The sequence below is a fragment of the Alphaproteobacteria bacterium genome (assembly GCA_018662925.1).
Taxonomy (GTDB): domain Bacteria; phylum Pseudomonadota; class Alphaproteobacteria; order 16-39-46; family JABJFC01; genus JABJFC01.
This window is the reverse complement of sequence record JABJFC010000085.1, coordinates 1-53,764: the sequence shown is the minus strand read 5'-3', so window position 1 is coordinate 53,764 and position 53,764 is coordinate 1. Positions and strand designations below refer to the sequence as shown.

General features: G+C 43.5%; 50 protein-coding genes and 1 pseudogene. 30 read left to right on the top strand and 21 right to left on the bottom strand.

Annotation, left to right across the window (positions count from 1 at the left end; all coding sequences use genetic code 11):
* Positions 1–548 precede the first annotated feature (548 nt).
* Together HOL16_07555 and HOL16_07550 are read right to left on the bottom strand one after the other, a co-directional pair.
* Complete coding sequence (locus HOL16_07555) at positions 549–920, bottom strand: transposase (GenBank protein MBT5390536.1); 372 nt, start codon at positions 918–920, stop codon at positions 549–551.
* A gap of 175 nt (positions 921–1,095) precedes the next feature.
* Positions 1,096–1,476: a transposase gene (locus tag HOL16_07550; protein ID MBT5390535.1), complete on the bottom strand. Its 381-nt coding sequence runs from the start codon at positions 1,474–1,476 to the stop codon at positions 1,096–1,098.
* A 199-nt stretch (positions 1,477–1,675) separates the two neighbouring features.
* Here HOL16_07550 and HOL16_07545 point away from each other — a divergent pair, with 199 nt between their 5' ends.
* Positions 1,676–2,596, top strand: coding sequence for a hypothetical protein (locus HOL16_07545; protein MBT5390534.1), 921 nt, complete (start codon positions 1,676–1,678; stop codon positions 2,594–2,596).
* A 9-nt stretch (positions 2,597–2,605) separates the two neighbouring features.
* On the opposite strand, the gene HOL16_07540 is transcribed toward HOL16_07545, so the two are convergent.
* Both HOL16_07540 and HOL16_07535 read right to left on the bottom strand, forming a co-directional pair.
* On the bottom strand, positions 2,606–3,091 hold the full coding sequence (locus HOL16_07540) for a hypothetical protein (protein MBT5390533.1): 486 nt from the start codon (positions 3,089–3,091) through the stop codon (positions 2,606–2,608).
* Between the two features lie 314 nt (positions 3,092–3,405).
* Positions 3,406–3,942 (bottom strand): hypothetical protein, encoded by a 537-nt coding sequence (locus HOL16_07535; GenBank protein ID MBT5390532.1) that lies wholly within the window; start codon positions 3,940–3,942, stop codon positions 3,406–3,408.
* A gap of 257 nt (positions 3,943–4,199) precedes the next feature.
* Between HOL16_07535 and HOL16_07530 the strand changes: the two genes are divergently transcribed.
* Together HOL16_07530 and HOL16_07525 are read left to right on the top strand one after the other, a co-directional pair.
* Positions 4,200–4,925, top strand: coding sequence for a hypothetical protein (locus tag HOL16_07530; protein ID MBT5390531.1), 726 nt, complete (start codon positions 4,200–4,202; stop codon positions 4,923–4,925).
* Between the two features lie 129 nt (positions 4,926–5,054).
* A complete protein-coding gene (locus HOL16_07525; GenBank protein MBT5390530.1) occupies positions 5,055–6,365 on the top strand; it encodes a proline--tRNA ligase in 1,311 nt (436 codons plus the stop codon).
* 58 nt (positions 6,366–6,423) lie between these two features.
* Here HOL16_07525 and HOL16_07520 read toward each other — a convergent pair whose 3' ends face one another.
* Positions 6,424–7,263: a glycosyltransferase family 2 protein gene (locus HOL16_07520; GenBank protein MBT5390529.1), complete on the bottom strand. Its 840-nt coding sequence runs from the start codon at positions 7,261–7,263 to the stop codon at positions 6,424–6,426.
* A gap of 173 nt (positions 7,264–7,436) precedes the next feature.
* On the opposite strand from HOL16_07520, the gene HOL16_07515 reads away from it, so the two are divergent.
* The 3 genes from HOL16_07515 to dnaE are packed head-to-tail and all read left to right on the top strand — an operon-like array spanning position 7,437 to position 12,885.
* On the top strand, positions 7,437–8,684 hold the full coding sequence (locus HOL16_07515; GenBank protein MBT5390528.1) for a lipoprotein-releasing ABC transporter permease subunit: 1,248 nt from the start codon (positions 7,437–7,439) through the stop codon (positions 8,682–8,684).
* The gene (locus HOL16_07510) at positions 8,677–9,384 is read left to right on the top strand and encodes an ABC transporter ATP-binding protein (GenBank protein ID MBT5390527.1); all 708 of its coding nucleotides are present in this window, start codon (positions 8,677–8,679) and stop codon (positions 9,382–9,384) included. The genes HOL16_07515 and HOL16_07510 overlap by 8 nt, the downstream gene beginning before the upstream one ends.
* Positions 9,385–12,885, top strand: a complete 3,501-nt coding sequence (gene dnaE / locus HOL16_07505) for a DNA polymerase III subunit alpha (protein MBT5390526.1) — start codon at positions 9,385–9,387, stop codon at positions 12,883–12,885. It abuts the gene before it with no gap.
* A gap of 131 nt (positions 12,886–13,016) precedes the next feature.
* Here dnaE and HOL16_07500 read toward each other — a convergent pair whose 3' ends face one another.
* Together HOL16_07500 and HOL16_07495 are read right to left on the bottom strand one after the other, a co-directional pair.
* Positions 13,017–13,328 (bottom strand): hypothetical protein, encoded by a 312-nt coding sequence (locus HOL16_07500; protein ID MBT5390525.1) that lies wholly within the window; start codon positions 13,326–13,328, stop codon positions 13,017–13,019.
* A gap of 252 nt (positions 13,329–13,580) precedes the next feature.
* Positions 13,581–13,925: a hypothetical protein gene (locus HOL16_07495; GenBank protein MBT5390524.1), complete on the bottom strand. Its 345-nt coding sequence runs from the start codon at positions 13,923–13,925 to the stop codon at positions 13,581–13,583.
* 378 nt (positions 13,926–14,303) lie between these two features.
* On the opposite strand from HOL16_07495, the gene HOL16_07490 reads away from it, so the two are divergent.
* A complete protein-coding gene (locus tag HOL16_07490) occupies positions 14,304–14,528 on the top strand; it encodes a hypothetical protein (GenBank protein ID MBT5390523.1) in 225 nt (74 codons plus the stop codon).
* Positions 14,529–14,694: 166 nt separating this feature from the next.
* On the opposite strand, the gene HOL16_07485 is transcribed toward HOL16_07490, so the two are convergent.
* Positions 14,695–15,312, bottom strand: a complete 618-nt coding sequence (locus HOL16_07485; protein MBT5390522.1) for a hypothetical protein — start codon at positions 15,310–15,312, stop codon at positions 14,695–14,697.
* A 167-nt stretch (positions 15,313–15,479) separates the two neighbouring features.
* Here HOL16_07485 and HOL16_07480 point away from each other — a divergent pair, with 167 nt between their 5' ends.
* From HOL16_07480 to HOL16_07410, 15 genes are read left to right on the top strand one after another with little or no spacing between them, the layout of a single operon-like run.
* The gene (locus HOL16_07480; GenBank protein ID MBT5390521.1) at positions 15,480–15,836 is read left to right on the top strand and encodes an NADH-quinone oxidoreductase subunit A; all 357 of its coding nucleotides are present in this window, start codon (positions 15,480–15,482) and stop codon (positions 15,834–15,836) included.
* A complete protein-coding gene (locus HOL16_07475) occupies positions 15,827–16,426 on the top strand; it encodes an NADH-quinone oxidoreductase subunit B (GenBank protein ID MBT5390520.1) in 600 nt (199 codons plus the stop codon). Before HOL16_07480 ends, HOL16_07475 begins: the two co-directional genes overlap by 10 nt.
* On the top strand, positions 16,423–17,067 hold the full coding sequence (locus HOL16_07470; GenBank protein MBT5390519.1) for an NADH-quinone oxidoreductase subunit C: 645 nt from the start codon (positions 16,423–16,425) through the stop codon (positions 17,065–17,067). Before HOL16_07475 ends, HOL16_07470 begins: the two co-directional genes overlap by 4 nt.
* The gene (locus HOL16_07465) at positions 17,067–18,257 is read left to right on the top strand and encodes an NADH-quinone oxidoreductase subunit D (protein ID MBT5390518.1); all 1,191 of its coding nucleotides are present in this window, start codon (positions 17,067–17,069) and stop codon (positions 18,255–18,257) included. Before HOL16_07470 ends, HOL16_07465 begins: the two co-directional genes overlap by 1 nt.
* Positions 18,254–18,889 carry an NADH-quinone oxidoreductase subunit NuoE gene (gene nuoE / locus HOL16_07460; protein ID MBT5390517.1) on the top strand — a complete coding sequence of 212 codons (636 nt, stop codon included), beginning with the start codon at positions 18,254–18,256 and terminating at the stop codon, positions 18,887–18,889. Before HOL16_07465 ends, nuoE begins: the two co-directional genes overlap by 4 nt.
* On the top strand, positions 18,889–20,163 hold the full coding sequence (gene nuoF / locus HOL16_07455) for an NADH-quinone oxidoreductase subunit NuoF (protein ID MBT5390516.1): 1,275 nt from the start codon (positions 18,889–18,891) through the stop codon (positions 20,161–20,163). Before nuoE ends, nuoF begins: the two co-directional genes overlap by 1 nt.
* Positions 20,164–20,167: 4 nt before the next feature.
* Positions 20,168–22,249 (top strand): NADH-quinone oxidoreductase subunit G, encoded by a 2,082-nt coding sequence (locus HOL16_07450; protein ID MBT5390515.1) that lies wholly within the window; start codon positions 20,168–20,170, stop codon positions 22,247–22,249.
* Positions 22,250–23,299, top strand: coding sequence for an NADH-quinone oxidoreductase subunit NuoH (gene nuoH, locus HOL16_07445; protein MBT5390514.1), 1,050 nt, complete (start codon positions 22,250–22,252; stop codon positions 23,297–23,299).
* Complete coding sequence (gene nuoI / locus HOL16_07440) at positions 23,296–23,787, top strand: NADH-quinone oxidoreductase subunit NuoI (protein MBT5390513.1); 492 nt, start codon at positions 23,296–23,298, stop codon at positions 23,785–23,787. Before nuoH ends, nuoI begins: the two co-directional genes overlap by 4 nt.
* A complete protein-coding gene (locus HOL16_07435) occupies positions 23,784–24,395 on the top strand; it encodes an NADH-quinone oxidoreductase subunit J (protein MBT5390512.1) in 612 nt (203 codons plus the stop codon). The genes nuoI and HOL16_07435 overlap by 4 nt, the downstream gene beginning before the upstream one ends.
* Complete coding sequence (nuoK, locus tag HOL16_07430) at positions 24,395–24,703, top strand: NADH-quinone oxidoreductase subunit NuoK (GenBank protein MBT5390511.1); 309 nt, start codon at positions 24,395–24,397, stop codon at positions 24,701–24,703. The genes HOL16_07435 and nuoK overlap by 1 nt, the downstream gene beginning before the upstream one ends.
* A gap of 5 nt (positions 24,704–24,708) precedes the next feature.
* A complete protein-coding gene (gene nuoL / locus HOL16_07425; GenBank protein ID MBT5390510.1) occupies positions 24,709–26,625 on the top strand; it encodes an NADH-quinone oxidoreductase subunit L in 1,917 nt (638 codons plus the stop codon).
* The gene (locus tag HOL16_07420) at positions 26,622–28,154 is read left to right on the top strand and encodes an NADH-quinone oxidoreductase subunit M (GenBank protein ID MBT5390509.1); all 1,533 of its coding nucleotides are present in this window, start codon (positions 26,622–26,624) and stop codon (positions 28,152–28,154) included. The genes nuoL and HOL16_07420 overlap by 4 nt, the downstream gene beginning before the upstream one ends.
* Complete coding sequence (nuoN, locus tag HOL16_07415; GenBank protein ID MBT5390508.1) at positions 28,138–29,613, top strand: NADH-quinone oxidoreductase subunit NuoN; 1,476 nt, start codon at positions 28,138–28,140, stop codon at positions 29,611–29,613. The genes HOL16_07420 and nuoN overlap by 17 nt, the downstream gene beginning before the upstream one ends.
* Positions 29,613–30,374: a biotin--[acetyl-CoA-carboxylase] ligase gene (locus HOL16_07410; GenBank protein MBT5390507.1), complete on the top strand. Its 762-nt coding sequence runs from the start codon at positions 29,613–29,615 to the stop codon at positions 30,372–30,374. Before nuoN ends, HOL16_07410 begins: the two co-directional genes overlap by 1 nt.
* Before the next feature lie 11 nt (positions 30,375–30,385).
* Here the strand turns inward: HOL16_07410 and HOL16_07405 are convergent, their stop codons facing one another.
* Complete coding sequence (locus tag HOL16_07405) at positions 30,386–31,120, bottom strand: class I SAM-dependent methyltransferase (protein MBT5390506.1); 735 nt, start codon at positions 31,118–31,120, stop codon at positions 30,386–30,388.
* A 23-nt stretch (positions 31,121–31,143) separates the two neighbouring features.
* Complete coding sequence (locus HOL16_07400) at positions 31,144–32,427, bottom strand: MFS transporter (GenBank protein MBT5390505.1); 1,284 nt, start codon at positions 32,425–32,427, stop codon at positions 31,144–31,146.
* Between the two features lie 173 nt (positions 32,428–32,600).
* Between HOL16_07400 and HOL16_07395 the strand changes: the two genes are divergently transcribed.
* Together HOL16_07395 and HOL16_07390 are read left to right on the top strand one after the other, a co-directional pair.
* Complete coding sequence (locus HOL16_07395; GenBank protein MBT5390504.1) at positions 32,601–33,497, top strand: LysR family transcriptional regulator; 897 nt, start codon at positions 32,601–32,603, stop codon at positions 33,495–33,497.
* An 11-nt stretch (positions 33,498–33,508) separates the two neighbouring features.
* Positions 33,509–34,756 carry an MFS transporter gene (locus HOL16_07390; protein MBT5390503.1) on the top strand — a complete coding sequence of 416 codons (1,248 nt, stop codon included), beginning with the start codon at positions 33,509–33,511 and terminating at the stop codon, positions 34,754–34,756.
* A 295-nt stretch (positions 34,757–35,051) separates the two neighbouring features.
* On the opposite strand, the gene HOL16_07385 is transcribed toward HOL16_07390, so the two are convergent.
* The 7 genes from HOL16_07385 to HOL16_07355 form a co-directional block, all read right to left on the bottom strand.
* A complete protein-coding gene (locus HOL16_07385; GenBank protein MBT5390502.1) occupies positions 35,052–35,678 on the bottom strand; it encodes a DUF1178 family protein in 627 nt (208 codons plus the stop codon).
* A 111-nt stretch (positions 35,679–35,789) separates the two neighbouring features.
* Positions 35,790–36,344, bottom strand: a complete 555-nt coding sequence (locus tag HOL16_07380; protein MBT5390501.1) for a ComF family protein — start codon at positions 36,342–36,344, stop codon at positions 35,790–35,792.
* Between the two features lie 172 nt (positions 36,345–36,516).
* Positions 36,517–37,410: a bifunctional methylenetetrahydrofolate dehydrogenase/methenyltetrahydrofolate cyclohydrolase FolD gene (gene folD / locus HOL16_07375; protein MBT5390500.1), complete on the bottom strand. Its 894-nt coding sequence runs from the start codon at positions 37,408–37,410 to the stop codon at positions 36,517–36,519.
* A gap of 57 nt (positions 37,411–37,467) precedes the next feature.
* The gene (locus HOL16_07370; GenBank protein MBT5390499.1) at positions 37,468–37,770 is read right to left on the bottom strand and encodes a YggT family protein; all 303 of its coding nucleotides are present in this window, start codon (positions 37,768–37,770) and stop codon (positions 37,468–37,470) included.
* A gap of 10 nt (positions 37,771–37,780) precedes the next feature.
* Entirely contained in the window at positions 37,781–38,668 is an 888-nt protein-coding gene (locus tag HOL16_07365) for a polyprenyl synthetase family protein (GenBank protein MBT5390498.1), read from the bottom strand.
* Between the two features lie 9 nt (positions 38,669–38,677).
* Entirely contained in the window at positions 38,678–38,947 is a 270-nt protein-coding gene (locus HOL16_07360) for an exodeoxyribonuclease VII small subunit (protein MBT5390497.1), read from the bottom strand.
* A 175-nt stretch (positions 38,948–39,122) separates the two neighbouring features.
* On the bottom strand, positions 39,123–40,250 hold the full coding sequence (locus HOL16_07355) for a hypothetical protein (GenBank protein MBT5390496.1): 1,128 nt from the start codon (positions 40,248–40,250) through the stop codon (positions 39,123–39,125).
* Positions 40,251–40,498: 248 nt separating this feature from the next.
* Between HOL16_07355 and mutT the strand changes: the two genes are divergently transcribed.
* Entirely contained in the window at positions 40,499–40,939 is a 441-nt protein-coding gene (mutT, locus tag HOL16_07350) for an 8-oxo-dGTP diphosphatase MutT (protein MBT5390495.1), read from the top strand.
* Between the two features lie 64 nt (positions 40,940–41,003).
* Here the strand turns inward: mutT and HOL16_07345 are convergent, their stop codons facing one another.
* From HOL16_07345 to HOL16_07335, 3 genes are all read right to left on the bottom strand, one after another.
* On the bottom strand, positions 41,004–41,636 hold the full coding sequence (locus HOL16_07345) for an SCO family protein (protein ID MBT5390494.1): 633 nt from the start codon (positions 41,634–41,636) through the stop codon (positions 41,004–41,006).
* 375 nt (positions 41,637–42,011) lie between these two features.
* On the bottom strand, positions 42,012–42,596 hold the full coding sequence (locus tag HOL16_07340; GenBank protein MBT5390493.1) for a hypothetical protein: 585 nt from the start codon (positions 42,594–42,596) through the stop codon (positions 42,012–42,014).
* Between the two features lie 361 nt (positions 42,597–42,957).
* Complete coding sequence (locus HOL16_07335) at positions 42,958–43,446, bottom strand: hypothetical protein (GenBank protein ID MBT5390492.1); 489 nt, start codon at positions 43,444–43,446, stop codon at positions 42,958–42,960.
* Positions 43,447–43,721: 275 nt separating this feature from the next.
* On the opposite strand from HOL16_07335, the gene HOL16_07330 reads away from it, so the two are divergent.
* The 5 genes and pseudogenes from HOL16_07330 (at position 43,722) to HOL16_07310 (ending at position 52,962) form a co-directional block, all read left to right on the top strand.
* Positions 43,722–44,951: a pyridoxal phosphate-dependent aminotransferase gene (locus HOL16_07330; GenBank protein MBT5390491.1), complete on the top strand. Its 1,230-nt coding sequence runs from the start codon at positions 43,722–43,724 to the stop codon at positions 44,949–44,951.
* Between the two features lie 14 nt (positions 44,952–44,965).
* Complete coding sequence (locus HOL16_07325; protein MBT5390490.1) at positions 44,966–46,741, top strand: aminopeptidase P family protein; 1,776 nt, start codon at positions 44,966–44,968, stop codon at positions 46,739–46,741.
* Positions 46,742–46,857: 116 nt separating this feature from the next.
* Entirely contained in the window at positions 46,858–49,665 is a 2,808-nt protein-coding gene (locus HOL16_07320) for a hypothetical protein (protein ID MBT5390489.1), read from the top strand.
* Complete coding sequence (locus tag HOL16_07315; GenBank protein MBT5390488.1) at positions 49,666–50,763, top strand: glycoside hydrolase family 3 protein; 1,098 nt, start codon at positions 49,666–49,668, stop codon at positions 50,761–50,763. It begins immediately after the preceding gene.
* Positions 50,764–50,827: 64 nt separating this feature from the next.
* Positions 50,828–52,962: pseudogene (locus HOL16_07310) on the top strand (FAD-dependent oxidoreductase).
* On the opposite strand, the gene HOL16_07305 reads toward HOL16_07310, so the two are convergent.
* Positions 52,946–53,542: a CDP-alcohol phosphatidyltransferase family protein gene (locus HOL16_07305; protein ID MBT5390487.1), complete on the bottom strand. Its 597-nt coding sequence runs from the start codon at positions 53,540–53,542 to the stop codon at positions 52,946–52,948. The pseudogene HOL16_07310 and the gene HOL16_07305 overlap by 17 nt on opposite strands.
* Positions 53,543–53,764 lie beyond the last annotated feature (222 nt).

The following is a 53,764-nucleotide window of genomic DNA, read 5'->3' as shown; positions in this document are numbered from 1 at the left end:
TTAGAGTAACTTTTAGCGCTTTGGGTCAATTATTGCTGATTTAAAAATTTAACACCTAAAAAAACTCGCGCTCGATCGAAAAAACTGCGTCCCCTTGAACTTGAAGGAGAAATGTAACTTCCTATCGCGGATTTTGGGTTGGTCTTCTAGCTAAAAATATAATCTGTTGAAGAATTTGAGAAAAGGAATCCCATCAGTAGAAAAGCGAAAGCTCTTAATGAAAACTTATGAATCATTTTCATTCTCCTTACTCACTTAAAAATATAGGATTAATAATTGAAAAAATTGTAAAAATAGTCAAGCCATTTTTAACTAGGCGTCATTCTGCTTTGCAGGGGAAGAGAGCTAAAGAGCATATTTAGGTTAGCAGTTGAGATACTTATTTTCCTTATTTTGTCTCATATGTATTGGTTGGAGACCTCTGAGTAAATTCGAGAGCCCTTAAAGAAGGTGAAGAAGTCGGATTTAAATGAAATATTTAAGGAGTATCATTCCTTTTTGAACCTCAAATGGTTCAAAAAGGCAGATTTTAGGCGCACTAATCCAATCTAAGTAGCGAGAATATTTACTGCACGTTTAAGATTATAGGCGATAGACATAAGATCAAAGTGCACTTGATGTTTAGACCAGCCCTTGTATCGACAGCGGTTGAGTCCCATATGGACTTTCCACTGAGCAAATATTCTTTCTATTTTGCAACGGGTTTTGCTGAACATTTTATTTAACTCAATCTGGCACCGAGATAATTTCTGATTCTTCCTCCCCTTGTGCAATAGCCAATCTTCTATAGCGTGCTCCCTCAGCATCTTTCTATGTTTCTTACTGTCATAAGCCTTGTCCGCCGTTACAAACGGCTCATCTCCTTCCAGCAATTGTTCAAACACCTGACTGTCGTGAACATCTGCTGAAGTGCCTATCACTCGATTAATCAATCCTATTTTAGCATCTTATCCTACATGGGCTTTGTAGCCGTGAATAAACTCGCCTCCTTTTTTAGTCCATCCTGCCTCTGGATCTTTTTCTGAGACAGATCCTCCGGCTGGAGGCCGAACACTTGACCTTATGACTGTCGCATCTATTATCGTCCCTGATTTGCTACGAATACTGTGATTCAATATATTGATTCACCATGGATAGCAGCTTCTCTGTGTGCCCTTGCAGAGCGCTTCTAAAACGACAGATCGTCGTTTCATCCGGCATCTTCTCCGTTAGACTAAAGCCACAAAATCTTCGGAAAGATAACCGATCATATAACATATCTTCCATCTCTGGGTCTGAGAGTCCGTACAGGTTCTGAAGAACTAGGGCTTTGAATAGATTGAGTGGTGGATATCCTGTTGGGCCCAGCTCTGAACGCTTTAGGACCTTTTCTAATCTATAACCAAATCGTTTCCAGCGAACAATATCGTGAATCTTATCTAGCCTATGCTTCGAATCGGCTTTTTGCGTTACTAACATCTCGGCAAAACAGGTCATACTTGGGCTCCTTACTTCATTAAAGAATGCCCTATCTTAGCCTATTATTAATTTATATCAATAGGTTATATCAGATTTATTATGCAGAGATCTCTATATATTCTACCAATACATAAATACATTTTTATTATATTTATAGATTATATTATGTTACTGTTCCGGGATTAATAGATAACTAAGTAGTTGAAAGATCATTATTATGAAGAGGATTATTTTACGCAGTTTATTAACTTTTTTAATGGTTGCCTCGTGTGGAATATTCCCGGTGTCAGATGCAGGGGCAGTTCACAAGATAATTAGAGAAAGAGATAGTATGCTAAGAGAGGGTCTTAGTGAAGATGAGGTCTATAAGGCTTTGGTGAAAAAATATAGACCTAATGGTGGTAAGAGTTATATTGCTAAATTCTGGACTGGGCCGAAATTATTCGAATCCAAAGAAGCACTTGGGGAACCAAGTCAGGGTAAGAACAATATTGCTAAGCTAGGTGGAGGATCCAAGGGAATTACCTCAAATTTAAATAATTTAGAGTCTGACCTACAATCTGGGCTTAGCTTGTTAGAAAAAGGGAAAAAAAATCCTGAAAACAAGCAGTATCAAGGACGGGCACAAAAGGTTGATTTTACAATTACTGATAAAGATATTGTTTTTCTAAAAAAAGTCCTCGACCAATTCGTTAAATTATCTCAAGGCATGAATGTTCATGACTTTAACAAAAAAATTGTAGCCCCCTATAAGACAGAAGTTCTAGCGATTGGAGAGAGACTATTTCCCTTGAGTTCAAGGTTAACTTTTATAACCTTAAGAAAACAAATTGAGGAGTTTTCCAAAACGCTTTCTGGAAATGACTTACAAAAGACTCTTCCACGTAATCTTGAAAAACTTGCAGTTCATCTCAAAAAGAGTGGGATTGATCCTGAAACAGGGCTCAATGTAGTGGAGATGCTCCAGAGAGGCTGGGCGTTGACTGATTTACGCCAAAATCCTTTTGATTCCAAATTGTTATTTCTATCCGGATTAGTGGAAAATATTGATGGTGGCTGCTTCGGTGGTTTTGGAGGACGTTTTTTAAGAGATTATCTAGTACAACTTTTCGGCATCACCTCTATTTATTGGCAATAAACCTCACTATTATGCCTGGTGGTCTTTTACCTCTTGATGTACAGACATCAACTCTTCCATGGCTTGCTTTATCTCAGATTTGGGGAAGTTCCACGCCAGTCGCGCCATGTCTTCTCTTTTCTTGACCCCAAGACCAAGTACAACGCCGCCACCATCCGATGCGTGGGCGTATATAGAAATACCGTCTTCAATGTTACAGGTTTCTTGGCGGAGGGACATGACCTCTGATTTCTCAATACTACTCCACGGAAACATGACTCTATTTTCTTGCTCGATGAAATGCAGAGACGGATCTTTATCCCCTAGAGATTTTTCTTCGTAAATTTTGCCCCAGCGACTATTCGAAAAGTAGACGGAAACATCTTTATCGGCTGACACGACGCCATGAGATAAATAGTTGAAACCAAGAGTTTCGAACTTTTTTAAAACATCAGCAAACGGGGCTTCATTCTCTGCTGGTATAACCGTAACATTATAATCACGGGCAAGGTTCATAACAGAATCTCCAAAAAACTAGCGAGCAAATCAAATGCTCAAAGTGAAAAAATTCAAAATCGACAATCTCATATATTCGTAAATATAGAGGAGAAATTTTAATATGTTAGTAGAATTTTAACATAGACGGTATGCATTGAATGCAAGTTACATGAAATCCTTTGTTTTCCTGTAGTTTTTCGCCTTTAATAATTTTAAATTAGCTCAGATTTTTCTATCTGGATATGCATATAATGCAAATGTGAAATGTCCTAAATTAACGCTGCAACTTCCTTGGGTGGAGCAGATACGATGATCTGCAATTTTTTCGAATATTACCGAATTTTATTTCTGTAATTTTTGTGCCAGTGTCGATTCGTTTGTTTTCTTCTGCTGCGTTTTGCCTTATGATAATCTTCTGCTTCGCGCCTCATGAGTCTTGCATTAAGGTCATCCACTTTTTTGTCTTCTATAGACTTTAATCTTTTCTTATGGGCTGCTCTGTCTCTGTCTTGTAATTTTTGCCTTTGTTCCTTGTTTTCGGCTTTTTTTTTCGCTTTATCTTTAAGGAGGATTTGCTTTGAAAGGCCAGTCGTTTTTTCTTTATCTAGTAGATGATTTATACATTCTTCTATGGCGGGTGTTGGGTCATTCTGGTAGCGTATTTTTTTACCATCGCAATCTAAGGGCTTCTTTCCTTTCGCAGAGCCTGAGCTTTTGGAATCAGCCTTATTTGACGGTGATTTTAATTCAGTTTTGGTTATCTTCTTTGCGGGATTTTTGAGGGAGTCTGCAGCAACTTCTTGGACAAAAATGAGGGGTAAGACTGTGATAGAAAGATATAGGCAACGCATGAAATAACCACCCTTCATTGTATAACTCCTTAGGTACATTCTATAGGGATTTCTCTGAAAAGTCCTTCATTTTGTGTAGGAAAGAGACAACTTTTCTGAAAAATAAATGGGATTTTGCAAAATACCTTCTTTACTTCGTATAAATATGGGTGTAGTTATTCCCGTTGAAAATAATAGATTTTAATCAAATTGTGTTGAGCTATCTTTAGATAGAATTAGTGCCGCCGGGCACTTCTAAGTATGTGGTTTAGATATAGATAGAAAGGTATCAGAGTATGCGCCATTATCCATTATTATTATTAACAGTCATTCTGGCTGCTTGTTCCCAAGTGAATCATCAGCAGTCAATGCCCACACAGGGTGAACAGCTTGAGGGAGCTGTTACAGTTGGCAGTAACACGATTCCGCTACCAGAAGGAACTTGGGTTTGTTCTGAGTCTAAAGTTACCCCAGCGGGACATGAAAGCTCTAAGGCTGATGTAAAGCTCCTTCAGTTAGATGGTGACAAGCTATTGGCTGCAGTACGCGTCGAAACGACACTTGGGTATGACAGGAAGCAATACAGAACAAAGCCTGAAGAAATTAAGCATGACTTCTATGCCTCCGAGTTTTTTACCGGTCGTATTAATCAGAAGAAAAAGCCACGCGGTGAGCCTCGTCCTCTAAGTTTGGCCTACTTGCTTTTAAGGCCACTAAAAGGTTCTGAATTAGGACAAAGCTTTATTGAAACCAATGATATCGACTTTACGACTGACCTGGTCTTCAAAGCTGTTTATGATTTGGCTCAATATGGTGGATCTTTGAAGGTTACTTATTCTTTTGATCCTACAGTAGATGGAGTTGACGCTATCAAGACGGCGACATTCAAGTTGAGCAACTGGAGAAAAGATCGCAAGCATCTTTTGAATGCGGACCAGAAAGCGTATCTTAAAGAGATGATTGAATGGACCGAAGCGACGAAAGAAACGTTAAAGAACACCTTTGAAGGAAGAGCTGCCTAGTCTTCCTTATAATAATCAAGAAGAGGGGGCCGCGTTGGCCCCCTTTTTTTATGCCGCCTTGCCATTTGGATCTGGTCAAGGTAGGGCGAGGAATGTTACAAGTTTCTACGTATGAAATAGAGGCCCATTATGAAATTATCCAAGTATTTTTTGCCTACGTTGAGAGAAACACCCAGCGAAGCCCAAGTCATGTCCCATCGTTTGATGTTGCGTGCAGGGATGATCAGTCAAACAAGTGCGGGGATTTATTCATGGCTTCCCTTGGGGGTACGTGTTCTTCATAAAATTGAACAAATTGTTCGAGAAGAGCAAGATCGTGCAGGGTGTCAGGAAGTCCTTATGCCAACGCTTCAGCCGGCAGATCTTTGGAAAGAAAGTGGGCGCTATGATAGTTATGGCAAGGAAATGCTCCGTATAAAGGATCGTCATGACCGGGAAATGCTCTATGGCCCCACAAATGAAGAAGTGATCACTGATATTTTTAGAAAGTATATCAAGAGCTATAAAGATCTGCCTAAGAATCTCTACCAGATCCAGTGGAAGTTTCGAGATGAAATTCGCCCCAGATTTGGTGTTATGCGTGGTCGTGAGTTCTTGATGAAGGATAATTATTCCTTTGATATTGATAGAAAGGGTGCCGAAGCTTCCTACAAGAATATGTATGAGGCTTATCTGAAGACTTTTGCCCGCATGGGACTTGTGGCGATTCCAGTTAAAGCCGATCCAGGCCCCATTGGGGGTGATATGAGTCAGGAATTTCAAATTCTGGCAAAAACTGGCGAGAGCGAAGTCTTCTATGATAAGGCCTTCGAAAAGATCAGTGGGGCTGATCTAGATGTTGACCATATGAGAACTCTTTATGCTGCAGCCGATGACATGCACGACCCTAAGAATTGCCCCGTAAAGGAGGAAGATCTTTTAACGGCCCGTGGCATAGAGGTGGGGCATATTTTCTATTTTGGCACCAAATACTCTGAGGCACTTGGGGCGACGGTCGCTGGACCTGACGGATCGTTGGTTCCTGTGGAAATGGGATCATATGGTATAGGTGTGTCTCGACTTGTGGGAGCCATTATTGAAGCCAATTATGACGATCATGGCATTAAGTGGCCCGAGAGTGTTGCGCCATTCACGGCAGGGATCATCAACTTAAAAGTTGGAGATGTGGGCACCGATAAAATGTGTAACGACTTGTATGCCGCCTTCCAAGAATCTAATTTGGATGTCCTTTATGATGATAGGGAGATGCAACCAGGTGCTAAGTTTTCAGATATGGATCTTATTGGATTACCTTGGCAGTTCATCGTGGGGCCAAGAGGACTTGCAAAGGGACAGATTGAGCTGAAAAACCGTCGAACGGGTGAACGGGAAGAGCTATCAGTTGAGTCGGCATTTTCCCATTTTACATCTAAAATTGCCGCCTATCGCAAGTCAGCGTAAACGTAGCGTAGCGTAGCATAGCAGCATATCGCAAGTCAGCATAAACGTAGCGTAACAATTATCCTACGGATGTTTTCTTTGCCATGGTGTTTGAACCACTGAAGGTTTCAGAGAAGTAGTCTGCATTTTTGTTGGGGCCCGTGTAGGATTGTTTACGTGAATGATACAGATGAAGGACGGGGCCAACGTATTCCATATTGATACGCTTGATGCCAGATCGAAGGAGCCTGATCACAAAATCCGAGTCCTCTTGTCCATATCCTTCATAGCGCTCATCAAATCCGCCCACAGATATAAAGTCTTTTCGGGACACCCCAAGGTTGCATGTCTGCGCTCTTTCCCATTTATCTTGGTAAGCTGAGCGGCTTGAACGGCTTTGTAAGAGGGGAAGAAACTGAAAGGGGCGATTGGCTTGGGCACAAAGGGAAAGAAGAAACCAAACAGAGCGTCCCCATGTTTCAATATGAAAACCATTTTTAAAAATGCGTTGGGTCATGGGTTTGCGAATATACGAACGTCGTCCCGTCGTAAAGTAACCGGCTTCAGAATATTCCACATGCTTTCTAATGAAGTTGGGGAGAGGGATACAATCACCATCGGTAAAGATAATGTAATCTCCAGTAGATGTATTAAAGGCCCCGTTGCGGGCTTTAGAGACTCGAAAGCCAACGTCTTCTTGCCAATAGTGCTTTAAGTTGAAATGGGGCAAGGCTTTGTAGCGATCTATGAGGGATTTCGTTTCAGGTTTCGAACCATCGTCGGCGACAATCACTTCATAGTTATCATAGTCCTGATTCTGGAGTGCATGTAAAACACAGTCTAAGGCTTTTGGCCAATTATAGGTGGTCACAATGACAGATACCTTGGGCCCAGTTTTTTTGCGGTTCGTTGATGTCATAAAACATCCTTTGCTTGTGGAGTACGCACTTTCTACGGAGGACGCATTACCTCTAACAGAAAGATGATGAATTTGTCGATAAAAAATGAAGATTGTTCTTCTCCCTCTGGGTGTTTTTGATTATCATGCAACCGCGTTGGAGACTATTCTTGTAAATAACCTGATAGGTACAGATGTTTTTTTCACTCTTTGAACGGAAAATTGCTTGGCGTTACTTAAGACCCAACCGCCAGGAGGGCTTTATATCGGTCATCGCGGGATTTTCTTTTTTGGGTATCACCATTGGTGTGGCGACACTCATTATTGTAATGTCTGTGATGAACGGATTCCGGGAAGAACTGTTTAGTAAGATTCTGGGATTCAATGGACATCTTCGCATTGAAGGGATAAGCGGCCACTTACGGGATTTTGATGAACTTGCTGACAAGGTTCGGCCATTTTATGGGGTTGAATCGGTGACGCCCTTAGTGGAAGGTCAAGCAATGGCCATGTCAAAGGGCACCGCTACTGGCATAATTGTGCGCGGTGTTCGAAAAGATGACCTAAAAGATCGCCCCATCATCTCAGATAATATAGTGGACGGTAGTTTGGCTGATCTTGAAGGAACAGATGCCATCGTGATTGGCCAAGCGTTGGCTCTTCGTATGGGGGTGCGGGTTGGAGATCCCCTAACCCTGGTAGCTCCAGAATTAAATGCAACAGCTTTCGGCTCTATCCCTAGATCCAAGAAGTACACGGTAGTAGGACTCTTTCAGTCAGGTAATTATGAATATGACAAAGGAATTGTATTTCTGCCACTGGAGGCTGCCCAAGTGTTTTATCGGACAGGGGAGGGTGTTACGGGACTTGAGATATTCCTTCTAAGTCCCAATCTCGTAGACATTACGGCGCCAAAGATGGCAAAAGCTTTGAACTGGCGAGTAAACATAAGAGACTGGCGGCAATCAAATGCAGCCTTTTTCCAAGCGGTCAATGTGGAACGCAATGTTATGTTTCTCATCTTGACTCTCATCATACTGATTGCTGCTTTTAATATCGTCTCCAGCTTGATTATGTTGGTAAAGGATAAGACGCGGGATATTGCCATTATACGAACTATGGGGGCGACGAAAAGTTCTTTAATGCGTATATTCTTTTTAACCGGAGCCAGCATTGGCTTTGCCGGGACTGTGGCAGGATTTGGCTTGGGGCTGGCTTTTTCTCTGAATATTGAGGCCATTCGCCAGTTCTTGCAAAAATTCACAGGGACGGATCTCTTTCAAGCTGAGATCTACTTCTTGTCACATTTGCCTGCCATCGTAGACCCAAGAGAAGTCATATCCGTTGTTTTGATGGCTTTTGTCATTACATTCTTTGCAACCTTATATCCCTCGTGGCGTGCTGCCCGCTTAGATCCTGTGGAGGCATTGCGCAATGAATAAAATAGTCCCTAAGAAATCAGCTCCCAAAGACGACGCCATTCTTCAATTGAAGAGTGTGGAAAAAGTTTTTGTCCAAGGCGGGGAAACCTTAAAAGTTCTAAAAGGGGCGACGTTGAGTATAGCTCCTGGGGAAATTGTGGCGCTTGTGGGTCCTTCAGGATCTGGAAAATCAACGCTGCTTCAAATTTCGGGGCTCTTGGATCACCCCACAAGGGGACAAATTTGTTTGAATGGAAAAGATTGTCAGCGTCTGAGAGATTCTCAGCGTGCTGCGCTTCGACGTAGCTCCATTGGTTTCATTTATCAATATCACCATTTGTTGCCTGAGTTTTCTGCTTTTGAAAATATTGTGCTTCCCCAGCTTATTTTTGGGACGCCACGGAAGAAGGCAGAAAAGAGAGCAAGCGATCTTTTAAAGCTAATGGGACTCGCAGAAAGGGCCACTCACAGGCCGGCTCGTTTGTCAGGTGGCGAGCAACAACGGGTTGCTATTGCGCGTGCCATTGCTAACAAGCCTTCGCTGCTGTTGGCTGATGAACCCACCGGGAATCTGGACCCAGAAAAATCAGCCCAAATTTTTTCGGAACTATTGACCATGGTTCGTAAGGAAAAAGTGGGGGCCCTTATTGCAACCCACAATCTGGATTTGGCTAAAAAAATGGATCGGATCATTAGTCTAAAAGAGGGAGTTCTTGTATAGATGAATAAGAGGCCTCCCTTTATTCATCTTCGGGTGCATAGTGCTTATTCTTTGCTAGAAGGTGCCATAAAATGTAAGGCCTTGGTTGCCCGCTGTGTCGATCAAAAAACGCCGGCTGTTGCCATAACCGATACCAATAATCTCTTTGGCTCTTATGAATTTTCTCAAACGACGGCCGAGTCGGGTGTGCAGCCAATTATTGGATGTCAAATTGCCCTGAAACGTCCTGAAGAAGAAAAGAAAAACGCATTTCAGGCTGCTGTGGCCACTCAGACGGATCCTCTGGTGTTGCTGGTTCAAAATGAAGAGGGATACAAAAATCTCTTAAAACTGTTGGAAATTGCCTACTTAGAATCCCCCGATGGGGAAGGGCCACATATCACTTTTGAGTCTCTCCTAGGGAAAAGTGATGGGCTCATTGCCCTAACCGCGGGCATTCAGGGCGGGTTGGCACAATTCCTCTTAAATAGGCAAAAAGAGAGAGCCGAGCAATATCTGGAACAGCTCAAGCAATTGTTTCCAGATAGGCTTTACGTTGAAATTTCCCGCGTGGGTGTTTCTGAAGAAGCAACCACAGAGGAAGCCCTCATTGAAATAGCCCTGAAGCACAATTTGCCTTTGGTGGGAACCAATGAAGCCTTTTTCTTAGATGCGGACATGCATGAGGCTCATGATGCCCTAACCTGTGTGGCTGAGGGCACTTATGTATCTGAAGAAAATCGAAAGAGATTAACGGCTAATCAACGCTTTAAGACTTCCGACGAAATGTGGACTGTTTTTAAAGATTTGCCAGAAGCATACTTGAATACCAGTGTGATTGCCCGGCGTTGTGCTTATCGTCCCATATCTGTCGATCCCATTTTGCCGCCATATGTGTCCGAATCGGGTCGTGCTGAGGAAGATGAATTAAAGCATCAAGCATTCCAATGCCTAGAGCAACGTTTGGAGAAGGATGTCTATGATCAGGAGATGCCCAAAGAAGAGCGTCTGAAGGTCAAGAAACAGTACCAAGATCGCCTAGAATATGAATTGGGCGTCATTAATCAAATGGGGTATCCCGGTTACTTTCTTATTGTTGCCGATTTCATCCAATGGGCCAAACAGAATAATATACCCGTTGGGCCTGGTCGTGGGTCAGGGGCAGGATCTTTGGTGGCGTGGTCGCTCACCATTACGGATGTGGATCCCATTCGTTTTAGCCTCATTTTTGAGCGTTTTTTGAATCCTGAACGTGTGTCGATGCCTGACTTTGATATCGACTTTTGCCAAGAACGTCGGGATGAAGTGATTCGATACGTGCAACAAAAGTACGGCCATGATCATGTTGCGCAAATCATCACCTTTGGAAAGCTTCAGGCACGGGCCGTTCTAAGAGACGTCGGGCGCGTTCTTCAGTTGCCGTATCCCTTGGTGGATAAAATTTGCAAACTGGTGCCCAACAATCCTGCAAATCCGGTCACTTTACAGGATGCTATTTTGATTGAGCCTCAGCTTCAGGAGATGCAGAAAGATGATCCGGGCATAAAGAAGCTTATAGACATTGCCTTAAAACTTGAGGGACTTTATCGGCATGCGTCGACCCATGCGGCAGGTGTTGTTATTGGCGATCGTCCTTTGTCTGATTTTGTAGCTTTGTATCGAGATCCCAAATCGGATATGCCCGTTACCCAGCTTAATATGAAGTATGTGGAACAGTCGGGTTTGGTGAAGTTTGACTTTTTGGGACTAAAAACTCTCACAGTCATAGAAAAAACGTCGGAATTGATCGGCGCACAGGGAGAGCCTTTCGATATTTCAGCCATTTCGCTCGAAGATTCAAAGACCTTTGATCTGCTGCAGAATGTTGAAACTGTGGGTGTGTTCCAGTTGGAAGGCGCCGGGATGCGTGACGTTCTGCGGCAATTGCAGCCGGATCGCTTTGAAGAACTTATTGCGTTGGTCGCTTTGTATCGACCGGGACCCATGGATGATATTCCCCGCTATTTGGCTTGTCGTCATGGAAAAGAGGAAATTCAGTATATGCATCCCAAACTGGAGGATATTCTGAAGGAAACTTTCGGGGTCATGGTTTACCAAGAGCAAGTAATGCAGATTGCACAAGTCCTTGCTGGCTATTCACTGGGGGGTGCGGACCTTTTACGCCGCGCTATGGGCAAAAAGATTAAGTCAGAAATGGATGCTCAACGACAAGTCTTCATTGAGGGCGCAAAAGAACGCGGCGTTGCGTCTAAATTGGCGCAAGATATATTTGACAAGATTGCTAAATTTGCCAGCTATGCTTTCAACAAATCTCATTCGGCGCCTTATGCCTTGCTGGCTTATCAGACAGCTTTTTTGAAGGCAAACTATACCGTTGAATTTTTTGCGGCATCCATGACTGCGGATATGCACAACACGGATAAGCTGACCTTCTTTAAGCAAGAACTGGACCGGATGGAACTTAAGCTCTTGCCCCCCGATGTAAATCATTCATTGGCACAGTTTTCGGTTGAAGAAGATCCCTCTGGAACGAAGGCCGTTCGATATGCCCTTGGAGCCATCAAAAACGTGGGGGCTGGGGCCATGGAGGAGTTGGTTCATGATCGGTCTCAGAACGGTCCCTATAAAGACATACTTGATTTTGCCGGACGCTTATCGACCCGCGTTATCAATAAGCGCAATTTAGAACATCTGGTTGCAGCGGGCGCCTTCGACCAGCTTCACGATAATCGTCGTCAGCTGTACGATAGCATCGACTTTTTAATCAAATACGCTTCGGAACAGGCAGAAAGTCGCGAGTCTGTTCAGGTAAGCCTCTTTGAAGGTGATTTGCAGGCTCTTCCTACGCCGAAACTCCCAGTCTGTGAGCTATGGGATTCCTTAACGCAACTGCGTCACGAATTTGGAGCATTGGGTTTTTACTTATCCGCCCATCCTTTGGACGGCTATGGATCAACGCTCTCTCAATTGGATATCGTGGAGAGTGCTGAACTTTCTGAGTACTTGAGCAATGGAGAGCCTCGTGCCTTCAATTTGGTGGGTGTGGTCGTTGGTATAAAAGAAAAAACGGCAAAGTCTGGCAATCGTTATGCTTTTCTTCAGCTGACGGATACAAGCGGTGTGTACGAGATTACGGTTTTTTCCGAAGTGCTGTCTGAATCACGGGAAATACTCGTACCGGGAATGGCTTTATTCCTAGGGGCGCAAGGACGTATTGAAAGTGACATGCTGCGCCTAACAGTACAGACCCTAGAGTTGCTTGATGACAAAACCAAGAATATGTCCCATGAAGTCACGCTCCATCTTTCAAGCGAAACGGAACTAGAACGCCTTTGTACAATCTTAAAGCCTCTCAAGGACCAGGGAAGAGGGACTTTGCGTCTGTTCGTGTCTCTCCAGGAAGCTCTCACTTCCATTCCATCCCCTTATCAGGATAATCAAGAAACTCTAACCCATGTGGAAATACTTCTGGATGGCAAATATGCTCTCCCGTCCGATTTACAGGAAAAAGTGAGTGGGTAGGGCTATTTGCTGCCCTTCTTGAACTGTGGATGTTTTTCCTGACAGAACCCGTTAGATATTCTAAGGGTCCTGCTTATCGGGAAGAGGTTACTTGGAAGCTGTGGCTTTCAGAGCAATCTCTTGAGCGACAGTTAATGAGAAAGAACTTCCATTACTTCGTCGACCAATTTATCGGTGAGACCAAACGTATGTCGAGCATTTAATTTAGCTGCATTTTTTCCGTTCTCAAGGTATATTCTTTTGAGTTTCAAAAACACTTCGTCTCCTGTTGCTAAACTTTTTTTCTCAACTCTAAAATAATGGTCCAAATTCACTATCATTGACTTCTGTAAATTGCTGTCGTCAGCGACTTCTTCAGACTTTAAAGGCTTGTACTTCTTTCTGTTTCTAAGCGTACTCATGTCATCAGTATTGATGCTCCACGAACTATCTGAAACTACCAATGATAGAACTCCTAGGCTAATTATTGCAATATTCCTAATTTTTCCCTCCACAATTTACGGAGAGAATATTTGTTTTACTCAAATTATTCAACAGATGCGACACAACCGTTAATTACCGCACTGAAGGCTCTATTTGATTGTGTTTCAGTGCATTTTTCTGCACCAGAGAAATTTTTATTATCTTCTGCGATTTTCATCGGAGCACGTACAAGCACGTATCCACGAGTCAAATACGACCTTATATCACTGTTGTCATTCTTTGCTCAAAATGAAATCAATCTTCTCACGCTGTTCCTGTAAGTAGTTTCTGTGCTCTTGTTTCCAATTCTCTAATTTTCTTTCTACAGTGTAGATCTTGTTTGTGAAACACTGATCGAAATGGACTCTGCACACATCTACATGGTTGCACTCGTAGGGTGGTCCTAGACATGTCTTTACACATTTTTGGTAGGTTGCTTTGCACTTATTTGTCTGTTTGTACGCTTCACATAGTGTCTCATTTTCTGAAGAGTTGCGGGCGTGTGCCATTCCATCAAGTCCGATTCCAGAGAATATTAAAACTGTTAAAGCAACAACATTGTACTTAAAATTTTTCATGTTCACGTCTCCCTTCGCCTTATTATTTCCTCCTTCATTTTTGGAAGGAGAAGCTCCACTGTCGTTTGGCTAAATCAGTTTTGCCCTTTTTCTGCCAAATCACTAAACCATTGCAGCTGGGTCAATTATAACATAATGCCGTGAATATTAAATTTTTTCACACAGCAGATTTTGAAATAGTACTCCGTAATAACCACTGACAGCTAATAAAAAAAAATATTCCTTAAATAGTCATAACTTGCAGAGCTGTACCGGATAACTTATTGAAATACCGAATAAAATAGGTACATTTAATTTCTTTACATTGGGAATTATTGTGTTACGATTTTTATAAGACTAAGGATAAGGTAATATAAATTACTAGATAAGGGGGTAGCCATGTTACATCGAAATCTGGCTTTTAATCATCCAACATCGAATCCAGTAGCACCTGCATTTTTTGACAAGGGTGCGTCTGTACGGAAATCAACAGTAAAGAAAAGGATTCGTAGGCCTCTAAAGATCGTAGGTACCGATCATATTGAGGATTTTTATTCTACGGATCATCTTGATTTGGAGTTTCTGGATCAGGAATCTTTCTGGATGGATCCGGATAACTATTGATCGCTGCCTTTACCCATGAGGGGTGTGTTGCACGGTCGGGCATGTGAGTGTAGCGCCGAGTTGGTGTTAGCTTGAGTGGTGCTCGGTGGGTGTTCAAGAGGTGCTTGGGAAAGCTGCCCGGCCGTGAGTGATCTTGTACCTTTAACGAAACAATTGACTATTTGACTTAAGGACAGGCCGCGCCGTACTCGTACTGAGCTGCGAATGTAGAGTTTCCGCAAGTGCTTTTGTGGGCACAATTTGGTTGAGTTCGCTTCCTCAATTTAGTTGGGGCTATAATGTTAGGTTTCAGGCACTTGCTCATAAATGCATTTTGTCCTAGGTGGATCACTTTCTTTTTCTTCTTCTTTACTGCGTTATCGTTAACTATTTTAAGCTTCCTATCTTTCTTAGCAGCCTGTTCTTCGGCTTTCCTTTTTGCTCGCAAAGCCTTATGTTTGTCCCGGAGTGCCTTAAGCTTATCTTTTTTCTTTAGCGCGTTAGCCTTTTTCAGATCTAGCGCCTTAGTCTTTTTCAGCTCTTCTGTCTTTTTTGCGAGAGCTTTTTGTACTGCCTTCTTATCTGCAAGAGCTTTCTTAGCTTTTTTTTCTGCCGCCACCTTAGCCGCCTGATCTTTCTTCAGGTCACTGTCTAGGAGCATCATGGTAGGAGGGGGTTTTCTCTTAGGGGCATCCTTCTTTATTTTGCTGCCAGATACCGCCTTGGGCTTGCTAACCGCAAAATCGGTTGTAGCAAGCGAAAAAATGACCGAAATAGCAACGATGAAAAAAGTTAGCTTACGCACTTAAATTTCCTCCTCATACTTCAATGTAAAGCTATCATAAAATATGTTTTTTGTAAAATTATAAAGTAAATTTTTAAGGACACACACTCTTTCCATTGCCGAGATCCCATGGTAGTATCCCGATGATTTTTAGAATAATGCTATAGGGAAACAAGGCATTGAGTGGAATACTTGAAGAGTACCTTCCCATTTTTGTGTTTTTAGGTGTTGCTCTAGTCGTCTCGTGTGTTCCCCTTTTTCTGGCCTATTTGAGAGGGCCTCATCGTCCCTATACCGAGAAGCAATCCCCCTATGAGTGTGGATTTGCCCCCTTTTCTGATTGTCGCACAAAATTCGATGTTCGTTACTATCTGGTCGCGATCCTTTTTATAATTTTTGATTTGGAGGTTGTCTTTTTATTCCCCTGGGCCATTTCCCTTGGGGCTATCGGGATGTTTGGTTTTATATCAATGGTAATTTTCCTTGGTGTGTTGACCATCGGTTTTATATACGAGTGGAAAAAAGGGGCCTTAGAATGGGATTAGGCGGAAGAGGAAACAGGACTCCTATTTTGCGTCCAGGAGATATGACATCTGACGAATTGATGACAGCCTTTTCCGACGAGGTAAGTCAAAGAGGTTTCTTCGTCACTCAACTGGATAAGCTTGCGGGGTGGGCTCAGAGCGGTTCTTTGTGGCCCATGACATTTGGATTGGCTTGTTGTGCAATTGAAATGATGCATGCGGCGGCCAGTCGCTATGACTTAGACCGCTTAGGGGTCGTGTTTCGTCCTAGTCCGCGGCAAGCAGATGTGATGATTGTGGCCGGCACCTTGTGCAATAAAATGGCGCCTGCTTTGCGTAAAGTTTACGACCAAATGGCCGAGCCTCGTTGGGTCATTTCCATGGGATCCTGTGCTAATGGTGGAGGCTATTATCATTATTCCTATTCGGTTGTTCGAGGTTGTGATCGCATAGTTCCTGTGGATGTTTATGTGCCAGGGTGTCCTCCAACTGCAGAAGCTCTTTTATACGGCGTTATGCAGCTGCAAAGGAAAATCAAACGCTCACGAGGGGGGATCAAGAGAAAGCTGTTCATAACCAAAGCCAATGATCCGGAGTCGAAAGCTACATGACTAAAAATCTGGAGGATTTAGGTAACTATATTTCTGATTTTTTGGGAGCTGACTTGGTAGAATGGTCCGTTTCCAATGCTGAACTGACCCTAAAGGTAAGGCGTGCCCAGATCGTCAAAGTGCTCCATTTTCTCCGAGATACGCCGCAGGGCTTCTTTAAACAACTTGTGGATATATGTGGGGTAGATTATCCCGATAGGCATCCTCGTTTTCAGGTGGTTTATAATCTTCTGAGTGTAAAGAATAATTTAAGGATCAGAGTCGTTTTAGAAACGTCTGAAGCAGATCCAGTTCCCAGTGTAGCGAGTGTTTTTAGCTCGGCTAATTGGTGGGAACGGGAAGCATGGGACATGTACGGCATTCAATTTTCGGATCATCCGGATTTGAGGCGTTTATTGACAGATTATGGATTTGAAGGGCACCCTTTGCGTAAGGATTTTCCTCTCACCGGGTATGTTGAAGTGCGCTATGACGAAGAACAAAAGAGAGTTGTTTACAGTCCTGTAGAACTCCCCCAAGAATATCGTACTTTTGATTTTTCCAGCCCTTGGGAAGGGATCATGGAGAAGATGAAGGATTCTGATGAGATGCTCGAGGAGCAAGATGAAATAGCGGAAGACGTTGTGGAGGGGGTTGCCTGATGGCTTCTAGCACAGCTGAAAAGCGTATTCACAACTATACCATGAACTTTGGCCCCCAACATCCGGCCGCTCATGGCGTTCTGAGGCTTGTTCTAGAATTGGACGGTGAAGTCGTAGAGCGGGCAGATCCTCATATTGGTTTTCTGCATCGCGGAACAGAAAAGCTTATTGAGCATAAAACATACTTACAGGCCATACCCTATTTTGACCGATTGGACTATGTGTCTCCCATGTGTCAGGAACATGGCTTCGCCTTGGCCATTGAAAAGCTAATGGGAATCCAAGTGCCCGAACGGGCCCAATATATCCGTGTCTTATTCTCAGAGATTACGCGTCTTCTGAATCACCTTATGAATCTGACGACCTTTGCCTTGGATGTGGGGGCTATGACGCCTCTATTGTGGGGGTTTGAGGATCGGGAGCGTTTGATGGAGTTTTACGAACGCGTTTCAGGGGCGCGACTGCATGCAGCGTATTTTCGTCCAGGGGGCGTCCGATATGATTTGCCAGTTGGACTTTTGCAAGACATAGAAGATTTTATTGCCTATTTCCCCTCTCGAATTGATGATTTAGAAACTCTTTTGACAGAAAATCGTATTTTCAAACAGCGCACTGTGGATATTGGAAAAGTAACACGAGACCAGGCATTGGACTGGGGATTTACAGGTCCTATGCTGCGAGCTTCGGGGGTTTCCTGGGATTTGCGTAAGGCGCAACCTTATGAAGTCTATGATCGTATGGAGTTTGATATTCCCGTGGGAAAGCATGGGGATTGCTATGATCGCTATCTCGTTCGTGTCGAAGAGATGCGCCAGAGTTTGCTCATTATGGCCCAATGTATTGAACAGATTCCGGAGGGCCCTGTTATGGTGGACGATTGGAAAATTGCGCCTCCGCCACGTGCTGAAATGAAAAAGAATATGGAAGCCCTTATTCATCACTTCAAGTTGTATTCAGAAGGATACCGTGTGCCAAAGGGAGAGACTTATACGGCTGTTGAAGCGCCTAAAGGAGAGTTTGGCGTATATCTGGTTTCTGATGGTTCCAATAAGCCCTACCGCTGTAAAATTCGGGCGCCTAGTTTTGCTTTTCTTCAGGCAACAGAGTTTATGTCCAAGGGACATATGTTGGCCGATGTTGTTTCCATCATTGGGTCTATGGATATAGTGTTTGGGGAGATAGATCGATGACAGTATCTCCAGTCTTGAAAGAAGAGAAGCGGGATGATGCCTTTAATTTTACGCCTGCGAATCTAAAAAAGGCCAAAGCGCACATAGCTAAGTACCCTAAAGGCCGTCAAGCCAGTGCCGTCTTGCCTCTTTTGGATTTGGCTCAGCGCCAAAATGGGGGATGGCTGCCTCGTAACGCTATGGAAGCCGTTGCCAATATGCTGGAAATGCCGGTAATCAGGGTCTTTGAGGTGGCAACCTTTTATACCATGTTTAATCTAAAGCCCATTGGAGTGCACCATGTTCAAGTGTGCACCACGACGCCCTGTTGGCTCCGGAAAAGTTCGGACATTCTCCAGGCCTGTAAAAAACACCTCAAGGTAAAGGTTGGTGAGACCACCACCGATGGTAAATTCACCCTAAGTGAAGTGGAGTGTTTGGGGGCTTGTGTGAATGCTCCTATGGTTCAAATTAACGATGACTTTTTTGAAGATTTGACGGCCGAATCTATGACAGAGATTTTGAAGAAAATCTCTAAGGGAGAAAAAGTGACCGCTGGGCCCCAAATTGATCGCCATCTATCCGCGCCTGAAGGGGGAGCAACAACGCTTTCTGTTTTTCTGAAAGATGAAGATAAAAAGGAGGGTGTCTAGTGTCTCTTCTTGATGAAGATCGCATTTTTACAAATTTGTATGGCCATGATCATTGGGAGCTTAAGTCAGCCCTTAAAAGAGGCGATTGGAATAAAACATCGGTCCTTGTGAAAAAGGGGCGCGATTGGATCACTGATGAAGTTAAAAAGTCAGGACTTCGAGGCCGTGGAGGCGCCGGCTTTCCCACGGGTCTTAAGTGGTCTTTTATGCCGAAGGAAGGAAAATTACCAACCTATTTGATTGTGAATGCTGATGAGAGCGAGCCCGGGACTTGCAAGGATCGGGACATCATTCGTAATGAACCACACAAATTGATAGAAGGCGCGCTGTTGGCAGCTGTGGGGATGGGCGTTCATACTGGATATATTTATATCCGTGGAGAGTTTTATCGTGAGGCAGAAATTCTTCAGCAGGCTATAGATGAAGCCTATGAGGCTGGACTTTTGGGGCAAAACGCCGCGAAATCCGGCTACGACTTTGACTTGTATCTCCATCGGGGGGCTGGGGCGTATATTTGTGGAGAGGAAACGGCTCTTCTGGAAAGTCTGGAAGGCAAAAAAGGGATGCCTCGACTCAAGCCTCCTTTCCCCGCAGGAGCAGGGCTGTACGGATGTCCTACAACCGTTAATAATGTGGAAACCATCGCTGTTGTTCCCAGCATTTTAAGACGGGGAGGGGACTGGTTTGCGTCCCTTGGTGTCCATAACAACACGGGCACAAAAATCTTTTGTATTTCCGGGCACGTTAACAACCCGTGCAATGTGGAAGAAGAAATGGGCATTCCTTTGCGACAGCTGATTGAACGTCATGCTGGCGGTGTCACTGGCGGATGGGATAATCTTTTGGCCGTTATTCCAGGCGGGTCATCTGTCCCCCTGATTCCCAAGTCGGTGTGTGATACGGTATCCATGGACTTTGATAGTCTTAAGTCTGAGAAAACGGGTTTGGGGACGGCCGCTGTTATCGTTATGGATCGTTCCACAGATATTGTTAAAGCCATTGCGAGAATTTCGAAATTCTATATGCATGAGAGTTGTGGGCAGTGTTCGCCGTGTCGTGAAGGAACGGGCTGGATGTGGCGCATGATGGAAGATTTCGTCCATGGGGATGCTGAGATCAGCGATATCGACAAAATTGAAGAAGTAAGTCGTCTAATTGAAGGACATACCATTTGCGCTTTTGGGGATGCAGCAGCCTGGACAATCCAGGGGCTCATACGGCATTTTAGGCCTGAGCTGGAAAAGCGTCTCCAAAAAAATGTGGAAGTGGCATAAGAGCATGAGTGAAGCGGAAGTGAAGACAATTAAGCTAACTGTTAACGATCAGGAAGTTGAGATAGAGAAGGGCTCAACGGTTTTGCAAGCCTGTGAAAAAGCCGCAGTGGAAGTGCCTGTGTTTTGCTACCATCCCCGCTTGCCAATTGCAGGAAATTGCCGCATGTGTTTGGTGGAGCTAGAAAACTGTCCCAAGCCCGTTGCTTCTTGTGCCCATCCCGCTGGAGATGGCATGGTGATTCGAACGGACTCTCCTATGGTAACAAAGGCGCGCAAAGGTGTTTTGGAGTTTCTCCTGATCAATCACCCTCTCGATTGTCCCATTTGTGATCAAGGGGGGGAGTGCGATTTACAAGACATTACCATGGCCTATGGGCCAGATCGGGGTCGTTTTTGTAAAAACAAACGGGCGGTTGAAGAAGAAGAGCTAGGTCCTCTCATCAATACGTTTATGACCCGTTGTATTCATTGTACGCGCTGTGTTCGATTTGGAGATGAAATTGCAGGTGTTCCTGAGATGGGCGCCACTTTCCGCGGCGAAGACATGAAAATTGGAACCTATATTCAACAAGCAATTACCAACGAGCTTTCTGGAAATATGATTGATATATGTCCTGTTGGTGCTCTCACATCCAAGCCATATACTTATACCGGGCGTTCCTGGGAATTGAAGAAAACAGATAGCATTGATGTCCACGATGCTGTTGGAAGCAATATTCGTGTTGATACGCGTGGTCGCGAAGTCATGAGGATATTGCCGCGACTTAATGAAGGCATTAATGAAGAGTGGATTTCTGATAAAACGCGTTTTTCCTATGATGGGCTGAAGTCTCAGCGCTTAGATCGTCCTTACGTTCGCGTAAATGGCAAGTTGACGGAAACGAGTTGGGAAGAGGCTTTTCTTGCCATTAGACAGCGTATTCGTAAATCGGCACCAGAAGAGATGGCTGCCATTGTTGGTGATCAAGCTGACTGTGAGTCCATTATGGCTCTAAAGGATATGATGAGTGCCCTTGGGACTCCTCACATTGATTGCCGTCAGGATGGTTCCAAAATAAAGTCGTCTGAGCGGTCTCACTACCTCTTTAACACCAGCATAGAGGGCATTGAGAAAGCAGACTTGTGTTTGCTTATAGGAACGAACCCCAAATGGGAAGGCACGATGATTAATGCTCGATTGCGCAAAAGATCATTGGCAGGAAATTTCCCAATAGCGCTTGTGGGTGATCCGGTTAGTTTAACCTATGAATACCAGCATCTCGGGGATACTCCAGAGATTCTGGAGGAAATTTTGTCAGGAAAACATCCTTTTTCTAAAAAGCTATCTAAAGCCAAGAGGCCCATGCTTATTTTGGGACAAGGGGCCTTGTGTCGCTCAGATGGGGATGCCGTTTTTTCAGCGGCCGTGAAGATTGCTGAAGATTATGGTTTCATCCAAGAAAATTGGAATGGTTTTAATGTCCTTCACACGGCGGCTAGCAGAGTGGGGGCCCTGGATTTAGGCTTTGTTCCCTCGAGAGGAGGCTTGGACGCCAAGGGCATTCTTTCCGGGATAGAGAAAGGAGATATCAAATTCCTTTATCTTTTAGGGGCGGATGAAATGCCGTTGGAGAGTTTGCCAAAAAAAAGACGCTTTATCGTCTATCAGGGACATCATGGAGATAAGGGAGCCATGGTTGCCGACGTAATCCTACCTGGCTCAGCTTATACGGAAAAAGACGCCACCTTTGTAAATACAGAAGGGCGCGTGCAGAGAACCTATCGGGCTATTTTCCCTCCTGGAGAGGCCAAGGAAGATTGGCGGATTCTACGCGCTTTGGCAGAAGTCTTAGAGCACAAGCCGTCTTACAATTCATTGGAACAACTTCGACAACGTATGATTGAAGAGAATCCCGTTTTTGACAGGAATGCTGAATTTCAATCTGAGGAATGGAAAAGCATTGCCAGTAAAGTGGGCAAACTCATAAAATCACCTTTTGACCCGTATATTAAAAACTATTACATGACGGATCCCATAACGAGATCTTCTCAAACAATGGCCAAGTGTACGGAAAGCTTTATCTTGAAGAAACAGGAGGCGGCTTAGATGGGTCAGTGGTTGCAATCTCTTTCCTATTCAGAAGTCATGATTTTTATTCAGCTATCGGCTGTCTTGCTGGGGAAGATTTTTTTGATCATATTGCCTCTTCTCTTTTTTGTTGCCTATCTTACCTATGCAGAACGAAAAGTTATTGCGGCTATGCAACTGCGGAGAGGGCCTAATGTGGTGGGGGTTATGGGGCTGTTGCAGCCCATAGCGGATGGGGTGAAATTGATTCACAAGGAAATCATTTTACCCAGTGATGCTAACACGATCGTTTTTCTCATCGCTCCACTCGTTACTTTTGGATTAAGTATGCTTGCTTGGGCCGTGATTCCTTTTGATGCCGGGATTGTTCTCTCCAATATAAATGTGGGGATTCTCTATCTCTTTGCTCTTTCCTCACTGGGAGTTTACGGCGTTATCATGGCGGGATGGGCCAGTAACTCAAGATATGCCTTTCTAGGAGCCTTAAGATCCGCAGCACAAATGGTGTCTTATGAAATCTCCATGGGATTTATCTTTATTACTGTTTTGCTCTGTGTTGGATCCTTAAATTTGACGGATATAGTCCTTGCTCAGAAAGGGCAATGGTTTGTCGTGCCGCTGTTTCCCATGTTCATCATTTTTATTATTTCCATTTTGGCAGAAACAAATCGGGCGCCCTTTGACTTGCCTGAAGCAGAAGCAGAACTAGTTGCCGGCTTTAACGTTGAGTACTCCTCAATGCCTTTCGCCCTCTTTTTCCTGGGGGAATATGCCAACATGATTTTGATGAGTGCCATGGCGAGCCTGCTTTTCCTTGGAGGGTGGTTGCCGCCAGTGGATCATTATTTCTTCACTTGGATCCCAGGGCCCATCTGGTTTGCCCTTAAAATTTCCTTTGTTTTATTCATCTTTATTTGGGTGCGTGCCACTTTTCCCCGGTTTCGATATGATCAACTCATGCGATTGGGCTGGAAAGTCTTTCTACCCATTACTTTGTTCTGGGTGATTTTGACGGCAGGGATTTTGCTTTATCTAGATAAATTGCCAACAAGTGGGGGCTTGTCATGACTCCTTTTATACGATGGTTCAAGAGTCTGTTTTTGATTGAGTTAATTCGCGGCTTAATTCTAACATTTAAGTATATGTTTAAGGCAAAGGTTACCCTTGATTATCCCTTTGAAAAGGGGCCTTTGAGTCCTCGATTCCGAGGAGAACATGTATTGCGTCGTTATCCAAATGGGGAAGAGAGATGTATTGCTTGCAAACTATGCGAAGCAATCTGTCCGGCACAGGCCATTACGATCGAGGCAGAGCCCCGCGAGTCTGACCAAAGTCGTCGGACGACTCGTTTTGATATAGACATGACAAAATGCATCTATTGTGGACTTTGCCAAGAGGCGTGTCCTGTCGATGCCATCGTAGAGGGACCTAACTATGAGTTTGCCGTAGAAAATCGGGAAGAATTGTATTACAACAAGGAAAAATTACTCGAAAACGGTGACATATGGGAATTAGCTGTCAGAGAAAATCTTGAGGCGGATGCAAAATATAAATGATCGCAACAATCGCATTTTATCTTTTTTCGTTTTTCTTAGTTTTGTCAGGAACCATGGTCATTTCTGCGCGTAATACGGTGCATTCTGTTCTGTTCTTGATTTTATCCTTCTTCAATGCTGCGGGGCTCTTTATCCTTCTAGGGGCTGAATTTTTAGCCATGGTTCTTGTGGTCGTTTACGTGGGAGCCGTTGCCGTTTTATTCCTTTTTGTGGTGATGATGCTAAACATAGAATTCCAAAACCTTAAAAAGGGATTTGTGAGGCATAAAATACTTATGTTTGCAGTCGGTTCCGTTCTTTTAGCAGAGATCCTTTTTGTAGCGTATCATTGGCAGTCTCTGCCGGGTCTGGGCCATCAATATACATCTGTGCCCTACATTGGACAGAAAATTTCAAACACTCATGCCATTGGCATGGTGCTGTATACGGACTACATATTCTTGTTTCAGTTAGCAGGGGTTGTCCTTCTTATTGCCATGATTGGCGCTATTGTTCTTACCTTAACTAAACGGGACGGGGTTCGTCGACAAATAGTGGGTGACCAAGTTGCAAGAACAAAAGAGAGTTCCCTGGAGATTAAAAAAGTTGAAGTAGGAAAGGGCGTCTAATGGAAGTTTCCTTAGGGCATTATCTATTCGTTTCTGCGCTGCTATTTTATCTAGGCATCTTGGGTATTTTTTTGAACCGTCGCAATCTTATTATCCTGCTGATGTGTGTAGAGCTCATCCTTTTGGCCGTTAATATTAATTTAGTGGCCTTTTCGTTTTTCTTGGAAGATTTGGTCGGACAACTTTTCGCCCTGTTTGTTTTGGCCGTTGCGGCGGCAGAAGCAGCCGTGGGCTTGGCCATACTAGTGGCTTATTTCAGAGTCCGAGGTGATATCAACGTCCAAGATGTGGATCTGCTAAAGGGTTAATGAACATGTATTTTCTAGCAGTTTTTCTTCCTCTGTTTGGCGCCATAGCAGTAGGTTTCTTTGGCACCCTTATGGGGAAAAGACCTAGCCAAATTATGACAACCGCTTGTGTCGGATTATCGGCCATATTCTCGTGTTTTATATTCAATTCTGTGGCGTTGCAGGGAAAGCATTTGATTATTCCATTGTTCACGTGGATTCATACAGAAGCTATCCAAATTTCCTGTGCGTTGCAGTTCGATACTTTGTCCACGACCATGCTGGCTGTGGTGACCATTGTATCAACACTTGTTCACGTATATTCCATTGGATATATGGATAAAGATAATAGTGTCCCACGCTTTATGGCTTATCTAAATCTTTTTACCTTCTTTATGCTTATTCTTGTGATGTCAGAAAATCTAATTCAGCTTTTTGTGGGTTGGGAAGGGGTAGGACTTTGCTCCTATTTCCTGATTGGTTTTTGGTACGGCAAGCCAGAAGCAAATGATGCGGCCTTAAAGGCATTTATCGTGAATCGAGTGGGCGATTTTGGATTTGTTCTGGGGCTAGCTGCTGTTTACTTGGTGTTTGGAACTTTTACATTTTCCGAGATCTTTTTTATGCTTCCAGGGGAAGTATCCCATCATATGAACTTTATGGGCATTGAAGGCCACTCTATAACGATCATGTGTCTTCTTTTGTTTTTTGGCTGTATGGGAAAGTCGGCGCAAATTGGCCTCCATACGTGGCTTCCAGATGCAATGGAAGGCCCTACGCCCGTGTCAGCCCTTATCCATGCGGCGACAATGGTGACGGCGGGTGTCTTTCTGGTCGTTAGAATGGCACCACTCTTTGAGCAATCTCCCTTGGCCTTAATGGTGATTACCGTTGTTGGGGCAACTACGGCGATTTTTGCTGGAACCGTTGCCATCACGCAGAATGACATAAAACGCGTTATTGCCTACTCAACATGCAGCCAGCTTGGGTATATGTTTTTTGCCATAGGGCTTTCGGCCTATTCGGCGGCTATTTTTCATCTGGTAACTCATGCATTCTTTAAGGCACTTCTGTTTCTAGGGGCAGGATCGGTCATCCATGCATTGTCTCATGAACAGGATATGCGTAAGATGGGTGGCATTGCTTCCTTTATCCCTTTGACGACAACGGTCATGTGGATAGGAAGTTTAGCCTTGGCCGGGATCCCATTTTTTGCCGGATACTATTCTAAAGAGACCATATTGGAAGTTGCTTTGGGAACGGATACTTTTTCGGGAAGTTATGCCTATCTATTGGGGATGGGGGGCGTCTTTCTGACAGCGCTGTATTCTTGGCGCCTTTTGTTTTTGACCTTCAATGGGAAGCCCCGTGCAGATGAGAAAGTCATGGCGCACATCCATGAGGCTCCTCTCCTATTGACGATCCCCCTTGTTATACTCGCACTTGGATCTATTTTCTCGGGATACCTAGGGTACGCCTTTTTTATTGAAGATACGGGTGGATGGGCAGGTTCTTTTGTTCCTGGAATGCCTAAGGCACTAGAGATAGCCCATACAGAACCTTTTTGGGTCACAAATTTGCCCCTGGTATTAGCATTGCTGGGGATTGGTCTCGCGTGGTTTATGTATATTCTCTTCCCAAAATTACCGCCACAAGTGGCCAAAAATATGAAGGGAACCTACTGGTTCCTGTATCATAAATGGTATTTTGATGAGCTGTATCAGCTGATTTTCGTCAGGCCGACTCGTTTTCTTGGGAGTTTCCTATATAAGTGGGGGGATTTGTTGTTGATCGATCGCTGGGGCCCAGATGGTGTTGCAAAGGTTGTTCAAAAGGCCGCCGGTGGCGTAGGTCGGATTCAAACAGGGTACTTGTACCATTATGCTTTTGCCATGATTTTGGGCATTGGGTTGTTTATCCTGTATCTTGTGAGGGGCTCATGATTAAAATACCGCTGCTTTCTTTGGTTATATTCTTGCCTTGCCTAGGAGCACTCTTTATTTCAGTGTGTCGCGGTCAAGAGGAAGCTGTTGCTCGTAATGCTAAGAATGTAGCGATCTTTATCTCTCTGGTTACCTTTTTGTTATCCCTAGGATTGTGGATTTTATTTGACCCAAATACGACGGGTTATCAGTTTGAAGAAAATCATGCTTGGATGCCTGGTCTAGATATTCGATATCATGTTGGACTTGACGGGATTTCTATCTTTTTCGTTTTGCTCTCGACCCTATTGAGTACGGTTGCTGTGATAGCCAGTTGGGAGACCATTAAAGAGCGTGTCAAAGAGTATATGATTGCCTTTCTGGTTCTTGAGACGTTCATGGTCGGCATGTTCTCTGCCCTAGATACCGTTCTTTTCTACATTTTCTTCGAGGGAGTCTTGATCCCAATGTTCTTGATCATAGGCATTTGGGGAGGCCCAGGGAGGGTTTATGCTGCTTTCAAGTTCTTTTTATACACTCTTACGGGCTCGGTTTTGATGCTTATAGGGCTTGTGGTCATTTACTTTGAAACAGGCACGACGAGCATTCCTTACCTAAGTACTTATATGTTTTCTCCTGACCTTCAAAAATGGCTTTGGTTAGCTTTCTTTGCTTCATTTGCCGTAAAGATTCCCATGTGGCCCGTTCATACGTGGCTTCCCAATGCTCATGTAGAAGCGCCTACAGCAGGGTCTGTGATTCTGGCAGGGATTTTGTTGAAGATGGGGGCTTACGGCTTTTTAAGATTTTCATTACCAATGTTTCCGGAAGCGAGTCTGTATTTTGCCCCTCTTGTTTATGCCTTAAGTATTGTTGCCATCATATATACGTCTTTGGTGGCCTTGGCGCAGCAAGACATGAAAAAGCTTATTGCCTATTCGTCTGTTGCTCACATGGGCTTTGTCACAATCGGTATTTTTACCTTTACGTCAAGTGGGATTGAAGGGGCTTTGATCCAAATGTTAAGCCATGGCTTTGTTTCGGCGGCTTTGTTCCTGTGTGTAGGCGTGGTGTACGATCGAAGACACTCAAGGCTTATTTCTGACTATGGGGGGCTTGTGTATCGCATGCCGGTCTATGCAGTTGTCTTTATGCTTTTTATCCTGGCTTCGGTAGGGCTGCCAGGAACAAGTGGATTCGTGGGAGAATTCCTAGTGATCATCAGTGCCTTTGGTGTAAATACTTGGCTCGCAACCTTAGCCGCTACAGGTGTCGTCTTGAGTGTTGTCTACGCCCTATGGTTGTATCGTAGGGTGATGTACGGAAAACTTGTCCACCAGTCCTTGGAAAAGATACATGACCTTTTTCCACGGGAAATGTTTATATTTGCGCCACTTTGCATCCTTGTTGTTTGGATGGGAGTGTATCCGAGCTCTTTTCTACAAACCCTTTCTCCAAGCGTAAATAAGCTGGTTCAGCATGTGATATTTGCCAACAGTTTTAGTCAGGATCAAACAGTGATAAGTGTGTTCTATGATAACTCTAAGTGATTTAAAATTCTTACTTCCTGAATGTCTTATGTTTCTGTCTGCAATGGCCCTTTTAATGTGGGGTGTTTTTTCCAAAAATACCGAGAGAATCATACCTCTTTTAATGCGGATCACTCTTTTAATTTTGGCGTTGGCCTTACTCATTGTTGCTTTTGATAGAACCTCTGTAACCCTCTTAAATGGGCTATTTACCATCGATAACTTTACAACGTATATGAAGGGGCTCGTTTTGTTGGGGGGACTGGCGACTTGTTCCATGACTCTTGGAATTTGTAAGAAGGAAAGCTATTTCAAGCCCGAATTTCCCGTTCTCATCCTGTTTGCCATTTTGGGAATGTTTCTTATGATTTCGTGTAACGATCTTATTTCCCTCTACCTTGGCGTGGAAATCCAAAGTCTCTCCCTTTATATTTTAGCTGGCTTTAAGCGTAACTCGCCCAAGAGCACGGAAGCGGCCTTAAAGTACTTTATTTTGGGTGCCCTAGCTTCAGGCATTTTGCTCTATGGCTTGTCTCTTGTATATGGTTTGTCTGGAGGGACTAATTTTAAAGATATTGCCATTGCTCTATCTCCTAATTGGATTGCTAACCCTTCTCAATATTGGGGGTTGGTTGCAGGATTTGTTCTCGTGATCGGTGGAATAGTCTTCAAAATTTCAGCGGTTCCTTTCCACATGTGGGCGCCAGACGTTTATGAAGGGGTCCCCATGCCTATTACGGCCTTTTTCGCGGTGGTGCCCAAAATTGCAGCCTTTGCCCTTTTGGTCAGGCTTTTAATAGGCCCTTTTGCTCCCCTTGTCGTTTCTTGGCAAGCCATTATCCTCGCTCTTTCAGTTTTGTCCATGGTTTGGGGGGCCTTTGCGGCTATTGCCCAGTCCAACATGAAAAGATTAATGGCTTATAGTTCCATTTCTCATATGGGATTTTCTCTGTTGGGGTTGGCCTCTGGAAGATTCGAAGGCTTCCAGAGCGTTCTAATCTATTTGAGCCTCTATGTTTTTATGACGGCAGGGATATTTGCTTGCCTTCTTTGTCTGCGATATCCTCTGGGCGAAGAGAAGCAAAATTTTGTGGACGTGATTGAGGATTTAAAAGGGTTGTCAAAAACGAGTCCCAAAATTGCCTTTTGTTTAGCTGCTTTCTTATTCTCAATGGCAGGGGTACCTCCTTTAGCCGGATTTTTTGCTAAGTTCTACGTCTTTATAGCAGCCATCGAAGCCGGATTTGTTATTTGGGCGATCGTGGGTGTTCTGGCCAGCGTCGTTGGGGCGTTTTATTATATTCGCATCGTAAAGTATATGTATTTTGATGAACCGGAGAGTGTTATTGAAGTTTCTACCCCATACAGCTTAGCGATCCCAATGACCGTTAGTGCGGTGGTGATAATGTCTTTCATCCTCTATCCAAATCTTTTAGTCCAGAGTACCAGCCTTGCTCTTGCTGCGATTACGAATCTGTGATGGAGAGATTGCCGCCACACTTCGTTTTAAAATCATATGGAACCGTTGAGAGCACCAACGATATAGCGAAAGGACTTATAGAGGATCCAGTCCTTGCGAATGACCGAGAATCTATTTATGTCGTGTGTGCAAAATCTCAGACGAAGGGGCGTGGTCGTTTGGGCCGAGAGTGGGTGTCGCCAGAGGGAAATTTATATGCTTCGTTTCTTTTGAGACAGCCGACTCTTGTTATTGCACAAATGCCCCAGCTTTCATTTGTTGCGGCAATCGCGGTTGGCAAAGCAATTGAGACCTTCTCATCTGAGAATATTAACCTTCAGTACAAATGGCCCAATGATGTGATCGTAAATGGCAAGAAAGTGGGGGGAATTCTGGTTGAATCAGATTTTCAAGAAACTTCCAGATCCACCACTTGCATCGTAGGAATCGGAGTAAATCTCATAGAAGCCCCTCAAAAGGCTCTATTTCCAGCTGGCTGTCTTAAAGAGGAAATTCAAAAATTGGTGACAGTAGACGATTTTTTGCCCGTTCTCTGTAAACAATTCTGGCATTTTTACACTCTTTGGTTAGAGCAAGGGTTTCTTCCTATTAGGGATGAGTGGCTAAAGAGGGCCTATGCTCTTGGATCTGAAATTTCCTTAAGGGCGCCCCATGAAGAAAACGGGACACTTGTGGGCCTAAACGAAGTCGGTGCCCTCATTTTAAAAACAGAAGCCGGTCCCGAGAAGCTGATTCATACAGGAGAGATTACGAACACTTGACGTGCGGCCGACTATTCAGGTTTTACAGCAATGGCGCCGACAGATTCACGGCCATCAAGTTGTGCATCAGAAGGGAGGGATTTCTTGGAGAACATGCTGATTTTTTCCACCTTGAACCCGGCGTTTCGCAGCTCTCTGCCGAGAGTCTTGTCGTCGAGTAAATGAATAAATTCCTGCAGGTGATCCATGCGCCCAGTGGCGTATTTGGACAAATTGGTAATTTCCCCTGGCCATGACATGTTTTGCAGTACTCGCTTCTTATAGGTGGGAATAAAGGGTGCAAATAGTTTTTTGTAAGGAGATTCGGCAATAATAAAAAGCTTTCCTCCCGGCTTTAGCCACTGAAATATCTTAGCGAGTCCCTCAACAAGTTCATCTCCTGTCAGAAAATGTAAAATCCTCGAGGCAAGAACGGATTGAAAGGTGTTTTCATCGAAATCAACCGCTGTAGGAAATTTACCAGGAACGAGCTCGAGGTTTTTTTTGTATGAGTCAGGACACTCTTTCTTAACAATATCTAGGTGCTGGGGGCAAATATCATTTGCATGGACTTTGACACCGCATGCGAGTGCTTTAAAGGTTGTATACCCGAAGGCAACGCCAATATCTAGGGTAGGGCCTCCATTAGAGACAATGTACTTGTAATAGGCATCTGTATACGCATTATTTTTTGCATACATATACCCCATACTATTTAAAGTCGGACGTAAAAAAATTTCTGGATTAAGGGGAAGTGGAATAGCCATAAATCTATCAATCGTGCTTTACTTTACGCAGCTAACTTATGTTTAACTTCATGTTGCAATTTAACGTCTTGGAATAGCTTGACGTCGAATACAGCTAGAAATCCTAAAATGCTTGAAAAGATCAGATAAAATGCGGGTCCCATGATAAAACCATGGTTGACTAATGAAGCGACAATAAGAGGGGCAGTTCCCCCCAAGATCGCAACACCCAGGGAATAGCTGAAGGCGGAACCACTGTATCGTTCCTCAGGAGGAAAGAGCTCGGGAAGAACAGCGGAACAAGGTGCAACAAAGCAAATACTGAGAAGGCTTATGAGAATTTGAAAGGTAATCAGTGCGCTCAGAGAAGTCACTGCATGGATATAGAGAAAGGAGGGATAGGCCAGGAGAAGGGTTCCGATGGCTGAAAAAGCCATAAGTCGTGTTTTCCCTATTTTATCAGAAATATACCCTGCTAGTGGAAGCAGAAGGATCCATAGGAGCATGATAGCTGTATTACAGGCTAACACCTCAGAGGCTGCTAAATGAAACTTACTCTTGAGAACCGAATTCATATAGATAATGCCAAGATAGAACGGCGTTACGGTATTTACACCGATTCCAACGCCGCGCAGGATATTTAAAGGGCGTTTTCTTAATACGGAGAGGATAGGGAGTTTTACGACCTTTCCCTTGTTCTTGATATCTTGGAAAGTAGGTGTTTCAACTAGATTACGTCTTAAAAAGTATATGACGATACCAAAAACGCCGCCGAGGAGAAAAGGAATTCTCCATCCCCAGGAAACGATATGGGAGCGTGTGAAGAAACTTCCCAGAAGTGTTCCCGTTACAGCACCAACAAACCCTAGTGTAGCGAGCATGCTACCAGCAAAGCCTACTTGTTCTTTTTTCACGTGTTCCCTGATAAATATTGCCGCACCACCATATTCTCCCCCAACAGAAATCCCCTGCAAAAGTCTAAAGGATATCAACAAAAAAGGCGCCGCAACGCCTATCATTTCATAAGTTGGGAGACAGCCAATGCCAAAGGTTGGGACCGTTACAAGGGCGATTGAAAGAAGGAAAGCAATCTTGCGGCCATATCGGTCTCCCAGGTGCCCAAAAATAAGTCCTCCGAAGGGGCGCATGACAAATCCAGCGGCAAAGACGATAAAACTACAAATTGTGGCAATAGCTGGGCTTTCAGAGGGAAAAAACAGGGGGGCGAGCATAACAGCGAAGAACCCATACAAGGTAGAGTCATAATACTCAAGGATGTGTCCGGCTGATGTGGCTAGAATAAGCCTGTTATTTTTCCATTTAGACATATGTTGGCTCTTCGTATTCTTAAAATTCACGTTACCCAAATCAATAAGAAACTATATAAGAATACCTAATGTGTCTACAAAATAGTTAATTTTTGTACTTGGATATATAGAACAACTGCTGTAGCTTGTAGAAAAGCTAGTTGTCATTAGGGGTGTAGAGTGAGAAAAACTTTATGAATTGGGAAAAGTTAAAAACCTTTTATCAAGTCGGAAGAGCAGGGAGTTTTACTGCCGCTGCGAACCAATTGCACATTAGCCAATCTGCGCTGAGTCGATCTATCATGCAGCTTGAGCACCAATTGAAAACAAAACTATTCCACCGGATCCCTCACGGTTTAGAATTAACCAGACAAGGGAAAGTCCTTTATAGCATTGCACAGAAAATGGCTTTTGAAGCAGAAAGCGTAGAGTCTCTTTTCGCTGAGGATATTTCAAAAGCCGAAGGCCCCCTCCGTATAGCGACAACCATCGCTTTAGCTTCTATGTGGATCCCCTTTTATACTCAGGGCTTTTTGGATCAGTATCCGGATATTCGCCTGGCCGTTATTGGAAACGACGATGAATTGGACTTGAACGTTCGAAATGCAGATGCCGCTATACGACCTCTTATTCCCCATCAGAACGAATTAGTTCAAAGGTATCTTGTTACTTTTAGTCCCAAACTATATGTGAGCCCCGATTATGTAGAGAAGCACGGTTGTCCTAAAAAAGTTGAGGACTTGGCTGATCATAGGCTTTTAACGTACAATGATGACCATCTGCATCCCTATGGAAATGTGAATTGGATTTTACATGCAGGTAAAACAGCTGAGAATACGAGAAAGTCTTTTCTTCGTATTAATCTAGGACCTGGCTTGTTACAAATGGCAGAGCAAGGGGTGGGTATTATAGCTATATCGGACCAATATCCTCCCGTCAAGAAATCTTCTTTAGTCCAAATTCTTCCTGATTGGGTAGGACCGTCTACAAAGGTTTATTATTCCTATCCAAAGCAAATGAAAAACATCAAGCGTGTGGAAGCATTTGGAGACTATCTAGAGTCTGTTCTGAAGCCTTCTTCAACGGGGTAGGGTGGTAGAAAATGGAGTATGCTTTCAAGCGACATAGGCCGATAGCAATTGCAATGTTTGGCAACGCCTTGGAAACTTATGATGTTGTTCTATACGGTTATTTCGCAGCTCTTATATCCCCTCTCTTTTTCCCCGCAGAGAACCATATAACGTCTTCTTTGGCCGCCATGGGTGTTTTTGCGGCCAGTTTCGTCATGAGGCCAATTGGAGGAATCTTTTTTGGCCACTATGGTGATAAAATGGGAAGGCGTAAGGCTTTGATTTTAAGCATTTTACTGATGACCTTACCCACCACAATTATAGGCGTATTGCCAACCTATAATGAGATTGGCGTTATAGCACCGCTTACGCTTATTTTGGCTTTGCTCTTGCAAGGGCTTTGCGCCGGAGGGGCCTATAGTGGAGCAGCGGTCTTTATCAATGAACACGCCCGAAATGGACGTGAAGGCTTTGCGGGCAGTATGCTGAGCACCTCTGGCTTTTTGGGGGCGACTCTTGTAACGGGTTTAGGGGCCTTTTTCACCACTTCTATTATGCCTGATTGGGCCTGGAGGCTTCCTTTTCTTATTGGAGGCATTTTTGGCTGCATTATTTTTTCATTGCGGAACTCTTTAGATGAAAGCCCCGTCTTTCTTGATATCAGCACGGAAGTGGAAAACAAGCATATTCCGTTTATAGATATTTTACGGGGGAGTAAAATTAATATGCTGTGTACAATGGGCATTGGTGGCGCTGCTTTCATTCCCTTCTACAGTATCTCCATATATATGAACCTGTTTATGACAACAAAGCTTCAAATGCAGTCTTCCAATGTTTTGTTGATTAACATGTCTACGATGATCCTGTGGATCTTCTTGCTTCCCATCATGGGGCACCTTTCTGATAGAATTGGGAAGGAAAGACTAATGAGCGTTGCGTCTATTGCTACGTGTATTGTCTCACCTGTTTTGTTTTTGCCCCTCATGACAAAGATAACTCTTGAAGATATATTTATACTTCAGCTGGTTCTCAGTATTGTAGGGGCTGCCTTTGTAGCTCCTAGCGGTGCCCTTATTCCTAAGCTCTTTAAAGTGAAAGAACGATGCAGTGGCATGTCTTTTAGCTATTTTGTAGGCGTCGCCCTTTTTGGAGGGACAACGCCAGTTATTGCGGGATCTCTTGTTGAGTTAACTGGGTCGCCAGCTGCCCCAGCTATCTATTTAGTTTTTGGAGGGCTCCTAGGGTTGATTTCCGTTAAATTTGCAAAACGCGTTTCCTAAGATTGCTAAAAGCATAGATTTTTTTAGGGCCGTAATTTTCTTTTTATTATTCGCAAACAGCATACCGAGCATGGCACTTAACAGAATTAGATACCTGCATTAACCAATTATCACGTGCATCTCAGCTCTATAACCCTTATAACTAAAATCAGATGGTATGACTGGTTTAGTTTTAAATGCTTTGGTCAAGTTATTCAGTTTTTGCCTCCCCAAGAATTATTTAGCCAAGGGCTTACGCCCTTGGCTTTTTTCATGGCGTCAAGCTCGCGTCGTTTTTCTATGATGGTTGCAGGCGTTATGCGTCTTCCCGTGGAAACAATGGCAGGGGAGAAACCTCTATGCCTTCTTGCTTCAAATCTACCAACTCCTTTAGAGTCGCTTTTCCGTGAATATTGCGCTTTTTTGTTTCCCCGTAATGAATCTTACGGGCCTCTTCGGGAAAATTATCTCCGACATTATCACACGTCTTTTCAACAAGGCGTTTAAGTTCCGATAGGGTCTTGCGTACCTTATTTGCTGGAGGAACATCACTAGGGACGTGCTTTTTGGCGTTTCCAATATGTGTGGGTAGCCTAGCACGTTCCGAAGAAAAGGGAGGTGTCGTAGGGCTTTCAGTTACCATTTTTATGGCGCCGGTAGGAAAAGTTGAAAAATTCTCCTCATTCGCAAGGGGATTTTGCTGTTGGTTAGCTGAGGTGTCTTTGTTTTGCGGCCCATTGGAATCTTTAACGTATTCTTTTTTAGAATTAAGGTATCCTGAGAAAGAAAGTCTAGGGGCCATGGGGGCTTTTGAGATTTGCGTGGAATCACAGAATGGACAAGAGACAAGCTCATGCTTCACCTGAGCTTCATAGGCTTCACTATTGCGAAACCAGGACTCAAAAAAATGATCAAAAGAGCACTTTAACTTATATACAATCACTCAACACCTACCCGGTTCTATCCTATTCAATTGTTTAAGGTTCTCTACCCCATTGGTCAAGATAATTTTTTGTAAGAGGAGGTAAAAGCGCTGTAACAGCTGGGCATGGAACTAATTCTTTATAACACGTGCAACGGTAAGGACAGAAACAGTTTTTGCTCCATTTTTTAGAAGAGTGTATGTACAGGCATTAATTGTTGCTCCAGAAGTATACACATCATCAATGAGCAAAACGTGCTGCTGATTCAGACGCTGCAGGTATTTGGACGGGACAGTAAAAGCATTTTGGACATTTCTAAGTCTTTGTAGCGATGACAGCTGTCCTTGCGATTTTGTCATTTTGCGACGTTTCAACAGGGTTGGTAAATGAGAAAGTTTTGTTTTCTTGCTTAAGGCGAGGCTTAGGAGAGCCGCTTGGTTATAGCGGCGTTTTATAAGGCGCGTCCAATGTAAGGGAACAGGTACAATGATATCTATTTCAGGAAAAAAGTCTTTTCCAGTGTGAAAAAGCCAATTTGTGAAGAGGGGCGTAAAGTGTAGAGCATCTCCGTGTTTGTAGGGTAAAATGAGTTTTTTGCTAGAGTCAGTATAGATGAGACTCGCACGCGCTTGTTTGAATTTAGGTTTTTGCTTTATGCAGTCGCCACAAAGGGTCTGTTTTTGCATTTCAAGTTCAAAAGGAAAGCCACAGAGAAGGCATTGTGGGCTCGTTATAAAAGTCAGCTGATTCCAACAAGAAAGACAAAGAGAGCTGTGGCTTTGGATCAAACTGTGACAGCCTAAGCATCTCGGCGGCAAAATGAGATCAAGGCCTCTATTGCAGGCCTTTTCTATGAAACTAGGGAAGGTCGACGGGGTAATGAACATCTTTTGAAAGGCTTATTTGTGCAGCTTTCAGGGTGTTTTTTAAGAGGCACACAACGGTCATTGGCCCTACGCCTCCTGGAACAGGGGTGATGTGTTGCGCAACCCCTTTGACAGAATCAAAATCTACATCTCCTGTAAGGGTTGTTTTTGTAGCAGAGGTTGGCACCCTGATGATTCCCACGTCAATGACAGTGGCGCCAGGCTTAATCCAATCCTTTTTGATGAAATTTGGGCGTCCGACAGCTGAAATAAGAATATCCGCCTTAGAGCAGAGAGAGGATAGGTCTTTTGATTTTGAATGGGTGATGGTAACCGTAGCGTTCTTAGTCAACAGAAGGGCCCCAAGGGGGCGCCCAACGAGGGTAGAGCGCCCAACGATGACTACATTTTTCCCAGTCAGGTCTTCATGACAGGCTTTTAAAAGCAGATAACACCCCATGGGAGTGCACGGGATTAGACCGTCTGTGTTACCTTGAGCCAGTAATCCTTGGTTGAGTGAATGCAATCCATCTACATCTTTTTTTGGAGAGATGGCATTTAGAATGTCTAATTGAGGGAGAGAGTCCGGTAGGGGGAGTTGTACAATAATTCCATGGATCGTTGAGTCTCTATTCAGTTTTGAAATAAGGGAATGAATTTCCTGGGGAGTCGTTTTCTCGAAGTGAAATTCCTGGGCCTTGATGCCAACTTGTTTTGCGCACTTGAGTTTATGCTGTACATAGATCTCGCTCGCTGGATTTTCACCAATACGGATGATTGCAAGCCCAGGCCGAATTTTATGGTGCTCATAAAACTCGGAGACCTCTGTTGCAAGTTGATTTTTAAGGTGTTCGGCAATAGCCTGACCGGCAATTATGTTATCCATGCGTTTCCCTCAATCTGTTGTAAATGGGAAGGGGAAAGATAGTATAAGAAGGCTTTTTTATGAAAGAAGGCGGTGCACCAGACCGTTAAGAACAGCTTGTACAAAATAGAGGCCAATAATTACCACTATGGGTGATAGGTCAACGCCCCCCAGGTTGGGTAGAAACCTTCTGACGATTCGAAGTGTGGGATCTGTAATACGGAAGAGAAAGCCCCCTACCAAAAAGACAAACCGATTATTTTTGTTTACGACGTCTAAGGAGATTAAGACGGTCAGAACGGCATAGATAATGATGGCCCAGACATAAAGATTGACGAGCGTGTTAAAGAGAGCGAGGAGAGGGATTAATATAACTTCCATGTAAGAACCTTTATGATCGACGATCTAAGATGAACTGAGCAATTTCCCTTAAAGGATCAGCTTCTGAATCAAAATAGTCAAGATGGGTTATGGCCTGATTTACCAATATGCGAGCTTGTTCCTTGGCTTTATCAATTCCAAGAAGATTTACAAGGGTTGCTTTTCCTAGAACACTGCTGCTTCCAGTTGGTTTTCCGAGCTCTTGTTCAGTGCCAGTTTCATCCAAGAGATCATCAACAATTTGGAAAGCGAGTCCAAAGTCATGGGCATAGGCGTGTAGAGCATGTCTAGATTCTGCAGATGTGTTTGCGAGAATAGCGCCTGATTCACAGCTAAAGGCGAAGAGCTCTCCTGTTTTTAAGCGCAAAAGACGTATAATTGATCCCATATCTAGTTTTTGGTTTTCAGTTGCCAGATCTATCATTTGTCCACCAGACATGCCTTGATAGCCGCTAGCTTTTGCGAGGGCACGTACCAATTCTACACGGACGCGGGGATCAGAATGGGTTTTTTCATCTGCTAAGACTTCAAAAGCCAGTGACTGTAGAGAGTCTCCGGCCAGAATGGCTGTTGATTCACCAAATTGAACATGACAGGAAGGTTTTCCCCTCCGAATGTCGGCGTTATCCATTGCTGGCAGGTCGTCATGGATCAAAGAAAAGCAATGAATCATTTCAACGGCTGCAGCCGTACGTAGAGCAGAGTCCTTGGATACATTAAACATTTCCGAAGTCTTTAATACCAAAAAAGGTCGTAGCCTTTTTCCACCGTCTAGGGTTGCATATTCCATAGCATCGATAAGGCTGGCCTCGATTCCCTCTGCAGGAGGCAAAAGTTCTCGCAGTACTGTATGCACTTCCGCATTGATTTTCTTTAAGTTGTCTTTTAGCGTTTCCATTACATACTCCTAATCGGCCGTAAAGGGCTCTAGTTTAGGATCACCTTGAGGATTAACGGTGGTAATCTTATCAATTTTAAGTCTGGCTTCTTTTAGTTTTAGATCACAGTGCTGTTTCAACATAGAACCCCGTTCATATGAATTGATAGACTCTTCCAGAGAACTTTGGCCTTCTTCCAGGCCACGAACGATAGATTCTAGTTCATGTAGGGCCTTTTCAAAGGAAAGGGCTTTGATTTCAGTGGGTAGAGCTGGACCTTGATTTTTGCTTTCAGACATCAATTCCTCTGCAATTTATATTCATAAATTCGACCACACTCTAAGCCACCTGTGCTTTTGTCGCAAGCTGAAATTTGGTAAATTTTGCTGGGTGTGGCTAGAACTGGCAATGAAGGTAGCAAATTGTCATATTTGTTTAATGTGTCCGAAGTGGACGTGAGGTGTGCAGTTCTTTTCAATCCTTTTTTAATTTTTCACAGATCTCTGCGATTTCTGCGGCGTTATCATGAATGTACTTTTCTGTAATCTCATAAAGTTCACCCATGTTTTTGTCTGAGGCATTGTCGATTTCAGATGTGTTTTCAGTTAGTTCTGGCTCAAGTCTATAGTAGTTTTTATTCTTTCGATTTTCGTCATATATATCATTTAGTACCACATCTGGGTCTTGAACTTCTGCCACTATCATAAACTTAAATAACTTAAAGTCTTCCATCCAGGTGATAGCTCCTGCGTTCAACATTTTCCTGGGATGGAAGTTGAATTTATTTTTCCCAGTTCCTATTGATACGATTAAAAGATTATCCATCTTCGGGTAAAGCTTGTGTGCTTCAGAAATGACTTGTATAGTAGGATTATTAACAACTATACCAGCATCCATAATTATTTTTTCTTCTCCTAGAGAATTCTTTAAAATTTGGGGAGAAAAAAAGATGGGAGCTGCAGTTACAGCTGTGGCCAGATCTTTTGAGAGATAGTTTTGAGACGGGTCTTCCTTAGCCCTTTCAGATTGAAAAAAATGTGGTCTTGCATTATTCAAATCAATTGATAAGAGGATAATGGGTGATATTGCTTCTTTGAGTTCTGCTTTTTTTAAATATTCGTTAGCCATTTTCCCAATGCCTTTGGAGCTATGTTTTGGAGAAAAATATCCCCAGCCTGATTTTAATCTTTGCCAAAATGTATTTTGGAAAACATCTTTCATGTGTTTGCGATAAATGGCTGTTAGTTCTTTGGCTGTGTATTTGCTATTTCCGTTTTCACCTGGGGTTGACAGAAAAAGCGTTTGAAGAGCACCCGTTGAGGTGCCACCCATAACATCAAATATTTTAGCAATGGGCTTCCCCGTGCATTTTTCAAATTCCTGCAAGATTCGAGCGGAAATAATTCCCTTAACACCGCCCCCATCTAAGGAAAGGATTTTGACTGATTTTTTGTTGAAGTCCCGGGGTGGGTTTAAAGTACTTGAAACCTCTTTTGTTGGCACACCAGAAGATGGTTCAAAGATTCCTTTGACAAAATCAGAGGATTCTACCGAAACCAAAGTCAAAAGAGACATGACGCTTTTAATGATCGAGTTCAACAATGAAGGCCTCCCCTCATAAATAAAACCTGAGTTCTCCCCAAGCAAATAAATAAGTGTTATTAAAATTATTAGTCACACTGCTCTATTGTAAAATAATAATAATATTAAGTATACTTTTTTATATCTAAGTTATTGATTAGTATTGACTTTCTGCTTCGTTAAAAAGGTCAGTTTTTGCAGTATAGCAGCATAAGCTTCACTTAGTACGAGAATTACTCTAATATTCATCACAAGTGAGGATCAAAGTTATGAGTAAACCTGTGCGCGACGCTTCTCTGGAACCAAAAAAGCACCTACGACTTGCGACAGCAGGCGTCCTAATCAATGAAATCGGTCAGGTTCTTATTGCACAACGGCCGGAGGGCAAGTTTATGGAGGGCTTTTGGGAGTTTCCCGGCGGCAAACTGGAACCAAAGGAAACCCCAGAAGACGCAATGATTCGTGAGTTCCAGGAGGAAATTGGGATTTTTGTTGAGTCCAATGATTTAAGGCCTTTCACGTTTATTTCTCATGACTACCAGGATTTTCATGTGCTGGTGACTATTTACGTATGCTCAAAATGGCAAGGGGGTCCCACGGGACATGATGGCCAGCGTTTAGAGTGGGTATTTCCAACGGAAATTGAAAGCTATAAGTTCTTGCCGGCCAATGCGGAAGTGGTAGAGGAACTAAAGAAGTTAGACTTATAAAAGTGGTAGAGGAACTAAAGAAGTTAGACTTATAAAAGTGGTAGAGGGGCTAAAGAAGCTACAATTATAATTGCTCTTTTATGATTTTTACCATTTCCTCGGGGGGTGTCGCATGGGTGAAGTGCGAAACATAGTTTCCCTCTGGGTCCATAATGTAAACAATGGAAGAATGATCCAATAGGTAGTCGTCCATCCCTTCTTCTTCAAATTTTGAGGCATAGACTTTATAGGCAGAAATGGCTGTTTGGACCTGCTTTGTACTTCCCGTGAGTGACATAAATCTGGGATGAAAGTTTTGCATATAGATTTTAAGTTGGGATGAAGTATCTCTGTTAGGGTCGACCGTGATGAAAATGGGTTGTATTTTGTTTGCCGTTTCAGGCCCCAGTTCCTTTTCCAGCATGTCTAAGGCAACGGTCATGGCGTGGAGGCCCGTAGGACAAATATCGGGGCAGTAACTATATCCAAAATAGATGAGGCTTAGCTTATTTTTTAGGATATCGTCGGTCTGTTGATGTCCATTTTGGTCGATTAAGGTAAAGGCTCCTCCAATAGCGGCGGCTCCAGAACCTTCTTTATGAATCACAAGGGGTTCTTCATTTGTAGAGTCATGAAAGACCCAATAGGAAGTGAGAACGACCAGGATAAGGGCAGCGATAAAAGCAAAAGATGCAAAGAAATGTTTTGGTAAATTCATGAAGTGATTCCTCTAATGTTCTATATGCTCAGGTTTTTCAGTTCGTAATTGCTATGCTGGATAGCATAAAGAGGCTGTTTTGAAAAGATAGAACGAGGTATATACGGACAAACAACAGCAAGAAAGGCGGATGCCTCTTCGCTTACGCTACAACGTCTTCCCGGCCATTAGGGATTTGGAGGGTAACTGTATGAGAAATATTGATTCATCACGTCGTAGCGGAGCGAAGACGGATAAGCGCCGGATCCATAAAACTGATGCCAGATAAGATTCAAAATCACATCGTAGCGCCCCCTCACGTCGTAGCATCGCGAAGTATGAACTTGTCCCGTCACGCCGTAGCGGGGCGAAGACGGAAGCGCAAAGCGATTTTAGTTAGCCTTTATTAAACTCGCAGAATCCAACCTCTCCTGATTGCCCTTTAAAATGGTGACCATGAAATTTTAAACCACCAGGTGCTCCAGCGTGCCATGTTCCAGAATGTGGTTCACAACAACTTTTTAAGACACCACCCGTAACACCAGTATCAGCTTCCCTATTAGCAAAGTAGTAGCAGCGCATTCCATCATCACCTGCTCGTTCTGTGAGCTGCTTATCTAGTCCTGTCATCCAAATCGTGTCACCTTTGTGCATTCTAAGGTAACGTTTTGCTTGCTTGCGTTTAACGGAAGTTTTACTATCTTCATCTAAATAGAACTCGTTGTAAGGTTCCGTAAAATCAGGTGCGCTCACAACCTTATGTTCTATGCCTTTACAATGTGGAGCCTTATGCAAGTTTTTTGATACACATTTCTTATACAGCCCTTTGCTGCTTTCTACACTTGCCTCATGCACGCCTTTGCCAATTACTTTTTTGGCCACGTCTTTTTTGCCATCTTCCTTGGCCTCTACATATTCACAATAAACTAACCCGAACATCCCCAAAACTAAGGAATATATTAAACATTTACCTTTAAGCATTTTCGCCTCCTGCTAATTTTCTATCCTGTCTTTGATTCTACAGTATTTTTGTAGTTCAGTCGAATTATTCAGAGAATTCTTTAAAAAGCATGTTTTACCTTCTGATAATGAAAAATTTTCCCTGAATTAATTTTAGCAGAATGGAATTTGGAGTGTTTCCGTTGTGAGAATTACATCTTAGACCAGAATCACCATTTGATTTTTATGGGTGTTGGCGAAAATAAGAAAGGCTCCTATTTTCGATTTTTACTAAAAACGAAAATAGGAGACAAGAGGCCTGTGAAAAGAGGTCATAACAATCACGCCATAGCGCCCCGTCACGTCGTAGCATTGCGAAGACGGAAGCGCAAAGCGATTTTAGTTAGTCCTTAAAGTCACAGTATCCAACGTCCGTAGCACGCGGCATAGGAGAAGGCATAAATTTTAAACCACCTGGTGGTTTATCGTGCCACGTTCCATAATGTTTACAACACGATTTGAATATATGATCTTTACCAGCAACAGCAGCATGATAGTAGCAATCTGTTTGCTTCCTGGTTAGTTGTTTCTCAAATTCTGTACCCCAAGCGTATTCACCCTCCTTTGTGTCTTCTAATGCCTTACTGAGGGATACTGGCGGCTTACTATCATCCTCTATGTAAACTTCTGCATAAGGTGTCGCAAAATGAGGTGCATTATATACGAGACTGTGAGCAACACCAGCACATGCAGGGACCTTCTCCATATCAGTTTTTACACACTTCTTATACTGACGAATGTTATGCGCCTTTCTTGCCTCTGCATATTCACTATATACAAACCCAAACATCCCCAAAATTAAGGAATATACTAAACATCTACACTTAACCATTTTCGCCTCCTGCTAATTTTCTATCCTGCCTTTGATTCTACAGTATTTTTGTAGTTCAGTCGAATTATTCAGAGAATTCTTTAAAAAGCATGTTTTTACCTTCTGATAATGAAAAATTTTCCCGGAATTGATTTTAGCAGAATGAAATTTGGAGGTGCTACGCTGTCTAGAATTATATTTCACCTCAGAAACTCCAGCTGATTTTCCATTTGGGTTCTTGTTAATGGCCTCAAAAATCTATAGATTGTACGGGGCTACAATAGTGGAGGACAAGAATGGGTTTTATTGCAGATCGTGTTCATATGATCAAACCATCTCCTACTCTGGAGATTGCTGCTAAGGCAGCAAAGTTAAGAGCGGAAGGTCGAAACGTTATAGGATTGGGGGCTGGGGAGCCAGATTTCGATACGCCTGCCCCAATCAGAGAAAAGGCTATTCAGGCCATTAAGGACGGGAAAACCCGATATACTCAGGTAGATGGGACCCCTGAACTCAAAAAAGCTATTTGTGCAAAATTAGCGCGAGAGAATAGCCTGGAATATACGCCGGACCAAATTCTTGTTTCCTGTGGGGCCAAGCAAGTTCTTTTTAATGCGCTTCTGGCAACTATTAATCCGGATGATGAAGTTATTATTCCGGCCCCTTATTGGGTGTCATATCCAGATATGGTGATTGTCGCAGGCGGCACACCAAAAATAGCCCCTTGTGCTCGGGAAGATGATTTTAAATTAACGCCTAAGGTTTTGGAAAAGGCCATCACCCCCAAGACGAAGTGGCTTATCTTAAATTCACCCTCTAATCCCACGGGCGGTGTTTATTCGAAAGAAGAGCTTCTTGCTTTGGCAAAAGTACTTATGGCCTATCCTCATGTTCATGTTCTTTCCGACGATATTTACGAGCATATTTTGTACGATGATATGGTTTTCCATTCCTTGGCGACTCTTAATCCAAAACTCAAGGATCGTATACTAGTCGTGAATGGGGTCTCAAAGGGATATGCCATGACAGGTTGGCGCATTGGGTATGGTGCCGGCCATCCAGATCTTATAAAGGCCATGAAGAAACTGCAATCCCAGAGCACCTCGAATCCGTGTTCTATTAGTCAGATGGCGGCAATCGAAGCTTTAGATGGTCCACAGGATTTTATGGAGGAAAGGAATAGGATTTTCAAAGACCGGCGCGATTTAGTCGTTAAGATTTTTAACGAAACCCCGGGCCTGATTTGCCAAGTTTCCAAAGGTGCTTTTTATGTTTATCCTTCATGTGAAGGCATCATGGGGGCCAAGACTCCAGAGGGTAAAATTTTGAATTCAGATACCGACTTTGCTGACTATCTTTTGGACAGTGCCGATGTAGCCGTCGTCCCGGGTGTTGCTTTTGGATTATCTCCTTACTTAAGGGTTTCTTACGCTCTGGATACCAAACTTTTGGAGACCGCATGCCAACGTATTAAAACGGCCTGTGAAAAATTAGGGCTTCCATCCTCACGAATGGCCTCTCTATAGGATGCTGAAATAGAATGACAAAGGCCAACAATCTCAACCTCTTTCGGGAAGAGTTGAAAAAACAAGAGCTCGACGGGTTTATAGTGCCCCATGGGGATGAGTATCAGAATGAATATTTGCCTGAATTTTCTGAGCGTCTTGCCTTTTTAACGGGATTCACCGGCTCTGCAGGGACCGCAATTGTTTTCTCTGATAAAGGCGCTCTGTTTGTGGATGGGCGTTATACAATCCAGGCGAAGGAACAGGTAGATCCAAAAAGGTTGAGTATCTACCAGTTTTTCGTTGAGGGATCGCCGAGGCAGTATCTTTCTGCGAATCTCAAAGCGGGCATGAAAGTAGGATATGATCCAACTCTTCATTTGGAGTCTGAGCTAAAAGACTTTCGTGATGTTTGCAAACAAGCCTCAGCAGAACTTGTTCCATGTCAAAATAACCCTCTGGATGATGTATGGCACAAGCGTCCACCATTGCCGGATTCCAAGGTTGTGCTGCACCCCTTAAAATATGCTGGGCTCTCCTCCATGGAAAAGCGTCTGACCATTTGTAAGAAGCTAGGGGCAGATGCGGCCATAATTTCAGATGTTCCTTCCATGAATTGGCTTTTAAATATTCGTGGCAGTGATTTGCAATATACGCCCCTTGCCCTGGGATTTGCCGTCCTAAATGGAGATGCCTCTGTGGATGTATTTCTTTCAAAAGGTCGTTTGAGCAAGGAGATCCAAGACAACCTAGAGCATGTTCGCTTTCATGATCCGCACGCTTTTGACCCCGCGCTCAAAGCCATGGGGGCAGAAAAGTTGATGGTGCGGCTAGATCCAGAGGTTTGTACGGTTGGTGTTATTGAGACTTTGAAATCTGCAGGTGCTAGCATTTTAAGAAAACAAGATCCGTGCCTTTTGCCCAAGGCTTGCAAAAACAATGTTGAAGCCGAGGGTATGCGTCAGGCCCACATACGGGATGGGGTTGCTTTGACCGAGTTCTTGGCCTGGTTCTCACGTGCCTCTCTCGTTGGTGATTTGACTGAATTGTCAGCAGCGGAAAGGCTTTTAGAATATCGTGAAAAACAGGATTTATTCAAAGGGCTAAGTTTTAACACTATTTCGGCCATGGGTCCCAGTGGTGCCATTATCCACTATGCTCCTAGCAAAAAAAGCGACCGGACCATTGAGCCAAATGGTCTTTATTTACTGGATTCAGGGGCTCAATATTTGGATGGGACGACAGATGTTACGCGTACGGTAGCTGTTGGAAAATCTTCTGAGGAGCAAAGGGAACGTTTTACCCGAGTTTTAAAAGGTCATATCGCCATTGCAAGCGCGCGGTTTCCAAAAGGAACAACCGGGGGACAGTTAGATGCCTTGGCGCGCGCGCCTTTATGGGAAGTGGGTTTAGACTATGGCCATGGAACGGGACATGGGGTTGGAAGTTACTTGAATGTCCACGAGGGGCCTCAATGCATTTCTCCCAGACGATTTGGAGCGCCATTGTGTCCAGGAATGATTCTTTCCAATGAGCCAGGGTACTATAAGGAAGGAGAGTATGGGATCCGCCTTGAAAGCCTTACCGTTGTGACTCCTTGTCAAGAGCGCCAGACAGATGGACAGGAATTGTTACAGTTCGAGACACTTACCATGGCGCCCATTGATGTAAATCTGATTGAAAAGGCAATGCTCAATAACAATGAAAAAAAGTGGCTAAACAGCTATCACAAAAAAGTCAAAGAAACCCTTAGCCCTCTGGTGAATAAAGAAACAGCTAAGTGGCTAGAAAAGGCGACAGAGGAAATATAAAACATTCTTGTTTTGCGGGTCGAAAAAGCTTGAATGTACAAGGAATTAAAATATATATAGAGGCTATAGGGCATTTATCCCGAATGTTCGGATAGCGTAGTAGGTTGGTTCGTTAGGTGAAGCAAAAGTACTTAAAACTTTCTTTTTTTATCCTACGTTTTCTGGCTGCTATTCTTCTCGTATGTACCGCTTTTGCGGTTCTTTTGGTTGGTCGTTTGGCATGGGGACCTCTTGATTTAAGTTATTTTGCGCCTGCTATAGAACAGTCGCTTCAGTCAAAAATTAATCCTTATAATCTTTCTGTTAGTGGCATAACGTTGACTTATGCTGACTATGAACATCCCGTAAATATTCATCTTGAAGAGGTCCATGTAAAAGAAGAAACTGAAACCGTCTTACATATTCCAAACATGACTGTTTCTCTAAACTTTTTCAAAATTTTTGTGGGACAGATAGATGCGGAAGAAGTTGAGATTCTCCGTCCTTCTATTCGCTTAAAATACCAAAAGGGTGCCGTAGAGATTGATTCCCAGTATTCGTTTGAAGATATTTATCCACTTGTCATAAAAACGTTGAATATTTTTACGGTTTTAAATCTGCGTCAAGGGACTCTTGATTTATATGATGATGAGTTAGGAGAGCTTCAGGTAAAGAATTTTCAGGTTTCCTTGTACAAATCGGATTCAAGGTCTTCCAATATAGGCTTCGACATAAAGGGAAATGACGGGAAAATAGATAGCCCAAATCATTTTGCCAGACCTCAGACATTAGATCTGTTTGGCGGAAGTGGTCTCATATCCCCAGAAAAAATTACCATAGATAGCTTTTCTATTTCTCTTTCTGGCGTGCAGATTCTTTTGGAGGGAAGCCTTGACTGGAAATATTCTTCTCTTCATCAAGAGCCAATGTTTTCTTTGAATGCAGATGTATCGCTTAAGGACGTGCCAGTGAATGATCTTGAGTCATTATGGCCCAAGCAGTTGGGTCGAAATGCTAGGGAGTGGGTGACAGAGAACCTCTCTAAAGGGATTATTCCCTCTGCACATGTGCACCTCCAGGGCGCTGTGGAGGATTTGACTCTATCCGGTGGGATACAATTCAAAGGAACTACGGTCAGCTATATTAAGGGCATGCCTCCAGTGGAAAATGTCGATGGGGTTTGCGATTTCACCCATGAGCAATTCAAGATTCATGCTACATCGGGAGATGTAAGTGGATTACATGTTACAGGGGGAGAAATCCTTTTGACAGATCTTTCAGAAGAAGATCAAGATGCAGATATCACGCTGGATATAGAGGGGCCCTTAAAGAAGGTGCTTAAGTTTATTAATCACGATCCCTTAAATTATGTAGACAAACTGGGCCTCAAAACAGACGCTTTTGAAGGCGACGCAAATGCATCTCTTAATTTAAGATTCCCACTTCTCCAAAAGTTGTCCTTGGGCGATATTAAGCTTCATGCGCAAGCAAAACTTTTAGAGGCAAGTTACCAAATTTCCATCCAGAATAAGGACCATAAATTTACAAGCCAAAGTCTGGATTTAGATGTCACCACTGAACGCCTGCTATTGACTGGAGATGGAAATATAAATAATGCGGCGGTTTCTTTATCGTGGGAAGAGGTTTTTTCGTCGGATTCGCCATTCACAACACAACTTAAACTTTCGGGCCGAATATCACATAGGGATTTTGCAGAATTTGGTGTGAATTTAAGTCCCTATATTGAAGGGATGATGGGGGCTGAAGTTTCTTATATCAAGACAAGCCCCGACGCTGCGAGTATAAATGCGAAACTCGATCTTATGCGAAGCCGCGTGAATATTGAGCCATTGGTTTGGGAAAAGTCTATTGGGATCCCAGGAGAAGCTGAAATTGAAGTGACTCTGAAACAGGGGGGATTCTCAGCGTTACCACGCTTTGTGCTTTCAGGAGGAGGCGCAACGATTCAAGGAAAAGCTTTTTTTGATGAGGCGTCAAAGCTTGATTCAGCAAGCTTTATCTTTTTGAAAGCGGGTGCTGGCGAATTAAACGGTGCGCTCAAGAAAGAATCAGATGGCCAGTATACTATTTCCTGTAAGGGGGACTTGCTTAATCTGGGTCCTTTTATGGAAGGGGAGGGCGAATCCGATATGTTTGCCTCCATGAGGGTGACACTTGACGTTCAAAAGCTTCAGTTTGGAGGGGAGGGGGCATTAGGTTCAGTCAAAGGGTTGGCTGTGCGATCCAAGGGTTATTGGACACAAGTTGACTTGTTTGGCCTGCTTCCCGATGCAGAAACATCCAAACCTGCAAAATTTGAGATTAAGTTTTTGCCGACGAAGAAAGAGGACGGACAAACGCTTACCATCAATGCAGACGATGGAGGTGCTTTTTTGAGTGCTTTGAATTTTACAGATTCCGTGGTTGGGGGAACCTTAGAGGTAAAAGGTGAAAGACACTCAGTTGACTACAAGACTCCTTTGACAGGGACTATACAACTGGAAGACTTTAAAGTCGTTGATGAGCCAATTTTGGCAAAAGTATTATCCATGGTATCCCTCAGCGGATTGCTGAATATCCTTACGGGCAGTGGCGTTCCATTCTCAATGTCTGAGATTACTTTTGAGGCACAGGAAGATGTTTTTAAGATAAGTGAAGGCTATGCCAAGGGATCGTCCATTGGCATAACACTCGCTGGTACAATCGATCGAAAAACTGATCAGTTGAAGCTCTCTGGAAGTGTTGCGCCTGCCTATATGTTTAGTGCCTTGGTAAAGAAGATCCCCCTTATAGGCCCCATTTTGACCGGTGGAGAAGGGGAGGGCTTTTTGGGCTTTAATTATGCTATAGGTGGGGAAAAAGGAGATCCTAGTGTTTCCGTGAATCCTCTTTCTGTTCTTGCCCCCGGTATTTTCAAAAAAGTCTTTGATGGGGGTGATGAATAAGTGAGTAAAATAATTTCAGAAGATACTCTTACACGAAAAATCGGCCAAAAAATTCTGGTAGGGTTCTGTGGAACGTCCTTGAGTGATCCCTGGGTTCAAGAAGTTTATCAACAGGCCGAACAAGGCCTTATTGGTGGTGTGATTCTCTTTGGGAGGAATATAGAATCACCTGCTCAGCTTAAGGAGTTGGCAAACGGTTTTCGAAAGCTTGAAACCGTTTTGCCTCTATTTGTTTCCGTTGATCAAGAAGGTGGAAAAGTGCAGCGTCTATATCCCCGTAGTGGATTTATGGATAGGGATGATCAGGGAGCCGGGGCATTTGTTTCGTTTAAATCTCCTAAAGCGGTGGAATCTGACTGCAAATCTTTTGATGAAGCCAAAAAATACTACAGCTCTTTTGCCCAGTATGTGGCAAATTTTGGCTTTAACCTAAACTTTTCTCCCGTTGTGGATTTGGACCCCCTAAGTGGCCCCATGTGTCCTATCATTGGAGAAATTGAGAGAAGTTTTGGAAGTGATGTAAAGACTGTTGAAAAATATGCCAAAGCCTTTATAGAAGCTCACCATGGAGCAGGAGTGCTGACATCCTTAAAACATTTCCCCGGTCATGGAACAGCAAAGGGCGATACCCATGAGGGGCTTATTGATGTGACCCAAACTTGGCAAGAAAGAGAACTGGAACCTTTCAAAAGCTTAATCCAGAAAAACATGGTTGATATGATCATGACAGCCCATCTTGTAAATGCCCACTGGGACAAAGCCCTTCCCGCCACCCTTTCACCACACGTGATTCAAGATATTCTGAGAAAGCAACTTAAGTATGATGGTGTGGTGATAACGGATGACCTTCATATGGGGGCTATATACGATAATTTTGGCACTCAAGAGGCCACCATCCGTGCCATAAAGGCTGGTAATGATATTCTGATTTTTTCCAATAATCCTTTGGCGGCTTTAAAGGGTAGCGTTGAAGCTGACGTGAGTTTGCCCCACCGAATCATTGAAATGGTGAAGGAATCTGTCTCAAGAGGAGATATCTCTGAGGAAGAGATTGATCACTCTTATGAGAGAATCGTGAAGATAAAGAGTCGATTGTAGTCAGTACTCAAGATCTCCCTTTTGTGTTAAAATGAGCCATAAGCACGAAAAATGCAGGGGGTCTATGTCAAGAATTAAAGCCAGTTTCTTTAAGAAATATCTGCCTATTTCAATTCTTTTGATGGGATTGCTGAGTTTCTTTGCATTGGGGGGCGAAGAGTATCTGAGTCTATCTGCTCTTCAAGCCCACAGAGCGTTCCTCGTACAATGGACAGAGGTCCATTATTTTTTGGCCGTTTTAGTTTTTATGCTCACCTATATCTTAGCCGTCTCCTTTTCCTTGCCTGGTGCCTCAATTCTGACAATCACGGGAGGATTTCTGTTCGGAGTCTATTGGGGAACTTTCTATGTGGTCTTAAGTGCTACGGCGGGTGCGATCGTATTATTTTTGGCGGCAAGAAGTGCTTTTGGAGATATTCTAAAGCGAAAAGCAGGCGGGCTCATCAAAAATATGGAACGCGGGTTTCAGAAAAACGCCTGGTCCTATTTAATGACTGTGCGCCTTATTCCTATCTTTCCTTTTTGGGTCGTAAATATTGCTGCAGCGATGCTAAATATTCGCTTTTCTATCTACGTTGTTGCTACATTCTTAGGAATCATTCCTGGGACGGCTGTCTATGCCTTAGTTGGCGATGGTATCGGGGGTGCCCTGGAAATGGAGCCTTCTAGCACAGTACAGATATTATATGAGCCCAAGGTCTTATTTGCTTTGGGAGGATTGGCTTTGCTGTCTCTTTTACCCATTGCGTACAATTATCTGAAAGGCAGGAGAGGATGAGCAATATTATTGAGGCAGACCTTTGTGTAATTGGGGCCGGATCCGGAGGACTTTCCGTTGCAGCAGGGGCTGCCCAAATGGGAGCTTCGGTCGTATTGATCGAAAAAGGGAAAATGGGAGGAGATTGTCTCAACTACGGCTGTGTTCCTTCTAAGGCTTTGCTGTCGGCGGCCCATATCATGAGCGAAATTAAAAAAGGGAAAGAACTTGGGATCAACGTAGAGAAGGTAACCGTAGACTATAAAAAAGTTTGGGAACATGTTCATTCTGTTATCCAATCCATAGCCCCGAAGGATTCAGTCGAAAGATTTGAAGGCTTGGGGGTGAAAGTCATCGAGGGTGGTGCTCAATTCGAAAATGAGAGGGAAGTTAAAGTAGGCAAGCAAATCATTAGAGCGCGGCGATTTGTCATTGCAACAGGCTCTTCTCCCATGGTCCCGCCTATTCCTGGCTTGGATAAAGTATCCTACCATACCAACGAGACAATTTTTGATTTGAAAGAATTGCCTAAAGACCTGTTGGTTATTGGAGGAGGCCCCATAGGGTGTGAGCTTTCTCAGGCATTTTTACGTTTTGGAAGCAAAGTGTGTATCCTTTCGGCCCTACCAATACTGGATAAAGATGATCCAAAGTTGACTCAAGTTATTAGAGTACGGCTTTTGGAAGAAGGGGCTGATATAAGAGAAGAAATTCGTATTCTTAATGTGGCAAAAGGTAATGCAGGCTATATCATTCAAATAGATGATGGGGGAGAACGCAAGCAAATTAAGGGCAGCCATCTATTGGTAGCGGCGGGTCGGACGCCCAATGTGAATGGGCTTGATCTTGAAAAAGCAGGCATAGAGTATACACCCCAGGGAATTGGGGTGGATAAAAGACTAAGGACCAGTAACAAGCGTGTCTTTGCTATCGGTGATGTTGTCGGACCCTATCAATTTACACACTTTGCAAATTATCATGCAGGTGTGGTGCTGAGAAATGCCCTGTTCCGATTGCCGGCAACTGTGAACTATGATGCCATTCCTTGGGTGACCTACACAGATCCTGAATTGGCTCATGTGGGTTTAAGTGAGCAGCAAGCAAAAGCAAAACATGCCGATGTCAGGATTTTAGAGCAAAGCTTTGAAGAAAATGATCGTGCTCAGGCGGAACGAGAAATTGATGGGCGTATAAAAGTGCTTACCACAAAGCGAGGCCGAGTTCTTGGTGCCACGATTGTAAGCCGCCATGCAGGTGAACTTATTCTCCCTTGGTGTCTTATGGTGTCTAGAAAAATGAAAATAGGCCATATGGCTAGCTTGATTGCGCCTTATCCGACACGAGGAGAAATCTCTAAAATAGTGGCGGGATCTTATTTCAAACCCATGTTGTTTTCAGAACGTACCAAGTGGATTGTAAAAATGCTTAATCGGCTGTTTTAGAAGCTTTCCAAAAACAAAAGACGTGAATAAAAGCCGTCAAAATGACCAGGCTTGAAAAAATCCAGGCCAGAGTGGAAAACCATTCTGGGTAGAGCAGCATGAGGATAAAAAAAGCAAAAGCCTCGACGCGTTCCATGATGCCCTGGCTATAGAAAAAGCCCTTATTACTTGTGTTCTCAGAAAAGATACCCACCACCAGAAAGGCTGTGACACACAATAGAATACTTCCCAACATCCAGAACGCTGGGATGGCTCTGGAAATGGGGTCCACATACAGAAGGGAAAAGATAACGACCAGCTCTACGATGCGATCTGCTGTGATATCAAATACGGATCCTGTGGGTGAAGTATCCCCCTTAAGGCGTGCGATGGTGCCATCTAGGGTGTCAAAGTATCCTGAGAGAAGTAGAATGAAGCAAGCCGCCCCATATTGCTGAAAATAGACGGCGGGGAAAACGGCAATTCCGCAGAGACAGGCAACGAATGTAACAAAATTGGGAGACAGGAAATTGCTGACTTTCTTCGCAACCGGGTCAACGAAAGCCTTCTGGTATCGTGGCCTTAAATAGGATTCTATCATGAAGTCTCTCTATGATTTCATTGTCTGCTATTGCTAGCACTGAACGGTGCCGAACTGAAGCAATAAAACCATTTTATGAAGAATTGGGCGCCTCTATTAACCTCTAGACATGACGTAAACATCTGATATAAAGAGATAGTTGGTTATTTTTGGAGGGTTTATAAATGTCACAGCCAGGATTTTTTGATGTTGAGAATAGATTGGAAGCGCTATCTGAGTTTG

Excerpts from the sequence above, each read along its gene's own strand:
- HOL16_07550 (MBT5390535.1), bottom strand. The coding sequence starts at position 1,476 with ATGACCTGTTTTGCCGAGATGTTAGTAACGCAAAAAGCCGATTCGAAG.
- HOL16_07545 (MBT5390534.1), top strand. The coding sequence starts at position 1,676 with ATGAAGAGGATTATTTTACGCAGTTTATTAACTTTTTTAATGGTTGCC.
- HOL16_07540 (MBT5390533.1), bottom strand. The coding sequence starts at position 3,091 with ATGAACCTTGCCCGTGATTATAATGTTACGGTTATACCAGCAGAGAAT.
- HOL16_07535 (MBT5390532.1), bottom strand. The coding sequence starts at position 3,942 with ATGAAGGGTGGTTATTTCATGCGTTGCCTATATCTTTCTATCACAGTC.
- HOL16_07530 (MBT5390531.1), top strand. The coding sequence starts at position 4,200 with ATGCGCCATTATCCATTATTATTATTAACAGTCATTCTGGCTGCTTGT.
- HOL16_07525 (MBT5390530.1), top strand. The coding sequence starts at position 5,055 with ATGAAATTATCCAAGTATTTTTTGCCTACGTTGAGAGAAACACCCAGC.
- HOL16_07520 (MBT5390529.1), bottom strand. The coding sequence starts at position 7,263 with ATGACATCAACGAACCGCAAAAAAACTGGGCCCAAGGTATCTGTCATT.
- HOL16_07515 (MBT5390528.1), top strand. The coding sequence starts at position 7,437 with ATGTTTTTTTCACTCTTTGAACGGAAAATTGCTTGGCGTTACTTAAGA.
- HOL16_07510 (MBT5390527.1), top strand. The coding sequence starts at position 8,677 with ATGAATAAAATAGTCCCTAAGAAATCAGCTCCCAAAGACGACGCCATT.
- dnaE (MBT5390526.1), top strand. The coding sequence starts at position 9,385 with ATGAATAAGAGGCCTCCCTTTATTCATCTTCGGGTGCATAGTGCTTAT.
- HOL16_07495 (MBT5390524.1), bottom strand. The coding sequence starts at position 13,925 with ATGAAAAATTTTAAGTACAATGTTGTTGCTTTAACAGTTTTAATATTC.
- HOL16_07490 (MBT5390523.1), top strand. The coding sequence starts at position 14,304 with ATGTTACATCGAAATCTGGCTTTTAATCATCCAACATCGAATCCAGTA.
- HOL16_07475 (MBT5390520.1), top strand. The coding sequence starts at position 15,827 with ATGGGATTAGGCGGAAGAGGAAACAGGACTCCTATTTTGCGTCCAGGA.
- HOL16_07470 (MBT5390519.1), top strand. The coding sequence starts at position 16,423 with ATGACTAAAAATCTGGAGGATTTAGGTAACTATATTTCTGATTTTTTG.
- HOL16_07465 (MBT5390518.1), top strand. The coding sequence starts at position 17,067 with ATGGCTTCTAGCACAGCTGAAAAGCGTATTCACAACTATACCATGAAC.
- nuoE (MBT5390517.1), top strand. The coding sequence starts at position 18,254 with ATGACAGTATCTCCAGTCTTGAAAGAAGAGAAGCGGGATGATGCCTTT.
- HOL16_07450 (MBT5390515.1), top strand. The coding sequence starts at position 20,168 with ATGAGTGAAGCGGAAGTGAAGACAATTAAGCTAACTGTTAACGATCAG.
- nuoH (MBT5390514.1), top strand. The coding sequence starts at position 22,250 with ATGGGTCAGTGGTTGCAATCTCTTTCCTATTCAGAAGTCATGATTTTT.
- nuoI (MBT5390513.1), top strand. The coding sequence starts at position 23,296 with ATGACTCCTTTTATACGATGGTTCAAGAGTCTGTTTTTGATTGAGTTA.
- HOL16_07435 (MBT5390512.1), top strand. The coding sequence starts at position 23,784 with ATGATCGCAACAATCGCATTTTATCTTTTTTCGTTTTTCTTAGTTTTG.
- nuoK (MBT5390511.1), top strand. The coding sequence starts at position 24,395 with ATGGAAGTTTCCTTAGGGCATTATCTATTCGTTTCTGCGCTGCTATTT.
- nuoL (MBT5390510.1), top strand. The coding sequence starts at position 24,709 with ATGTATTTTCTAGCAGTTTTTCTTCCTCTGTTTGGCGCCATAGCAGTA.
- HOL16_07420 (MBT5390509.1), top strand. The coding sequence starts at position 26,622 with ATGATTAAAATACCGCTGCTTTCTTTGGTTATATTCTTGCCTTGCCTA.
- nuoN (MBT5390508.1), top strand. The coding sequence starts at position 28,138 with ATGATAACTCTAAGTGATTTAAAATTCTTACTTCCTGAATGTCTTATG.
- HOL16_07410 (MBT5390507.1), top strand. The coding sequence starts at position 29,613 with ATGGAGAGATTGCCGCCACACTTCGTTTTAAAATCATATGGAACCGTT.
- HOL16_07405 (MBT5390506.1), bottom strand. The coding sequence starts at position 31,120 with ATGGCTATTCCACTTCCCCTTAATCCAGAAATTTTTTTACGTCCGACT.
- HOL16_07400 (MBT5390505.1), bottom strand. The coding sequence starts at position 32,427 with ATGTCTAAATGGAAAAATAACAGGCTTATTCTAGCCACATCAGCCGGA.
- HOL16_07395 (MBT5390504.1), top strand. The coding sequence starts at position 32,601 with ATGAATTGGGAAAAGTTAAAAACCTTTTATCAAGTCGGAAGAGCAGGG.
- HOL16_07390 (MBT5390503.1), top strand. The coding sequence starts at position 33,509 with ATGGAGTATGCTTTCAAGCGACATAGGCCGATAGCAATTGCAATGTTT.
- HOL16_07380 (MBT5390501.1), bottom strand. The coding sequence starts at position 36,344 with ATGCAAAAACAGACCCTTTGTGGCGACTGCATAAAGCAAAAACCTAAA.
- folD (MBT5390500.1), bottom strand. The coding sequence starts at position 37,410 with ATGGATAACATAATTGCCGGTCAGGCTATTGCCGAACACCTTAAAAAT.
- HOL16_07370 (MBT5390499.1), bottom strand. The coding sequence starts at position 37,770 with ATGGAAGTTATATTAATCCCTCTCCTCGCTCTCTTTAACACGCTCGTC.
- HOL16_07365 (MBT5390498.1), bottom strand. The coding sequence starts at position 38,668 with ATGGAAACGCTAAAAGACAACTTAAAGAAAATCAATGCGGAAGTGCAT.
- HOL16_07360 (MBT5390497.1), bottom strand. The coding sequence starts at position 38,947 with ATGTCTGAAAGCAAAAATCAAGGTCCAGCTCTACCCACTGAAATCAAA.
- mutT (MBT5390495.1), top strand. The coding sequence starts at position 40,499 with ATGAGTAAACCTGTGCGCGACGCTTCTCTGGAACCAAAAAAGCACCTA.
- HOL16_07345 (MBT5390494.1), bottom strand. The coding sequence starts at position 41,636 with ATGAATTTACCAAAACATTTCTTTGCATCTTTTGCTTTTATCGCTGCC.
- HOL16_07340 (MBT5390493.1), bottom strand. The coding sequence starts at position 42,596 with ATGCTTAAAGGTAAATGTTTAATATATTCCTTAGTTTTGGGGATGTTC.
- HOL16_07335 (MBT5390492.1), bottom strand. The coding sequence starts at position 43,446 with ATGGTTAAGTGTAGATGTTTAGTATATTCCTTAATTTTGGGGATGTTT.
- HOL16_07330 (MBT5390491.1), top strand. The coding sequence starts at position 43,722 with ATGGGTTTTATTGCAGATCGTGTTCATATGATCAAACCATCTCCTACT.
- HOL16_07325 (MBT5390490.1), top strand. The coding sequence starts at position 44,966 with ATGACAAAGGCCAACAATCTCAACCTCTTTCGGGAAGAGTTGAAAAAA.
- HOL16_07305 (MBT5390487.1), bottom strand. The coding sequence starts at position 53,542 with ATGATAGAATCCTATTTAAGGCCACGATACCAGAAGGCTTTCGTTGAC.